General features: G+C 40.5%; 54 protein-coding genes (1 of these 54 cut by a window edge). 1 reads left to right on the top strand and 53 read right to left on the bottom strand.

The genetic code is table 11. The features are described 5' to 3' along the window. Positions 1–78 precede the first annotated feature (78 nt). The 31 genes from AC20OE_RS13460 to AC20OE_RS13310 all read right to left on the bottom strand — a co-directional run bounded on the left by AC20OE_RS13460 (position 79) and on the right by AC20OE_RS13310 (position 30,841). Positions 79–804 carry a GntR family transcriptional regulator gene (locus tag AC20OE_RS13460; RefSeq protein ID WP_039178693.1) on the bottom strand — a complete coding sequence of 242 codons (726 nt, stop codon included), beginning with the start codon at positions 802–804 and terminating at the stop codon, positions 79–81. Between the two features lie 164 nt (positions 805–968). After that, on the bottom strand, positions 969–3,341 hold the full coding sequence (locus tag AC20OE_RS13455) for an FtsK/SpoIIIE family DNA translocase (protein WP_268464593.1): 2,373 nt from the start codon (positions 3,339–3,341) through the stop codon (positions 969–971). A 110-nt stretch (positions 3,342–3,451) separates the two neighbouring features. Then, the gene (locus AC20OE_RS13450) at positions 3,452–3,688 is read right to left on the bottom strand and encodes a YlzJ-like family protein (RefSeq protein ID WP_008344712.1); all 237 of its coding nucleotides are present in this window, start codon (positions 3,686–3,688) and stop codon (positions 3,452–3,454) included. Beyond that, complete coding sequence (locus AC20OE_RS13445) at positions 3,685–4,413, bottom strand: ClpP family protease (RefSeq protein WP_024424124.1); 729 nt, start codon at positions 4,411–4,413, stop codon at positions 3,685–3,687. Before AC20OE_RS13445 ends, AC20OE_RS13450 begins: the two co-directional genes overlap by 4 nt. A 324-nt stretch (positions 4,414–4,737) precedes the next feature. Further along, positions 4,738–6,405: a ribonuclease J2 gene (rnjB, locus tag AC20OE_RS13440; protein WP_012010007.1), complete on the bottom strand. Its 1,668-nt coding sequence runs from the start codon at positions 6,403–6,405 to the stop codon at positions 4,738–4,740. 171 nt (positions 6,406–6,576) lie between these two features. Then, a complete protein-coding gene (dapA, locus tag AC20OE_RS13435) occupies positions 6,577–7,443 on the bottom strand; it encodes a 4-hydroxy-tetrahydrodipicolinate synthase (RefSeq protein WP_039178685.1) in 867 nt (288 codons plus the stop codon). 30 nt (positions 7,444–7,473) lie between these two features. Further along, positions 7,474–8,688: an aspartate kinase gene (gene dapG, locus AC20OE_RS13430; protein ID WP_034662253.1), complete on the bottom strand. Its 1,215-nt coding sequence runs from the start codon at positions 8,686–8,688 to the stop codon at positions 7,474–7,476. Between the two features lie 92 nt (positions 8,689–8,780). Further along, the gene (gene asd, locus AC20OE_RS13425) at positions 8,781–9,800 is read right to left on the bottom strand and encodes an aspartate-semialdehyde dehydrogenase (protein WP_024427010.1); all 1,020 of its coding nucleotides are present in this window, start codon (positions 9,798–9,800) and stop codon (positions 8,781–8,783) included. 139 nt (positions 9,801–9,939) lie between these two features. Next, positions 9,940–10,533 (bottom strand): dipicolinate synthase subunit B, encoded by a 594-nt coding sequence (gene dpaB / locus AC20OE_RS13420; RefSeq protein ID WP_058837664.1) that lies wholly within the window; start codon positions 10,531–10,533, stop codon positions 9,940–9,942. Further along, a complete protein-coding gene (dpaA, locus tag AC20OE_RS13415) occupies positions 10,530–11,432 on the bottom strand; it encodes a dipicolinic acid synthetase subunit A (RefSeq protein ID WP_047202196.1) in 903 nt (300 codons plus the stop codon). Before dpaA ends, dpaB begins: the two co-directional genes overlap by 4 nt. Positions 11,433–11,553: 121 nt before the next feature. After that, complete coding sequence (locus AC20OE_RS13410) at positions 11,554–11,826, bottom strand: YlmC/YmxH family sporulation protein (protein ID WP_024424130.1); 273 nt, start codon at positions 11,824–11,826, stop codon at positions 11,554–11,556. A 66-nt stretch (positions 11,827–11,892) separates the two neighbouring features. After that, the gene (locus AC20OE_RS13405) at positions 11,893–12,819 is read right to left on the bottom strand and encodes an aminoglycoside phosphotransferase family protein (RefSeq protein ID WP_059376253.1); all 927 of its coding nucleotides are present in this window, start codon (positions 12,817–12,819) and stop codon (positions 11,893–11,895) included. Between the two features lie 73 nt (positions 12,820–12,892). After that, positions 12,893–14,122: a M16 family metallopeptidase gene (locus AC20OE_RS13400; RefSeq protein WP_099663261.1), complete on the bottom strand. Its 1,230-nt coding sequence runs from the start codon at positions 14,120–14,122 to the stop codon at positions 12,893–12,895. Positions 14,123–14,155: 33 nt separating this feature from the next. Further along, positions 14,156–15,109, bottom strand: coding sequence for a polysaccharide deacetylase family protein (locus AC20OE_RS13395; RefSeq protein WP_039178663.1), 954 nt, complete (start codon positions 15,107–15,109; stop codon positions 14,156–14,158). 124 nt (positions 15,110–15,233) lie between these two features. Beyond that, positions 15,234–17,351, bottom strand: a complete 2,118-nt coding sequence (gene pnp / locus AC20OE_RS13390; protein WP_024424134.1) for a polyribonucleotide nucleotidyltransferase — start codon at positions 17,349–17,351, stop codon at positions 15,234–15,236. 181 nt (positions 17,352–17,532) lie between these two features. Further along, the gene (gene rpsO / locus AC20OE_RS13385) at positions 17,533–17,802 is read right to left on the bottom strand and encodes a 30S ribosomal protein S15 (protein ID WP_008354438.1); all 270 of its coding nucleotides are present in this window, start codon (positions 17,800–17,802) and stop codon (positions 17,533–17,535) included. Positions 17,803–17,942: 140 nt separating this feature from the next. After that, the gene (gene ribF / locus AC20OE_RS13380) at positions 17,943–18,908 is read right to left on the bottom strand and encodes a bifunctional riboflavin kinase/FAD synthetase (RefSeq protein ID WP_487268895.1); all 966 of its coding nucleotides are present in this window, start codon (positions 18,906–18,908) and stop codon (positions 17,943–17,945) included. Between the two features lie 17 nt (positions 18,909–18,925). Beyond that, a complete protein-coding gene (gene truB, locus AC20OE_RS13375) occupies positions 18,926–19,855 on the bottom strand; it encodes a tRNA pseudouridine(55) synthase TruB (protein ID WP_099663260.1) in 930 nt (309 codons plus the stop codon). Positions 19,856–19,923: 68 nt separating this feature from the next. After that, positions 19,924–20,274 (bottom strand): 30S ribosome-binding factor RbfA, encoded by a 351-nt coding sequence (rbfA, locus tag AC20OE_RS13370; RefSeq protein ID WP_039178653.1) that lies wholly within the window; start codon positions 20,272–20,274, stop codon positions 19,924–19,926. 17 nt (positions 20,275–20,291) lie between these two features. Continuing rightward, positions 20,292–20,570 carry a DUF503 domain-containing protein gene (locus AC20OE_RS13365; protein WP_024424137.1) on the bottom strand — a complete coding sequence of 93 codons (279 nt, stop codon included), beginning with the start codon at positions 20,568–20,570 and terminating at the stop codon, positions 20,292–20,294. Then, on the bottom strand, positions 20,567–22,687 hold the full coding sequence (gene infB, locus AC20OE_RS13360; RefSeq protein WP_039178650.1) for a translation initiation factor IF-2: 2,121 nt from the start codon (positions 22,685–22,687) through the stop codon (positions 20,567–20,569). Before infB ends, AC20OE_RS13365 begins: the two co-directional genes overlap by 4 nt. A gap of 19 nt (positions 22,688–22,706) precedes the next feature. Further along, positions 22,707–23,009 carry a YlxQ family RNA-binding protein gene (locus AC20OE_RS13355; RefSeq protein WP_039178647.1) on the bottom strand — a complete coding sequence of 101 codons (303 nt, stop codon included), beginning with the start codon at positions 23,007–23,009 and terminating at the stop codon, positions 22,707–22,709. Continuing rightward, a complete protein-coding gene (gene rnpM, locus AC20OE_RS13350) occupies positions 23,002–23,286 on the bottom strand; it encodes an RNase P modulator RnpM (protein ID WP_024424139.1) in 285 nt (94 codons plus the stop codon). The genes AC20OE_RS13355 and rnpM overlap by 8 nt, the downstream gene beginning before the upstream one ends. A 15-nt stretch (positions 23,287–23,301) precedes the next feature. After that, on the bottom strand, positions 23,302–24,417 hold the full coding sequence (gene nusA, locus AC20OE_RS13345) for a transcription termination factor NusA (RefSeq protein ID WP_024424140.1): 1,116 nt from the start codon (positions 24,415–24,417) through the stop codon (positions 23,302–23,304). Positions 24,418–24,449: 32 nt separating this feature from the next. Beyond that, positions 24,450–24,923, bottom strand: a complete 474-nt coding sequence (rimP, locus tag AC20OE_RS13340; protein ID WP_003211398.1) for a ribosome maturation factor RimP — start codon at positions 24,921–24,923, stop codon at positions 24,450–24,452. A gap of 522 nt (positions 24,924–25,445) precedes the next feature. After that, the gene (locus AC20OE_RS13335; protein ID WP_372555894.1) at positions 25,446–26,252 is read right to left on the bottom strand and encodes a class I SAM-dependent methyltransferase; all 807 of its coding nucleotides are present in this window, start codon (positions 26,250–26,252) and stop codon (positions 25,446–25,448) included. A 25-nt stretch (positions 26,253–26,277) separates the two neighbouring features. Further along, positions 26,278–26,952 carry a CPBP family intramembrane glutamic endopeptidase gene (locus AC20OE_RS13330; protein WP_039178639.1) on the bottom strand — a complete coding sequence of 225 codons (675 nt, stop codon included), beginning with the start codon at positions 26,950–26,952 and terminating at the stop codon, positions 26,278–26,280. Between the two features lie 4 nt (positions 26,953–26,956). Further along, a complete protein-coding gene (locus AC20OE_RS13325) occupies positions 26,957–27,766 on the bottom strand; it encodes a SagB/ThcOx family dehydrogenase (protein WP_039178635.1) in 810 nt (269 codons plus the stop codon). 24 nt (positions 27,767–27,790) lie between these two features. After that, positions 27,791–29,137, bottom strand: a complete 1,347-nt coding sequence (locus AC20OE_RS13320; RefSeq protein WP_039178632.1) for a YcaO-like family protein — start codon at positions 29,135–29,137, stop codon at positions 27,791–27,793. A 2-nt stretch (positions 29,138–29,139) separates the two neighbouring features. Continuing rightward, positions 29,140–30,120 (bottom strand): TOMM precursor leader peptide-binding protein, encoded by a 981-nt coding sequence (locus tag AC20OE_RS13315; RefSeq protein WP_059374837.1) that lies wholly within the window; start codon positions 30,118–30,120, stop codon positions 29,140–29,142. Positions 30,121–30,133: 13 nt separating this feature from the next. Beyond that, a complete protein-coding gene (locus tag AC20OE_RS13310; RefSeq protein ID WP_039178624.1) occupies positions 30,134–30,841 on the bottom strand; it encodes a Rossmann-fold NAD(P)-binding domain-containing protein in 708 nt (235 codons plus the stop codon). 429 nt (positions 30,842–31,270) lie between these two features. Between AC20OE_RS13310 and AC20OE_RS13305 the strand changes: the two genes are divergently transcribed. Further along, entirely contained in the window at positions 31,271–31,396 is a 126-nt protein-coding gene (locus AC20OE_RS13305) for a plantazolicin family TOMM peptide (protein WP_080701195.1), read from the top strand. Between the two features lie 155 nt (positions 31,397–31,551). Here AC20OE_RS13305 and AC20OE_RS13300 read toward each other — a convergent pair whose 3' ends face one another. The 22 genes from AC20OE_RS13300 to AC20OE_RS13195 form a co-directional block, all read right to left on the bottom strand. After that, positions 31,552–32,271, bottom strand: a complete 720-nt coding sequence (locus AC20OE_RS13300) for a pentapeptide repeat-containing protein (RefSeq protein ID WP_039178621.1) — start codon at positions 32,269–32,271, stop codon at positions 31,552–31,554. 83 nt (positions 32,272–32,354) lie between these two features. Continuing rightward, the gene (locus AC20OE_RS13295; protein WP_059374841.1) at positions 32,355–33,101 is read right to left on the bottom strand and encodes an ABC transporter permease; all 747 of its coding nucleotides are present in this window, start codon (positions 33,099–33,101) and stop codon (positions 32,355–32,357) included. Positions 33,102–33,355: 254 nt separating this feature from the next. Next, positions 33,356–34,249: an ABC transporter ATP-binding protein gene (locus tag AC20OE_RS13290; protein WP_059374832.1), complete on the bottom strand. Its 894-nt coding sequence runs from the start codon at positions 34,247–34,249 to the stop codon at positions 33,356–33,358. 21 nt (positions 34,250–34,270) lie between these two features. After that, positions 34,271–34,564 (bottom strand): winged helix-turn-helix domain-containing protein, encoded by a 294-nt coding sequence (locus AC20OE_RS13285; protein ID WP_039178612.1) that lies wholly within the window; start codon positions 34,562–34,564, stop codon positions 34,271–34,273. After that, the gene (locus AC20OE_RS13280) at positions 34,557–35,150 is read right to left on the bottom strand and encodes a hypothetical protein (RefSeq protein WP_059374830.1); all 594 of its coding nucleotides are present in this window, start codon (positions 35,148–35,150) and stop codon (positions 34,557–34,559) included. Before AC20OE_RS13280 ends, AC20OE_RS13285 begins: the two co-directional genes overlap by 8 nt. A 307-nt stretch (positions 35,151–35,457) precedes the next feature. Next, entirely contained in the window at positions 35,458–36,591 is a 1,134-nt protein-coding gene (locus AC20OE_RS13275) for a glycoside hydrolase 5 family protein (RefSeq protein ID WP_059374828.1), read from the bottom strand. 24 nt (positions 36,592–36,615) lie between these two features. Then, a complete protein-coding gene (locus AC20OE_RS13270) occupies positions 36,616–37,845 on the bottom strand; it encodes an endo-1,4-beta-xylanase (protein ID WP_099663258.1) in 1,230 nt (409 codons plus the stop codon). 88 nt (positions 37,846–37,933) lie between these two features. Continuing rightward, complete coding sequence (locus AC20OE_RS13265) at positions 37,934–40,039, bottom strand: glycoside hydrolase family 48 protein (RefSeq protein ID WP_126681813.1); 2,106 nt, start codon at positions 40,037–40,039, stop codon at positions 37,934–37,936. A gap of 32 nt (positions 40,040–40,071) precedes the next feature. Beyond that, complete coding sequence (locus AC20OE_RS13260) at positions 40,072–41,922, bottom strand: glycoside hydrolase family 9 protein (protein ID WP_487268894.1); 1,851 nt, start codon at positions 41,920–41,922, stop codon at positions 40,072–40,074. A 426-nt stretch (positions 41,923–42,348) separates the two neighbouring features. Continuing rightward, entirely contained in the window at positions 42,349–46,662 is a 4,314-nt protein-coding gene (locus tag AC20OE_RS13255) for a PolC-type DNA polymerase III (protein WP_058837694.1), read from the bottom strand. Between the two features lie 73 nt (positions 46,663–46,735). Beyond that, entirely contained in the window at positions 46,736–48,433 is a 1,698-nt protein-coding gene (locus AC20OE_RS13250; protein ID WP_058837695.1) for a proline--tRNA ligase, read from the bottom strand. Between the two features lie 80 nt (positions 48,434–48,513). Beyond that, positions 48,514–49,779 carry an RIP metalloprotease RseP gene (gene rseP, locus AC20OE_RS13245; protein ID WP_087975441.1) on the bottom strand — a complete coding sequence of 422 codons (1,266 nt, stop codon included), beginning with the start codon at positions 49,777–49,779 and terminating at the stop codon, positions 48,514–48,516. Positions 49,780–49,785: 6 nt separating this feature from the next. Next, positions 49,786–50,937 carry a 1-deoxy-D-xylulose-5-phosphate reductoisomerase gene (gene dxr, locus AC20OE_RS13240; RefSeq protein WP_059375119.1) on the bottom strand — a complete coding sequence of 384 codons (1,152 nt, stop codon included), beginning with the start codon at positions 50,935–50,937 and terminating at the stop codon, positions 49,786–49,788. A 39-nt stretch (positions 50,938–50,976) separates the two neighbouring features. Beyond that, positions 50,977–51,771, bottom strand: coding sequence for a phosphatidate cytidylyltransferase (locus AC20OE_RS13235; protein ID WP_024424148.1), 795 nt, complete (start codon positions 51,769–51,771; stop codon positions 50,977–50,979). Between the two features lie 12 nt (positions 51,772–51,783). Next, complete coding sequence (gene uppS, locus AC20OE_RS13230; RefSeq protein WP_039178577.1) at positions 51,784–52,566, bottom strand: undecaprenyl pyrophosphate synthase; 783 nt, start codon at positions 52,564–52,566, stop codon at positions 51,784–51,786. Between the two features lie 129 nt (positions 52,567–52,695). Beyond that, positions 52,696–53,253, bottom strand: a complete 558-nt coding sequence (gene frr / locus AC20OE_RS13225; protein ID WP_024424150.1) for a ribosome recycling factor — start codon at positions 53,251–53,253, stop codon at positions 52,696–52,698. A 1-nt stretch (position 53,254) separates the two neighbouring features. Next, a complete protein-coding gene (gene pyrH / locus AC20OE_RS13220; protein WP_008344767.1) occupies positions 53,255–53,977 on the bottom strand; it encodes a UMP kinase in 723 nt (240 codons plus the stop codon). 134 nt (positions 53,978–54,111) lie between these two features. After that, positions 54,112–54,993, bottom strand: coding sequence for a translation elongation factor Ts (gene tsf, locus AC20OE_RS13215; RefSeq protein ID WP_034281801.1), 882 nt, complete (start codon positions 54,991–54,993; stop codon positions 54,112–54,114). Positions 54,994–55,084: 91 nt separating this feature from the next. Then, the gene (gene rpsB, locus AC20OE_RS13210; RefSeq protein ID WP_024426991.1) at positions 55,085–55,819 is read right to left on the bottom strand and encodes a 30S ribosomal protein S2; all 735 of its coding nucleotides are present in this window, start codon (positions 55,817–55,819) and stop codon (positions 55,085–55,087) included. Between the two features lie 155 nt (positions 55,820–55,974). Next, positions 55,975–56,514 carry a hypothetical protein gene (locus AC20OE_RS13205; protein WP_058837697.1) on the bottom strand — a complete coding sequence of 180 codons (540 nt, stop codon included), beginning with the start codon at positions 56,512–56,514 and terminating at the stop codon, positions 55,975–55,977. A gap of 21 nt (positions 56,515–56,535) precedes the next feature. Continuing rightward, positions 56,536–57,303: a FliA/WhiG family RNA polymerase sigma factor gene (locus tag AC20OE_RS13200; protein ID WP_024424154.1), complete on the bottom strand. Its 768-nt coding sequence runs from the start codon at positions 57,301–57,303 to the stop codon at positions 56,536–56,538. Between the two features lie 24 nt (positions 57,304–57,327). After that, positions 57,328–57,671: the 3' portion of a chemotaxis protein CheD gene (locus AC20OE_RS13195; RefSeq protein WP_039178568.1), read on the bottom strand. It continues 157 nt past the right edge of the window; 344 of the gene's 501 nt are visible here — the last part of the coding sequence; the start codon falls outside the window, past its right edge; the stop codon is at positions 57,328–57,330.

Below are 57,671 nucleotides of genomic sequence, written 5' to 3'. Positions count from 1 at the left end.
TACGTATTAGTGTGGCAAGTTTGGCGAGTATTATGTATGGGCAAACAAAAAGCAGCCGCCTATGGAAGCGACTGCTTGTTAAAATCGTTTGCGTATGACATGAAAGCTGAATTTATCCGCTCGAAAATAATTGAGGGAGTATAAGACCGGCTGATCATCCTGATCATAGTGCATTTGTTTGAGTAATAATAACGCCGTTTCAGGGTCACAATCTAGAATCGGTGAAACCTGATCGTGGTAGCCAATTGGTTCAATGTCCGCAACTGCATATTTGATCCCGCTGTGCGGTTCTCTTCCAAACAGCTCAAAAAGAGACTCTTCTTCATGTGTAAAAGAAGCGGGAAGGTGTTTGACTGGAATTTTATCTAAACAATAAACAACTGGCTGTCCATCTGCCGTTCGAACGCGTTCCATTGAAAAAATCCCATCAGATTCATCACACTGAAAACGAATGACATCATTCTCTGTTGGCTCCCCTTCTTGCGAGGATAAAAAGATGGTACCAGGCGTCATATTGACCTGCTCAATCATTTTCGTGACACTTGTCAGCTGTTCTATGCCTGTCGAAAAAAGTGGTCTTGAGTTGACGAAAGTCCCCACACCATGCCTTCTTATTAAATACTTTTCTTCTTCTAATATACGAAGGGCTTCACGCAGTGTCGCTCTGCTCACACCTAAAAGCTTTGAGAGCTCAAACTCAGAAGGCAGCTTTTCTTTTTCGGCATATACACCTGTTTGAATATCTTCTTTAATACGGTCAATCACTTTCAAATATAAATGGCGATTGTCTGTTTTGGTCGACATGTTTTCCCTCCGTCTAATCAATGCAAATGATAAGATGAGAAATCTCTATTCCGAGATAAGTTGAACATAACTATATCATGTTTTTGCAAATAAATAAATAGTCTGACATCCAGTTAACATAATCATACTATCGTTTACTATTTTTCAGGAAAGCTCTCTTCAACTTATGAAGAGAGCTCGTCATATTGTTCTTTTGAGAGAAGAACCTCTCTTGGTTTACTTCCTTCATATGGGCCTACAACACCTCGCTCTTCCATTGCGTCAATGAGACGTGCTGCCCGGGTATAACCGATGCGGAACCTTCTTTGCAGCATAGAGACAGAAGCCGTCTGCATGCCAATGATCAGTTCAACTGCTTCATCATATAGATCATCTTCCACAGCTGCAAGCTGATCCTGCGTTTCTTCGCTTGGAATCATTTCCTCTTGGTATTGTGCCTTTTGCTGTGTGATCACATGATCAACAACATGTTCTACTTCTTCATCTGATAAAAAGGCGCCTTGCACACGAACCGGCTTGTTTGCACCAACAGGTAAAAACAGCATGTCCCCTCTGCCCAGCAGCTTTTCTGCGCCCCCCATATCAAGGATCGTCCTTGAATCTGTTTGGGAGGATACGCTAAAGGCGATGCGGGACGGGATATTGGCTTTAATGACACCTGTAATGACATCGACAGAAGGTCTTTGTGTGGCGATAATCAAATGAATTCCCGCAGCACGAGCCATTTGAGAAAGTCTTGTAATGGAGTCTTCCACATCAGATGAAGCGACCATCATTAAATCAGCAAGCTCGTCTACAATGACAACAATATAAGGAAGTTCTGGCTGTTTGGCATCTTCTGTTTGATTCATTCGTTTAATGTAATCATTGTATCCTTCAATATTTCTTGTCCCCGTATGAGAAAACAATTCATAGCGGCGTTCCATTTCGCTGACTACTTTTTTAAGTGCTTGAGAAGCTTTCTTAGGGTCTGTTACGACAGGTGCCAAAAGGTGCGGAATGCCGTTATACACATTTAATTCAACCATTTTTGGATCAATCATCATCATTTTCACTTCATGAGGCTTCGCTCTCATGAGAATGCTTGTGATAATGCCATTGATACACACACTTTTTCCGCTTCCAGTCGAACCTGCTACAAGTAAATGCGGCATTTTATTCATTTCAGCAAGCACGGCTTCACCCGAGATATTGCGGCCTAGGCCAATAAGGAGCTTTGCATTTGGACGGTCATTTTGCTTCGATTCTAATACCTCTTTTAAAGAAACCATAGCAATTTCTGCATTCGGAACTTCAATCCCGATGGCTGATTTACCAGGAATCGGCGCCTCAATTCGAATGTCCTTTGCTGCAAGGGCGAGTGCTAAATCATCACTTAGATTGACGATTTTGCTGACCTTCACGCCAACATCTGGATATACTTCATATTTGGTCACAGCTGGACCTAAATGAACCTGTGTGACTTTTGCTTTCACACCAAAGCTTTGAAATGTTTTTTCAAGCTTTCTTGCATTTTCATATATATTTTTCTTATCTGTTTGCTGACCTGAATGCTGCGGCTCTGCCAAAATATCAAGTGAAGGCAATTCGTAATCTTTGTTTTCAAGTTCTGTAAATGTCATCGGCGGCGCCTCTTTAGGTTCTTCAGCTGTACCAGATTGAACTGGTGCACTTTGCACAGACTCTTGAAGAGGCTCTGTCTCTTTTGCCGCCTGCTTCTTTTGAACGGGCGGGGTGAGAATGTCATCTCTGTCTGCAAAGCTTGAAATAATCGGCTGGCTATTCTCAGAAGACGGCGTTTCCTCTTCGATCAAGATCAAATCATCCTCGTCCTGTTCTTGAATACGTGAACGTTTTTTCTTTTCACCTGTTTTCTGAGAGGACGCGCTCTTTTTCGCCTGCCTGATTCCTTTCATATCTTCAACAAACGCCTTCCACTGCTTCACCATAAATTGTGATACAGGAATCGTCACTTTTTTCACCATTTCCTGAAGGGATCGGTTTGTAATCAGAACAATTCCAATCAGCATCAGAACAATCGCCATGATTTGCGAGCCTGCTTGCGCAAATAAGAAATAAGAAGCAGCAAACAATACAGCTCCGATCATGCCGCCCCCTAAATCAGGTGACCCTGTTTCACCTTTCATATCCATCAAGAAAAGCTCAAATGTATTTCTAATCACACTTTGAGAGCCAATGACGCCAGCAGATGAAAGATGCTGAAAAAGCTTCACATGTGACAAAAGCAAGATACTCGCAATGATGCAGTAGAGACCTGCTTTTCTTCTTGTCAAAATATCTGGGATTTGTTTTTTCCAGAAAATCGTCACACCAAAAAGAAATAATCCGATAAGGCAGAGAATAAACCATTCACCTGCAAAGAATCGGAATAGATGTACAAAGGTTTGTCCAACAACGCCCAGCTGTAAAATGGCAATGATCGCTATGGCAATACAGACTAACCCATTTAATTCATATTTCAGTTTTAGCTGTTTATTTTGTTTTTTTCTCGTTTTCCGTTTTCTCTTTTTAGCCATACTCATCACCTTACTACGAAAGAAAATATAACCTACCGAAAGATCAGAAAGAAAGCAGCCTGGTTTTGGCTGCATCTTGTTGTAAGTTTTCCCTTTATTATAGCATAGAATCATTCATATGAGTCGGTTTGATTGGTGCCTAAATGTAACTTCAATCGCTTGCCTGGTGCAAGCTCTTGATTGAGAAAATCCATTGGATTGGTGCTCATGACTTGAACGATTTCTGCTTCATCTTCTTTCATTTCAACCATCACTGGCACACCTTGAATGTTTACCTGCTGGAGTTTACGTTCTCCCTGTTCCTCAGCGTAAATGGCTTCATATGGCATAGGCGTATATAAAATCATTGGATCAGCCCCTCGTTTTGAGATGCCCTGTCTCCGATAAGTTCATTCAACTTTTTAATCGCTTGTCCTACACCGCCGACTTCATTCATGAGTCCGTATTCCGCTGCCTCATGACCAACGACATTTGTTCCGATGTCTCTTGTCAAATTGCCTTTTGAGAACATGAGCTCTTTAAACTTCTCTTCTGTAATGTTGGAGTGGCTTGTGACAAAGTTAATGACTCTTTCCTGCATTTTATCTAAGTATTCAAAGGTTTGCGGAACACCAATCACGAGACCTGTTAATCGCACAGGGTGAATGGTCATTGTGGCTGTTTCGGCAATATACGAATAGTCACACGATACAGCGATCGGGACACCTATAGAGTGGCCGCCGCCAAGCACAATCGAAACAGTTGGTTTCGATAAAGAAGCAAGCATTTCTGCAATTGCGAGTCCCGCTTCAACATCTCCCCCTACTGTATTTAAGATGATCAAAAGGCCCTCTATTTTCGGGTTTTGTTCAACAGCTACGATTTGTGGAATGACATGTTCGTATTTGGTTGTTTTATTCTGCGGTGGAAGCTGCATATGGCCTTCAATTTGTCCAATAATGGTGAGGCAATGGATATTTGTATCTTGCGGCAGCTGCGGAACGGCTGTTTCACCAAGCTGCTGTATTTTGCTCATAATGCTATCTTTTTCTTCTGGCTTTCGCTCAGGCTGCTGTTCATTCTTTTCGTCCATTTGTCTCCATCCTTTCCTCAAACTCTTCTCCTATTATGAACAAATAGCCCATATTCCATCCGCATTCCTCACGCTACATCAAAAAAGCCCAAAGAGCTTATGCTCCTTGGGCTTAGCGTGTAGACAAACCCTCGCATACGCCCGCAGTCCTGCGCTTCGGTGCTCACGAATGTCAAATTCGCTCCGCTCCGGTGCTCGTCCTTTCTAGACTGCAAAGGTTTTCTATCACGCTAAAAAGAAGACAAAGTGCTAAAATAAAGTTCATTTTAGCACTTTGTCAATAATCTAAAGCCCAAAGAGCTTATACTCTTTGGGCTTTTCTCATCACACTTCCATAATAATTGGAATGATCATCGGTTTACGTTTTGTTTTTTCATAAAGGAATTGATTGAGTACATCGCGCATGGATTGTTTCAATGTTGACCATTCAACAATTGAGTTTTCCGTTTGCTCTTTGACAATCCCTTTGACCATTTCTGTTGCTTTCACAATCAGCTCTTCGGATTCTCTTACATAGACAAATCCTCTTGTGATGATTTCAGGTCCAGAAATTAATTGTTTCTTTTGTTTATCTAGCGTAATGACGACGATCAAGATGCCGTCTTGAGACAACAGGCGTCTATCGCGTAGCACGATGTTTCCGATATCACCAACGCCAAGACCATCGATTAAAATGTTCCCTTGGTGAACTTTTTCACCGATTTTGACGTTCTGTCCTCTAAACTCAACCACATCTCCTTTATCAATCAAGAAAATGTCGCTGCGTTTCATACCTACTTCTTCGGCAATACGAGAATGTGCTTTTTGCATACGATATTCGCCATTCACCGGAATTAAATACTTCGGTTTTAGTAAGTTCAACATCAGCTTTAACTCTTCTTGGCAGCCATGTCCAGATACATGCACACGTTTTTGTGCAAAAATGACTTGTGCTCCGCTTCTTGTGAGGAAATCCACTGTTTTAGAGTATGTGAGTTCTTGTCCAGGAAGTGGTGTAGATGCAATCACAACAGTGTCATCTTTTTCAATATGAAGCTGTTTGTGATTTTGCTTTGCCATTTTTGTTAAAGCAGCAAGCGGCTCTCCGTGGCTTCCAGCAGTCAGGATGACCACATCGTTTTTCGCCATTTTCTTCACTTCTTGAACGGGTACAAATAATTCTTCGTCTGCTGTCACATAACCAAGCTTGATCGCCAGCTGAAGGGTTGTCATCATATTCTTCCCTGCAACGGCAAGCTTACGGCCATTTTGATTTGTTGCATTAATGATCTGCTGCACGCGGTTAATATTTGATGAAGACACAGCAACAATCACACGATTTTCAGCATTGTACATCGCATTTGAGATTTCGTCTTGGACGAGCGCCTCAGAAGGTGTATAGCCTGGTTTTTCAGCATTTGCACTGTCTGAAAGCAGTGCTAAAACGCCATTGTTTCCAATTTTCGCAATCTCTCCGATGTCACAGGCTTGGTTAAGCGCTGGGGTTTGATCAAATTTAAAATCACCTGTGCATACGATTGAACCAAGAGAGGTTTTGAAGCTGATCCCAACTGAATCAGGGATGCTGTGATTCGTTCTAAAGAATGATACTTTTGTTGTTTCAAAAGTAATGACTGATTTTGCATGTACCTCACGCAAATCAGCTTTTTGATTGAAGCCATACTGCTTTAATTTTTCTCGAAGTAACGCAAGGGTCAGCTTCGTTCCGTAGACTGGTACAGACAATTTGCTCAAGCAATGGAATACGCCTCCGATTGCTTCATCATGTCCGTGGGTAAGAAAAATTGCTTTCACCCGATCAGCACGTTCTGTTAAATAAGAGATATCAGGAATGACGACGTCAATGCCCAGCATTTCATTTTCTGGATGCATTAAACCTGCATCTACTACATATATGTCCGAATCAATCTCAATGACATATAGGTTTTTTCCGATTTCTCCAACGCCTCCGAGTGCAATAATTCTTACGTTCTCTGTATTTTTCTTTTTCAAAATTCTTATCCTCCTAGTCTCAAGCCCGTCCATCATCGCTTAATGCTATTATAACTGAATCTAATTTTAGAAAACAAGATGAAGTCACATTTTAAGAAAGTGTTTATGTATAAAAAACGGTCATACTCAGGGACATCTGAGAATGACCGCTTACGAAATCTTTTGTTTTGATCAGCTGTTTAAAACGCTGCTTAAATCCAGTCTCTCTTCTTCTGACAAAGGCAAAAGCGGAAGACGAACAGATCCGACGTCTAGTCCTTTCAGCTGAAGAGCTGTTTTGACAGGCGTTGGATTTGGCGCTGAGAAAAGCTGTTTCATGATTGGAAGCAGCTTTTGATGGATCAATGCTGCATTCGCTGTTTGGCCTGAAGCATAGCTTTTCAGCATTTGCTGCATATCAAGCCCTACGATATGAGACGCAACAGAGACAACTCCTTTTGCACCAACAGATACAGCCGGAAGTGTTAAGCTGTCGTCCCCTGAATATACATCGAAATCTTCTGGCGTCTCAGCAATGATTTTTGTCATGGCATCAAGATCGCCGCTTGCTTCTTTGATGGCAACAATGTTAGGTATTTGCGCAAGCTTAATCGTTGTTTCTGGTGCTAATGAAGCGACCGTTCTTCCTGGTACATTGTAAAGCATGACAGGAAGAGATGTAGACTCGGCAATGGCTTTAAAGTGTGCATACATGCCTTCCTGTGATGGCTTGTTGTAATAAGGTACGACAAGCATCACTGCATCAACGCCCGCTTCTTCTGCTTTTTTCGTTAGTTTGATAGACGCATTTGTATTATTACTGCCTGTTCCTGCAATGATTTTACAACGACCATTTGCTAATTTGACCGATTGCTGAAAAAGAGCGACTTTTTCTTCATTCGATAAAGTTGGCGATTCGCCTGTTGTCCCTGCAACGACTAAGGAGTCACTGCCGTTTTTTAATAAATAATCAATGAGAATTGATAGCTTTTGGAAATCGATGTTGCCCTTTTTATCAAAAGGTGTAATCATAGCTGTTGCGATATTTCCGAAATTCATTTTTTTCACCTCATCATGATTCAATCACATTTATCTTGAAAGTTCAAACACTTCATGCAGGGCATTGACGGCCGCTCTCATGTTTTCTTCGTTCACTAACACCCAAATGGTCGTATGACTGTCAGCAGATTGTAAAATCGGAATGTTTTGCTCGGATAGTGCCGATACAATTTTAGATGTGACACCTGGTACACCCATAATTCCTGCGCCAACAGCTGATACTTTCGCACAATTTGTTGTCACAATTGGCGTATAGCCAAGATCTTTTAGGATCGACGTTGCCTTTTCAGTCATTGCACCTGTTACTGTATACACAATTTCACTCGGTGTGATGTTGAAGAAGTCGACACTGATTTGTGCGTTTGCCATTGCTTTGAAGACCTCTGTTTGTACGCTGTACTGACCTTCTTTTGCTGGAACTTTGATTTGCGTCACATCATTGACATGTGCAATACCCGTAATGAGGCGGTCGTACACATCATGGCTCATTTTATCTGAGTAGTGTGATGTAACGAGTGTGCCCTCATCATCAGAGTATGTTGAACGGACCCTCATTGGTACTTTTGCTTGCATCGCAATTTCGACAGCTCTCGGGTGAATGACTTTTGCCCCTTGATATGCGAGGTTGCAAATTTCCGTATATGTCACGACTCTCAGCGGTTTTGCATTTTCAACAATGCGGGGATCTGCTGTCATAACGCCTTCTACATCTGTAAAAATATCAATAAAGTCTGCCTGCAATGCAGCGCCTAAAGCAGCGGCGGACGTATCACTGCCACCTCGTCCGATTGTTGTCACGTCTCCATTTTTCGCGGCTCCCTGGAATCCAGCAACGACGACAACATCATGTTCAGAAAGTGCTGCCTCCAGACGTTCGCACTTCATGTCAATAATTTTCGCACTTGTATGCTCCTTATCTGTTACAAAGCCCGCCTGAGCTCCAGTCATCGCTACAGCCTTTAGACCGTTTTCATTCAGCATACTTGAAAACACAACAGCTGAGATATTCTCTCCGCAGGAAACAAGCAAATCTTTTTCTCGATTTGTCATATGCTGCGCGCTGCCGTAAAGCAGACCAAGCAGCGTATCTGTCGCATAGGGATCGCCTTTTCGTCCCATTGCAGAAACGACGACAACCGACTTATAGCCTTTCTCTTTTGCAGATAAGATATGTGCAAGTGCCCTTTTTCTACCTTGATCATCTTTGACAGATGTACCGCCAAATTTTTGGACAATTATTTTCACTGTTTTCACTCCAAGTTCATTCTGACGTAACAGAAGAGAGCAGGCGAAAGATGCCTAACTCTCTTCTGTTCGTCCTCATCATCCATTGAATGTTAAACTAATTTTAATGCTTTTAAGCTTTCTGCAATTTGAACTGAGTTCCATGCAGCACCTTTAAGCAGGTTATCAGATACAATCCACATATGGAACCCGTTTGGACGGTCCAAATCTTTCCGAATGCGGCCGACAAATACGTCGTTTTTCCCAACAGCATCTGCAGGCATTGGATAAATTTGCTGAGACGGATCATCTTGCAGCGTAATTCCTGGTGCATCTTTTAGAATTGATTTAAGGTCTTCCACTGTTGCATCATTTGATTCTAGTTCGACGTAGACAGATTCTGAATGTCCCGTTTCAATTGGAAGTCTCACGCATGTTGCCGCTACTTCGAGCTCTGGCATATGCATGATTTTTTTCGTTTCGTTGATCATTTTCATTTCTTCGAATGTATAGCCATTGTCTTGGAATTTATCAATTTGCGGAATCGCATTAAATGCAATTTGATAAGGCATAACTTCCGGTGTTACATCTTCTTTATTTAAAATGGCTTGTGATTGGCTGTATAGTTCGTCAATGGCCTCATGTCCCGCACCTGATACTGCTTGATACGTAGAGACAATGACTTTTTTCATTCCATACGCCTGACGAAGCGGTTCTAATGCCGCTACCATTTGAATCGTTGAACAGTTAGGGTTTGCAATGATCCCTTGATGATCATGCAAATCTTTTTCGTTTACCTCTGGTACGACAAGAGGGATGTTTTCGTCCATACGAAAAGCACTAGTGTTGTCTACAACAATCGCACCTCGTTTGACTGCTTCAGGAGCCAGCGCTTTAGAAACATTTCCTCCAGCACTGAATAATGCAATATTCACTCCTTCAAAACTTTCAGGTGTTGCTTCCTGAACAGTGTACTCTTGACCTCTGAATGTCACTTTTGTTCCAGCAGAACGTTTTGAGGATAGTAGAGTAAGTGTATCCATTTCAAAATCTCTGTCAGCTAGTGTTTTTAACATTTGTTGACCGACAGCTCCAGTCGCTCCAACTACAGCTACATGCAATCCTCTTCCCATCAGTAAAACTCCTTCCGACCCATCCATGATTCTTTTCTTTCGGATGGCCATCCTATGACTTTTTACATTTTATTTTACCATAGAAAAGCAAGGCTTGAAGCATCTTTTTTGAATCTTTAATGATTTTCTAGTGAATCTATTATTCGTTTGGTCCAATTAAAATCGGCTGAATTTGTCTATGCTGGAGTGCCTCTTCTACTGTTTGAGATAGCAGATCCATATTTGCGACCATAGAGGTCGGTTTTTTGAATGGATCATCTTGGCCAAACGGAATAAAGAAAATATTCTTTGTCGACATCAGTCTCATCAGATTTGTACCATTTAAGCCTAACGCATCATTTGTTGAGATACCTAAAACGACAGGTCGATGATTTCGAATGGTCGCTTTAGCAGCCATTAAAACAGGACTGTCTGTCATGGCATTTGCAAATTTCGCCATTGAGTTTCCAGTTAAAGGCGCTATGACCATACAATCAAGCGGCAGCTTAGGTCCAAGCGGCTCTGCTTTCACGATTGAGTCAATCGCCTTAAATCCAGTCAGCTTCTCAATCCGCTCGATCCACTCGGCTCCCTCTCCAAATCTCGTATTCGTGCTCTGCACCGTGTACGACACTACTGGACGCACCTCTGCCCCTTCTTTTACAAGCGCTTCGATTTGCGGAAAAACGGCTTCATACGTACAGTGGGAACCTGTTAAACCAAAGCCGATTCTTTTCCCTTTTAATGTTGTCATGATTCCATCCCCCTTTTTTCCTCCGCAAGTTCACATAAAAGCCCGGAAAGCACTTTTGCAATGATTTGTCCTGCTGTCTTTGGTGCAACAATCCCCGGGAGTCCTGGTGCAAGAAGTGCCTTCACTCCGTGCTTTTGTGCAAAGTCAAAGTCTGTTCCGCCTGGGCGGGAGGCGATATCCAAAATGAGTGTCTTTGGTGTCATGCTGACGATGACAGATGAATCTAATACAAGACTTGGAATGGTATTGATGATAATATCAACATCCGTTACTTCCTCTTTTAACTGGTCCATTGAAAATGGATCAAGCCCCATCTCAAAGGCACGCGCTAAATGTGCTGTGTCTGCCGCCCCTACTTTTACGTCTGCCCCTAGTGCCCGAAATGTGCGCGCAATGGTGAGTCCTGTTCTTCCAAGTCCGAGAACAGCGACATGTGACCCGTGAATCGTATAGTCCGTTTGCTGAATGGCCATCATGATAATTCCTTCAACTGTTGGAATAGAGTTATATATGGCAATATCATCTCGCTCAAACAGCTTCACAAGCTTCCGGTTCACCTGCTTTGCCAGATTGTCTAAGTACGTATTTGAAATACCTGAGTACAAGGTACAATGGGCAGGGGTTCTTTCTAAATATTTAGCTTCCAGCAAGACCTGCTCGTTTGAAAAAACTGTAGCAACAGCGCCTTCATCCGTTGCCCCTGATACTGGCAGGATCATACTGTCTACTTGTTCGAATGGAAGTTCAGACATTTTCAGCTTTTCAGCACCGATAAATCCATGATCCAGCTGATCAAATCCGACCAAAAACACTTTGGCATGCTGCTGTGACAACTTGCGAATAATTTCAAGCTGCCTTGCATCTCCCCCGATCACCGCAACCGTTAAACCGCTCAACATACTGACCGTTCACCTTCTTTATTTAAAAAAGTCTGTAATATTTTCTGAATCTCCCTTTCAGCATATGAGGAGAGGATTCAGCCTGTGAACGAATCAGAGAGAGAAAAGAAAAAGAGCACCATTATTGTGGGTGCTCTTTTTCTCCGTGCGGCTGAAGTTCTTCAGGCACATCGAGAATGATCATATCTGATCCTATTTTTTGAATGTGATTCCACGGGACGCGGATGTCATTTCCTTGTTTTCGAAAGCCAAACCACTTCACGGAAGGTATAATGAGTGCTGTAATTTGACCGTCCTGTTCATTGATTTCAAGGTCGGTTTGTCCAAGCACGCCAAGCCGCTCCGCTCTTTTAATATCGACGATCTCTTTTCCTGACAGTTCACTCAGCCTCAAAATCGCATCACTTCCCTTCCGTATCATATATGCATTAAAAGGCAGAAATAGACCGTCCTGCTCTTTTCAAGTTATGTGATGCGAGTTGGTATACCAAATAGGCTTAAGTTGATGAAAGTAATTATGATCTGTCAGCATTCTCTCCACTCGGTTTAACATGTCTTTTACATGTCCCGGATCATAGGAAAGTGTCCAGACAATAGAGGAAAAGCAGCTCATTGCTGTATAGATGGAAAAAAGAATCCAAAAATTATTTGTGGACTGCTTACTTAGGTATTCATCCAATTGTCCAACTGAAAACGGAATGCTGCTTTCTCGACTAAATAAGGACAATTTATAAAAATCATGAACCGGATCTCCCCAGTCGGATTGATCGAAATCAATCACACCGGCATACTGATTACCTTGTATGATGATATTCCCTAAATGAAAATCATCATGCTGGAACTGGTTAGGTCTCTCTTTTACCTCATCAGCATGCGACTTGATAAAATCTAATACAAACTGATCATTGGGAAACGACAAGCCACTTGATTGATAAGCATGTACATACCGTTCATGTTTTGCCATGACCTTCTCATTCCATGGACGAACATGAGAAGGTGCATGACATGCATGCATCAAACTTAGCTCTCTACCTGCCCGCCTCCCGATCTCATACTGCTCTTCATTCGTGAGTAGATGGATGGAATCTCTACCAATCTCGCCTTCAATATAGGAGAAAATACGATAGGTACAGTTTAGTTCAGCACTTATTCCAATCTCAATCAATTCAGAACAAAGAATCCCTCGATCTTTAAACTTCCGCTGCACTGATGCTTTTCTTTTAAAGCGGGAATACGTTTGAATGTCCGATAACTTAAGCACCATCTTTTCACTAGATGATATTGTAACCAAAAAGGTACGATCTCCCGAAAAACCAGATGTCATTCGTTGGAAGGAAATAGTTTGTGTCAGAAGTGGAGACAGCTGTTTCAGTTTTTCAAGTTCCATGAAAGCAGAACCCCTTTCTTCTTTACCTACAATAAAAACGGCAGACTTTTTTGAGTCTGCCGTGTTGTTTACATTATGATGGCTGATCACCCGTCGGACTAATAAGCGAGAGCGCATAATCTTCTGTAAAGATGCGTTTTGATAAGTTATTCACGCCGTCTAATGTGACGCTGTTGATTTCGTCAATAATTTCATCGAGTGTCCGATGTTTGCCAAGGAGCAGTTCGTTTTTACCGTTTCGGCTCATTTTGCTGTTTGTGCTTTCAAGACTCAGCATAAGGTTGCCTTTCATTTGCTCTTTAGAGTTCTCTAATTCTTTCTGTGTGATTCCCTCACGCTTTAAGACGTCTAATGTTTGTAAGATGGTCTCAGAGAGCAGGTTTAACTGCTTCGCTCCAGTTCCGCCATAAATCGTCAGCATTCCATTATCTGCAAATGAACTGTGATAGCTAAAGACGGAATAAGCAAGTCCTTTGTCCTCTCTTACATCTTGGAATAATCGGCTGCTCATGCTTCCACCAAGAACATTATTTAAGACGATTAAGTCATAGATGCCTTTATCTCCCGCTGGAAGGCCATTAAAGCCCAGGCATAGGTGAGCTTGTTCCGTTTCCTTTTTGCGTGTGAGCTTGTCATAATGAAATGCTGGAGCTTCGACAGGCTGCTTTTTGCCTTTTCCTTCATAAGAGCCGAATAGCTTTTCAACCTCACGAATAAAAGTCTCATCTACGTTCCCTGCAACAGAGATCACGACACGGTCCGGCGTGTAGAACTCATCCATATATTTTCTAAGTGAGTCACCGTTAAAGGTAGAAAGTGTTTCCTCTGTTCCTAAAATCGGATATCCTAATGAATGTTCACCATAAATGGCTTTGCTTAATAAATCATGAACGATGTCATCAGGTGTATCCTCATACATTTTAATTTCTTCGTACACCACATTTTTTTCTTTTTTCAGCTCTTCTTCATCAAAAGCAGAGTGAAAGAACATGTCGCTTAATACATCGAGGGCGTAGTCAGCATGTGAATCAAGCACCTTTGCATAGTAACAAGTGTATTCTTTTGATGTAAAGGCATTCACTTGACCACCGATGCGGTCAAAGGATTCTGCGATATCACGTGCAGATCTTGTCTTTGTCCCTTTAAAGAACATATGCTCTAAAAAATGTGAGATCCCATTAATTTCAGGTGTCTCATGTCTAGAGCCTGTTCCAATCCAGACGCCAATTGCGACAGACCTTACAGTGGGATTGTTTTCGAGTACAATTCTTACTCCGTTTTGGCAAGTATACGTTTTGACCAAGTTTTGCTCCTCCTATTCAACAAACAGATCGCATCACGGATGTCTTTTTTCACTTAGGAGGTCAGAAACCGTCCCTAATTCATATCCTCTTTCCTTGATTTGAGTGATAAGTGCGTCAAGACTTTTCGCCGTTGCATCTGTTGGATGCATTAATATCATCGCCCCATTGTGTATTTTCCCAAGCACCCGCTTTTGTAAAATAGCCGGTGATGGTTTTTGCCAGTCGATGGTGTCTACTGTCCACATAATGGTTTCCATGCCTTCTTGTTTGGCAAGCTTAACTGTTTCTTCTTTAAAGCTGCCGCTTGGAGGTGCAAACCATTTTGGTTTCTTCCCAAGGGATTCTTCAATTTGGCGATTTGTTTTCGTTATCTGCTCTAATGCTCGTTCTCTTGTCAGTGTGCGCATATCTGGGTGATTGTATGAATGATTTCCAATTTCATGACCATCTGCCACGATTTTTTTAGCAAGTTCTGTGCTTTTTTTCACCCATTTGCCTTCTAAGAAAAAAGTCGCCTTGACTTGGTGCTTTTCCAGCGTCTTTAACATGTTGATTAAATGCTCGTCACCCCAAGCTACGTTGATGAGGAATGCATTCATTTTTTTATCTGGATGGCCTTTATAAATGGGCTCTGCACCAAGTTCATGTAAATGAATAGATGGTTTTGTTTCATTCAAAACAAGCAGCTTTTCATCGAATGACCCCTGTTTCTTCATTTTTTCATAAGAGGCATCGATATCAACTGTCTGTCCATTTAAGCCAGGTATCTTTTTCCACACTTTATCAATCTTAGCATTTTGCGCCTTTACTTCATAGTCAGAAGACTTCGATTCGATCTCCTGATATAAAATATCTTTGGAAACAGATGCTACCTCGGCATGCTCTTTCATTGATTCAATATATGTAACAGCAGCCGGCTGCTTCATTGTTTGATATGACACGAGCAGTAAAAATACAAACACAATGAATGGTAACGTTTTTTTCAATGGTTGTCCCTCCCCTTTACCACAAATTATGATGGGGAGAAACAAGCTAGAACTATTGTTAGCGCAAGAAAAGAAAGAAGCCTGGCACGGATACCTGGCTTCTAACACATTTTATTTGATCTCATTAAGACTGCTTTTCTTCTTTTTCCTTTTCTTCACGTAAAACAGCTTTCCGAGAAAGGTTCACACGGCCTTGTTTATCGATTTCAGTGACTTTGACAAGTAATTCATCGCCAAGTTTCACAACATCTTCTACTTTGCCAACACGCTCAAGCGCAAGCTCAGAAATATGAACAAGTCCATCTTTTCCGCTGAAGATTTCAAGGAAGGCACCGAATTTTTCAATGCGTTTGACTTTACCTAGGTAAAGCTGTCCTACTTCAACTTCTCTCACAAGATCTTCAATGATTTTCTTCGCTTTTTGGTTCATATCTTCTTCTGTAGAAGAAATAAAGATTGTACCATCTTGTTCAATATCGATTTTTACACCGGTATCTTCAATGATTTTATTGATTTGTTTACCGCTTGGTCCAATGACATCGCGAATTTTATCCGGATTGATTGTCATCGTTAAGATTTTTGGTGCATAACGAGACAATTCTCCTCTAGAAGCAGGAATCGTTGACAACATGCTGTCTAGGATTTCCATTCTTCCTTTTTTCGCTTGTTGAAGAGCCTCTTCTAAGATGTCTTTTGATAGACCATCAATTTTGATGTCCATTTGAAGTGCTGTGACACCTTTTGATGTACCTGCAACTTTAAAGTCCATATCTCCAAGTGCATCTTCCATTCCTTGAATGTCTGTCAGCACTGTGTAGTATTCCCCTGATTTTACAAGTCCCATTGCAATCCCTGCAACTGGTGCTTTAATTGGAACACCCGCATCCATCATCGCAAGTGTGCTTGCGCAAATACTTGCTTGTGATGTAGACCCGTTTGATTCTAATACCTCTGAAACAAGGCGAACCGTATAAGGGAAATCTTTTTCGGATGGAATCACCGGTTCTAGTGCACGTTCACCTAGTGCGCCATGTCCGATCTCACGGCGGCCTGGACCACGCATTGGGCCTGTCTCACCAACACTGAACTGCGGGAAATTGTAATGATGCATGAAGCGTTTTGATTCTTCAACACCTAGACCATCAAGAATTTGCACATCGCCAAGTGCACCTAATGTACAAATACTAAGCGCCTGTGTTTGTCCTCTTGTAAATAAGCCTGAACCGTGCGTTCTTGGCAGGAGTCCTACTTCTGAAGAAAGTGGGCGGATTTGATCTACACCGCGTCCATCTGGACGTACTTTCTCTTCAGTGATCAGACGGCGAACTTCGTTTTTGACAAGCTTGTTTAATACATCTTTTGCTTGTTTAATCGTTGCTTCGTCACGTTCTTCTGCTTCAAACTTCTCGACTACAGCTTTTTTCACAGCACTGATTGCATCCTCACGCGCATGCTTCTCATGTACTTGAATCGCTTTCAGCAGGTCTGCTTCAGCAAGGGCTTTTACTTCGTCTGCTAACGTTTGATCTACTTCATATAAAGGAATATCGATTTTTTCTTTACCGACTGCCTTCACAATTTCTTCTTGGAATTCAATTAAGCGTTTGATTTCTTGGTGACCGTACATGATCGCTTCAAGCATTGTTTCTTCCGGTACTTCATCAGCACCAGCTTCTACCATGTTGATCGCATCTTTTGTTCCAGCAACTACAAGATTGATGTCACTTTGCTCAAGCTGCTCCACATTTGGGTTAATGATCAGCTTTCCATCCACTCGTCCTACTGTAACGCCGGCGATTGGTCCCTCAAATGGAATGTCAGACACACATAAAGCTAAAGATGAGCCAAACATTGCAGCCATTTCAGATGAGCAATCTTGATCCACACTCATGACGATACTAATAACTTGTACTTCGTTTCTAAATCCATCTGCAAACAGCGGACGAATTGGTCTGTCAATTAAGCGGCTCGCAAGGATCGCCTTTTCACTTGGGCGGCCTTCTCTTTTAATGAAGCCGCCAGGAATTTTACCTACTGCGTATAGTCTTTCTTCGTAGTTCACAGTGAGCGGGAAGAAATCAAGTGGTTTTGGTTCTTTAGAAGCTGTTGCTGAGCTAAGCACAGCCGTATCTCCGTAGCGTACGAGGACCGCTCCGTTTGCTTGCTTTGCAAGCTGGCCAGTTTCAACTGTCAGTTGACGTCCAGCCCAGTCTATGGTGAAGACATGTTTCTCTTGTCCCATTCTGAGATAAACTCCTCTCTTATCGTAAAGTTTTAGTTAGTTCTTATTATGAACAAAATGATTTTCACATATCAATGTGAAAGCTGTATGTAGAAGGGTTTTTGCCATTCTTTCAACATTTTAACCATAAAATATTAGTGATTATACGATAAAAAAGCGGGAATCCTCCCGCTTTTTACGATTATCGACGTAAGCCTAGTTTGTTAATTAACTCACGGTAACGAGTTACGTCTTTATTACGTAGATACGTAAGAAGATTACGACGTCTACCTACCATTTTCAAAAGACCGCGACGTGAGTGGTGATCTTTCTTATGAGTACGTAAATGCTCGTTCAAGTTGTTAATTGATTCTGTTAGGACAGCGATCTGAACTTCTGGAGATCCAGTATCAGATTCGTGTGTTTTGAACTCATTAATTAATTGCGTTTTACGCTCTTGAGTAATTGCCATCCTGTTTCACCTCCAAATCATGTTAGCCCCATCTACCTCGCAACCGTCGGTGAAGTCGGCCTGCCAAGTAAGTGGTTTTAAAGCTACAGGAATTATCATACTAAAAATATGCTAAATTTGCAAATGATAGAGCAGTTTTTCTATATTTTTTTTGTTTGCTTGTGTTGATCTTGAAAAAACTGAATCGCTTCTTCTTTATCTTGACTAATTTGAGCCGTCAGCTCCTGAATTCCGTTAAATTTACGTTCACTGCGAATGCGCTTGAACCATTGTAATTTAATCGGCTGGCCATATATTTCTTCGTTGAAATCAAAGAGGTTTACTTCAATGGCAGGCTGATCAGGTCGCTTTTCATAAAACGTTGGTTTATACCCAACATTACAAACGCCGTCATATACTTTGCCTTTCACTTCTGCTCTTACAGCATATACTCCTGTTGGCGGAATAATGTATTCAGCAGATAAGCCGACATTAGCTGTCGGAAATCCGATCGTCCGTCCGCGTTTGTCTCCATGGATGACAATGCCGCGAAGCTGATAAGGTTTTCCTAAAAGCTCGCTCACATATTCAACATCCCCATTTTTTAATGCGGAACGGATGAGAGTGGAGCTGACTTTTCGGTCTTGATTGGACAGCTTAGGGACGATGGTTGCCATGATACGGCCTTTTCCATATTCATCAAACGTTTCCATTGTGCCTGCACCAAAACGGCCAAACGTAAAATCAAACCCCGCTACTGCGTGCTTCACATTCAATTCATCCAAATATTGATCCACAAACTCTTGAGGAGATAGAGCTGCAAAGCTCTCGCTGAATTGTACGATGTATAAATAGTCAGCGCCCAGCTGCTTGATAAAATCAATTTTATCCTCAAGCGGTGTAATTAAGTCTTTTGGTTCCCGTGCCTTTTGCAAAACATGTGAAGGATGCGGATGAAAGGTCATGACCGCTAAGGCCAATCCTTCTTTTTTCGCAATGCTTCTTGCTTCATCAATGACTTTTTGATGCCCGAGGTGAACACCGTCAAAGTACCCTAAAGCCATGACAGATGGGACTTGATCCTTTTGATTCAATGTATGTGGGTGTGAAATATGTATAGTCTTCACGAGATGTCACCTTTTCTTTAAGATTGCTTGTCCTGAGATAAGATCTTCGCCGGCTTCATCAGGTTCGGTTTGGTCGGGTGCTTCATATATATCGCCAGACAACGACCTGAAGGAGCAAAAACAGCGACACGATCCTCCTCTGCGAAATGAGCAAATTCATCAGGCATTGGCAGGACTGCACCGTTTTCCACTTTACTTGCTAATGTATCATTTATCTCCCATTTCGGCAAATGATTGAGCGCACGCTCGATCGGGACAAGGTGCTCATCTACAGTTCCTTCCTCGCTTATCTCTCGCAGCTCATCCAGCGTGATACATTTATCAAGTGTAAAATCACCAGACCCTGTGCGAATGAGGTGTGACATGTGGGCTGGAAACCCTAGTTTCTTCCCGATATCAACCGCTAATGTTCTCACATATGTTCCCTTTGAGCATAGTACGGTGAATCTAAATGACACGCTGCCATCCTCATATGTGACAGGTGTAGTCCGCTCGATACGATGAATAGTAATTTTACGGGCCGGCCGCTCAATTTCAATGCCTTCTCTAGCATATTCATAGAGCTTTTTCCCGCCAATTTTCACAGCAGAAAACATGGGAGGAATTTGTTCAATGGTTCCTTCAAACTGCTTCAGCGCCGCATCAATGTCTTTTTCTGAGATCGGTTTTTCCACTTTTTTTTCTTCTACGATCTCACCTGTTTGGTCTTCTGTTGTTGTAGAAAAACCAATCGTGATTTCTGCATCATATGTTTTCGATTTATCTGTTAAGTATTCTACAATCTTCGTTGCTCTTCCGATACAAATAGGCAGAACACCTGAAACCTCTGGGTCGAGGGTGCCTGTATGTCCGACTTTTTTTGTGTACAAAATTTTTCTTACCTTAAACACACAGTCGTGGGAGGTCATACCTCTTTCTTTATGTAATAAAAGAACACCATTTATCATCTGCGTTCTCTCCTTTCATAAACGATGAAAAAGGACAGACGATCATCGCCTATCCTTATTTCAACGTCTTATTCTTGATCTTTTGTGTTTAATTCAGCAATCAGGCTTTCAATTCTGTTTCCGTAATCTACGGATTCGTCGAATTCAAAATGAAGTTCTGGTGTTTTGCGAAGTCTGATTCGATTGCCAATTTCAGAGCGGATGTACCCTTTAGCCTTTGCAAGGCCTTTTAAGGTTTCCTCTCTTTTCTTCTCGTCGCCAAGAACAGAAATGTAGACTTTGGCAATTTGTAAATCACCGGATACTTCGACATCGGTTACAGTCAAAAAGCCGATTCTTGGATCTTTTAGCTTTCTGCCTAGAATGTCGCCCAATTCTTTTTTCATTTGCTCACCCACACGGGTTGCTCTCATACTCATGATCTTATCACCTCTAATTAAAACCACTCAGTTTTCGTGATCGTTCGTTCAATTTCTGGAAAAGAATCGATAAAGCTTAATACACGCTGAAGTTCCTTTTCCACTTGAACCCGAGATGAGGAAATCACGGCGATTCCAATTGATGTACGCTGCCATGTATCCTGGTAATCCATTTCAGCAATGGTTACATTGAATTTATGACGCGTTCTTGTCAATATACGCTGAAGAACCGCACGTTTTTCCTTCAGTGAGGATGCATCATAGATCATGCACTCACATTCGGTATAACCGATCATTTTCTTTCGATTTCTTGCATAACGAATGATTCCATAACATCACCTTCACGGATATCATTGTATTTCTTAATGGTAATACCACATTCATAGCCTTGTGAAACTTCTTTCACATCATCTTTAAATCGTTTTAATACGTCAACTTCGCCTTCGAAAATAACGACGCCGTCACGGATTAAGCGGATTCCGCTATCTCTTGTAATCGTTCCTTCAGTCACATAGCCGCCAGCAATTGTACCGATTTTAGATACTTTAAACGTTTGACGAACTTCAACTTGACCGATGACTTTTTCTTCATATTCAGGGTCAAGCATCCCTTTCATCGCAGCTTCAATTTCATCGATGACTTTATAGATAATGCGGTGCAAGCGGATATCTACGTTTTCTGTTTCAGCTGTGCTCTTCGCATTTCCATCAGGGCGTACGTTAAAGCCGATTACGATGGCATTAGAAGCACTTGCTAAAATGATGTCTGATTCTGTAATCGCTCCAACACCCGTATGGATGATTTTCACTTTTACGCCTTCGACTTCAATTTTTTGTAGAGCTGCCGTTAATGCTTCAGCAGAGCCTTGTACGTCTGCTTTCACGATCAAGTTGATATCTTTTACGTCACCTTGTTTGATTTGCTCAAATAGGTCGTCTAGAGATAATTTTGCTTTGTCTGAACGCTGTTCGTCCAGCTGTTTAGAAGCACGCGCCTCACCAACTTGACGAGCTGTTTTTTCATCTTTGAATACGAGGAACTGATCCCCTGCATTCGGTACATCGTTTAAACCAGTGATTTCAACAGGTGTAGATGGTCCTGCTGTTTTCACGCGGCGGCCGATATCATTGACCATTGCACGTACACGGCCAAATGTATTTCCGACAACGATTGGGTCACCTACTTGAAGGGTACCTGTTTGAACAAGAAGGGTTGCAACAGAACCTCTTCCTTTATCAAGCTCAGCCTCGATAACAGTCCCTTTTGCCGCACGATTTGGGTTGGCTTTCAATTCTGCTACTTCGCTGACAAGAAGGATCATTTCGATCAATTCGTCAATGCCTTCACCTGTTTTTGCAGATAGTGGCACGAAGATCGTTTCCCCGCCCCAAGCTTCTGGTACAAGACCATGCTCAGTTAATTCCTGCATCACGCGGTCAGGGTTTGCTGTTGGTTTGTCAATTTTATTGACAGCGACAATGATTGGCACTTCTGCCGCTTTCGCATGGTTAATCGCTTCAATTGTTTGCGGCATGACACCATCATCTGCTGCAACAACCAGAATTGTCGTATCGGTTACTTCGGCACCACGTGCACGCATCGTTGTAAATGCTGCGTGTCCAGGTGTATCAAGGAACGTAATTTTTTTGCCGTTTTCTTCGATTTGGTATGCACCGATATGCTGCGTAATTCCACCTGCTTCGCCTTCGACGACTTTTGTCTTACGAATGCTGTCAAGAAGAGTTGTTTTCCCGTGGTCAACGTGTCCCATGATCGTTACAACTGGAGGGCGTACTTGCATATCTTCTTCTTTATCTTCAACTTCATACTTTTCAAGTTCAGTTTCTTCTAAAATAATGACTTCCTCTACTGGAACACCATATTCAGAAGCGATTAATTCAACTGTATCTTTGTCAAGTTCTTGGTTGATCGTTGCCATGACACCAAGCATCATCAGCTTTTTGATGATTTCAGCTGTTTCTTTTCCAAGCTCATCAGCCAGCTGGCCGACGGTCATTGAATTTGTAAATTCAATTTTTTCAGGAAGCTCTTTTTTAGGCTTCACAGGTCTAGCTTGCTGATGCTGCGGTTTGTTATTTCCACCACGTTTATTTTTGTTTTTATTTTGGTTGTTGTTTTTTTTGTTTTTATTAAATTGATTATTCTGCACGTCATTCTTCTTTCTATCATTGTTTTTGTTAGATGATTGTTTTTTTTGTTCTGCGGGTTTCTCGTTAGTTGTCTCTTTTGCTTTGGCTTTTTTATAGATAGCGTCTAGCTTTTTCACAGTGTCGTCTTCAAGCGTCGCCATGTGGTTGTTCACTTCCACGTTCATATCCTTAAGCGCTGCTATAATATCTTTACTTGAAACATCTATGGCTTTTGCGTATTCATATACTCTCACTTTAGCCATTCGTTCACCCCCAAATAAATTAATCGAGCAAGCTTATGAGCTTCTTAGCGAAGCCTTGGTCAGTGACAGCGACAACTACGCGAGCTTCTTTCCCGATAGAACGTCCGAGAACGGAACGGTCTTCAACTTTTCTAACCGGAACATTATAAAATTTGCATTTGTCAGATACCTTTTTTTCTGTGTTAGGTGAGGCATCTGCTGCAAGAAGAACCAGCTTAGCACGCGCATGTCTAATTTCTTTGATCACCAGATCTTCTCCTGACACGACTTTACGAGCTCGATTTGCTAGACCAAGCAAAGGATACCATTCAGATTCATTCATTAGGTTTTTTCACCTTTTCAGCTAGTTCTAGTAATTCTTCAAATATGTGTTCGTCAATCTGTGTCTGAAATTGCTGCTGTAAACTGCGTTTGTTCTTTGCCGCAAGAATGGTTTCTTTATCGAGAGAAAGGTAAGCCCCGCGTCCGTTCATTTTTCCGGTAGCGTCAACAGACACTTCTCCTTCTTTCGAACGAACAACACGGATCAGTTCTTTCTTTGGTTTCATTTCTCCCGTCACGACGCATTTTCTAAGCGGGATTTTTTTTCGGCTTTTCACCTTTTATATCACCTCTTATTCGTCAGATTCCTCAGCTACTGGTTCAGCCTCTAAGAAAAGAGATTCAGAGTCTTCAGTTCTTGGGAAAATACCGAGTTCCCTTGCATCTGTTTCGCTTTTAATGTCAATTTTCCAGCTGGTCAGCTTCGCTGCAAGACGAGCATTTTGACCTCTTTTACCAATCGCTAATGATAGCTGATAATCAGGGACAATGACTGTTGTCGCCTTGTCTTCTTCATTCACAATGACATCAAGTACTTTTGATGGACTCAGCGCATTGGCAACAAATTCAACCGGGTCATTAGACCAATGGACAATGTCAATTTTTTCGCCTTTTAGCTCATTGACAATTGCTTGTACACGCTGGCCTTTTGGTCCAACACAGGAGCCAACTGGATCAACATCAGGATCATCTGTACGAACAGATATTTTAGAACGGTCTCCAGCTTCTCTAGCAACCGATTTAAGCTCTACAGTACCATCATAAATTTCTGGTACTTCAATTTCAAATAAACGCTTTAAAAGACCTGGATGTGTTCTAGACACATAAATTTGTGGTCCTTTTGTTGTTTTTTCTACTTTTGTAATGAACACTTTAATGCGGTCATGAGGTTTGTATTCTTCATTTGGCATTTGTTCATTGACAGGAAGAAGGGCTTCGATTTTGCCAAGTGACACGTAAATGAATTTACTGTCAATTCGCTGAACGATTCCCGTCATAATGTCTTCCTCGCGGTCGATAAACTCAGTGTAGATCACACCACGCTCTGCTTCTCTTACTCGCTGCGTCACAACTTGTTTCGCTGTCTGAGCTGCAATGCGCCCGAAGTCTTTTGGTGTGACTTCAATCTCAACGACGTCACCCACCATGTAATTCGGGTTAATATTGGCTGCATCATCTACAGAGATTTCAAGGCGAGAATCATACACTTCATCTACAACATCTTTTCTTGCGAACACACGAATCGTTCCCGTTTCGCGGTTTAAATCAACACGAACATTTTGTGCTTGATTAAAATTACGCTTATATGCAGAAATGAGTGCAGCTTCTATCGCTTCAATTATAATTTCTTTACTAATACCCTTCTCTTTCTCAAGAACAGTCAGGGCATCTAACAACTCACTACTCATTTTTATGGTTCCCCCTTATATCAATGAAAAGGTTAATTGAACGAAACTGCTAATCTTGCGTTAGCTATTTTTTCGTATGGAATATTGATCTCTTTCTTTCTTGTCTTGATCTTCACTGTCACTGTTGCAATCTCACCATCAAAGCTTGTAAGCTCACCTTCAAATGCTTTTTCACCATCAATTGGTTCATATGTTTTCATGAAAACATTTTTTCCAAGTGCTTTTTCAAAATCAGCTTTTTTCTTTAATGGGCGCTCCGCTCCAGGAGAGGACACTTCAAGAAAGTAGTTTTGGCTAATCGGATCTGCCTCATCAAGCTTTTCGCTCAAGGCTTCGCTCACTTTGGCACACTCTTCGATATCGACACCTTTATCAGAGTCAATAAACACGCGAAGGAACCAGTTTTGACCCTCTTTGACAAATTCAACATCAACGAGTTCAAGCTGTAAGCCATCTAAAATTGGCTGCACCATTTCGCTTACGACATCCACTACTTTTTTGCTCATTCTCTTCCTCCTTGTGCTTTCGATAAACGCTCTTATCAATCATTCTGCATAAAAACCCTGCTTTATGTGAGCAGGGGGAGCAGAAAACGGATGAATAATGTCGAGACAAAAATTGCCTGTTCAATACAAAAGAGCGGGTTTCCCCACTCTTGTCTCGGTAATCGTTAGCATTTCCATAAAAACTATACCATATCCAATTTTTTTATGCAAATGAAGTTCCTCCTTATAATAGGTACTCGTTCATCAGTTACTACAGCATGTTCACTACGATTAATACCTCTCTCTTCCTTTATATATGAATGGAAACCACTCTGAACAGAACGGGCTGGTCATACTGCAGGTGTAAGCAATGAGCGAAGAACAGAGCTCCCTATGAAAGAAAGTAACATCTACACTAAGTCATTTCTATTTCGAAAAAGCATTTTGTATGATACAGAATGGTTATTCATATAGAAGAAAAGAGTGTTGCAGTGAACGGATAACCTTCACACGAAAGAAAGAACCATGTTTATATGGCGTTATTTATCCAGACTGTTTAATAAGCCATGCATGTAAAAGTAAAGGCGCATTCTGTGCTGAACTGTTATATTCACCTGGAACCTGTCTTAACGTTTGTTGTAAATTTTCATTTCCTATTAACGATAAAAATTCCATACTAAATGGGCTAAATCCTCCAATTATAGAAGTACCAATCTTATACGTCATATCCTTTCTAGTTTTGGTCATATAGGTGAGTAACTGCTCGAACTCAGATAATGTCAATGAGGCGTGATATTGATCATATAAATACAGCTCTTCTTCTTTGTTCTGAACTGAACTCAATCCACTTTCTATACTATCTCGATTTAAATCAACTATATAAATAATCGATTCATTTGATAAATAAGGAAGTAACTGTTCTAATAATGCTAAAGGATCTTCAAATAGACCAAAACACAGATGTATCAAAATCACATCATAACTTTTCGCATGTGATGAAAAATTTTTGATATCCGTACAAATAAAATTAGCTTTTATATTTAATTTTTTTGCACAATGTATGGCTTCTTCAGATGAATCAATTCCAGTCAAATCAGCTAGAGGTAATTGCTTAGATACATACTCAAGCATCTGCCCTTGTCCACATCCTATATCTAAAATAGAAGCAGGTGTTTTTTTGAATATTAGTTGATAATAAGAAATTAAAGTTTCAGCTGATAGACATCGAGTAAATGGTGTTTCTCGATTATCATAATTTGAACTTATTTTTCTTTTTTCTGGATCCAAAAACCATGACTGAGCCAGAGCTCTTTTTTCTTTAAGCTCTTTCATCTTTTCTTGTATTATCACAGGGTTTACCACCTTTATTAAAGCCTCACCAATCAGTTTCAGATAATACGGGAGGTTTCGTTTTGAAGTTCTTTATTTTGCGAGGTTGAAAAAAATGAATGAACAGATTATGTGAAATATGAAATGCTATCGCTGCTAAAATACCGAATGTTAAGTATGAAATAACTGTGATTAATGTAAAAAGCGACATATAAGCAATAGACTTAACACCGCCTATTGGTATATGCAGCAAGATAAATCCTATTGAACTGATACAGAAAGATACCGCTGCAGATTCCACAAAATTTGTTAGTAATAATAACGGAAGAAAGAACCGCCAAATTAATTCTTCTGATAGAGCAGTTAATGGAAGAAAAAAGATTGAATCAACATTGACAACATATCTGCCTCTAAATGCAACAACTTTCTTTTTTAATTTCCATATAACTGACGGTAATAGGATACCTAATAAAAAGAAGAATAAAATACCATACACATTTTGTTTATGAGAAATTTCAGCTAAGAGCTCTTGAGAAAATGCTCCACAGCATATAGAAGCTCCAATAATCGTGAATCCATCATAGCTCCTCTGAGGAGTGATATATGTTATGAACTTTCGAACGGATATTGGTTTATCTCTTTTGATTTTGATAACCATTTTTGAGCTTAAGGGACCCAAAAAGTGAATGAGGATCCCTAAAGCTGCTACCATTGAAATCATCTATTTAAGTACCCGCAATCAATGTATAAATTGGGGCATCATCTACTCCATTAAATCCACCAATCAGTTCCATTAACTCATCATCGATAAACCCTCCGAATGGTCGACTATTAATCTTCTGTGCAGTAGATAGCAAAATCATATTTTGCATGACATGTCCTGCCTCCATAAAAACGAAGCGATAAGAACGATGTCCATATTTAAATCGAGAACGCCAAAAATTAGCTGAAATGACTACAGCAAATGCAAAATCTTGAACGGATTCTTCTTGTAGCATTATTTTCTCAAATTCTTTTTCAGAGTAATCACCCATTTTAGTCAATCCTTTTCTATACGGATCGAAATGATAAACACCTTTGTCTAAAGAATCGACTTTGCTTGCTACAATAAATAGATCTAGAGGATAAAGTGCCCCGCCAGAGGGTATAGGGCGTCTAGGTCCTTCTTTACGTTCTACCAATCCATAACTCTTCTGTAAAACTGTTGAGAGTTGTTCTAATGAAACACTCCCCCCGCTAAAATAATCTGCACTTCTTCGTCCCTTAATGACATCGTCTAAAGAAATATTTGTATTTAATGGTTTAGGTAGTGAAATTAAAGGTAGATCATCAAACCTTTTACTTGCATGTGTAGCAATCTTTTGCAAAGTTTGAGATCGAAGCAGCCCTGCAACACCAGGTGCGTCCCATGCCATTGAGCCTCTATAGATTTTTGTTGCCTCAAACCAATTTTCAGAAGGATCATCAAACCGTAATGCTTCGTTTCCATACACAACATCAGCCAAATTAGTAGCATGTCTTTCAATACTATTCATATATTTAATCACCTTTCTACGATATTAAGGAAATGGATGCGGAATTGGATTCAGTTCTTCTAACTTAAAAGGTTTATCTACTAAACCTAAATGATAAGAATGTTTTAAAATTCGTTCTCCGCCCAACATTCTACCTCTATAAAGAACGTCAATCGGTTTATATCCAGGAATAATTGATTTTACGACATAGGCACCAGCATCTTTTATGTCAGGGCTGGTTAAATCAAAAGTTGCCACATGATATCCTTGGTTTGATAAATGACTGACAAGGTTAGTCCATAAAATGTCTGGAGAACGATCATCAAACGGTGCATAGTTTTTAACGTCCACTAATTTCTCACTCGCTGTTAAAAAATCAGCTTCTTTCACAATAGCTGTTCCCGCATATAGTTTAATATGATCTTCAAAACTGTTAATATCACGATAATAATCTACATCCACTAAGGCGTTCCCTAATCGTTGTTCTGTTTTCACCCAAGTTCTTGTATACATTCCCTCTATTGCAGCTTTCTCACATGCTCTTTCAATTGAATGAGCCGAGGCAGCGCCAATAGCAAATGGAGCTAAATCTGTATGAGGATTTCTTATTACTGCCAAAATAGTAGGAACACCAGAAAAAATGCTCATGTCTACTAAATGCAAATCAAGAGAAGTAGGTTTAATATATCTTTCATAGAAATGTTTTAATCTAGGGGAAGTATTAATATCAATCTTGGGTAAACTTAACTTATTGTACCAAGTAAGCATAAATGCATCTCTTTCAATTGTTTCAAATAAACCTGAGATTGCCGCTTCTTGATATGTAATACCACAAGCTAGGCCATTACTAGTTGCATGACCAATATTGGGGTCTCCTGGCCACTCAGTATAGTTTGCAATATGAATTAATTGAGCAGGCGTCCAAACTTCTTCATTATTTTCAGCAATATGACCTTTTCTCCACCATAATTTTGTATCTTCATTCCATCTATCATGAGGAAAATTCGGATCTTCATATTGAGTGACAGCATACATCTCCCACTTATCAAAACCAATTACTGATTTGCCTTCATTGACTAAGTCCTTTTGAGTACCAAAACATACAACATCAGAGTTTAAAGGTAAATAAGCGGCACTATATCTTTCCACCGTTTCACCTATTGCTGCTAATCTAGCTGCAGCTGGATTAGCAGATCCTCCCCCATTATAAGAATTCGATGGGACCCCGAATAAAATATTACTGTCTGTACCATGCGCTCCATATGAATGACCCCATATATCATCAACATCTCTGAGTTTTCTATACTCTCTACGGACTATCCCAACATAAGGATCTGCCAATTGGTCGAGTATTTCCCATGACTCTTCTAACGTTGTCCATTGATTAGCCATAATTAATTATTCACCTCACCATGAAACCAAACTTGAGGAAAACCTGTATCTGCAGCTGGGGAACACTTTGGGCATCTAGGAACTCGATAAACACGATGATGATTAAATGAAACACCTTTATCATCTAAATTAATTGTTGTAAATCCACCTGGTGTTGCACTTGGTGCGTAATCTTTTAGTGTGAGCCATTCTAAAATTAAATTACTTGCAATTCCGATTTGAACTAAATTAATCGGCATATGATAAACCGGTTTCTTTTCAGGATTTATAGGTTTTATTTTCATTAAGTCTGATCGCAATACTTCGTCAGAAAAGTTTGCTGATTTTCGAAGGTTATAGCAATGTAAACAAGCTGATTGATGGGGCAAGAAAAATGGACCTACCCACGATGTCTGTCCATCATATGGCACAATGCTTAACCAAGGGATGTGGTCTTCTAATGCCAGATCATTTATTTCTTCAAAAATCGGGTCTAAATGAGAGTTGCCAATAGCAACCCTGATATCTGGCTGCTTATTTAATTCTCCTTTAAGCACTACTTGTAGCCCCGCCTCTTGCAAATAACGAATGAATTCAGCAGCAACTGGGTTATGATCTCGCGTAATAACTTCAACAATCCCTGTTTTTAAACGATCTAGTATATCTTCAACCAATACTTGTCCACCGGCTCTTTCATAAGACAAAAGCGCAGTTAAATCAAAGGTCATATCCGTCTTAACACACATTCCGTTCGCAACTAAAAATTCGAGGACATGTTTTAATTGATCACTCTCTACTTCGAAATTCTCCTTAAGCTCTTTAATTGAAACCCCATTATCTTCCGTAAGATAATCAGAAATTTCTTGAATAAATTCAATAATTCCGTCACCTTCAATTTTGGTGATAGTTTGTGCTTTTAAACCAATCAAACTGTCTTCTAGTTTACCTAGCGTAATGTGTGGTGCTAATTTATACCTCGTCATTTCTTGGTCTTTGACAAACATATATTATTCCTCCTTAAGAGTAATTAATTTGTATTTTAGATAATTGTGCCCGATTTGGGGGATGACCAATTATTTGTTCCAGCGTGTTCGTAAATGGCTGTAAATGTTTTGAAGAAGAAGCTTCTTGAAATTCGGCTAACCATTCTAATACGTCTAAAGGCATATTGTTCTGGGACAAAATTGATATGACCTCTTCTTTACTTTTACAATACAATTCAATTTTCATGTTTAAATCCTCTTCAAAAATATCCTTCAGCCTACTCATACTTACTAACTCTGGTCCTGTTAAATCATATGCCTTTCCAGCGCGATTCCTAACATCCTGTTTAGGGATCAAACATGCCTTTACAACATCTTTTGTATTGATCCAATTAACTCCCTCGGGAGAAAATGCAGTTATTAATTTACCAGTAGCACCTGCCCATCCTCTATAAAGTTCTATATTAATATCAAGCGGTGATGTCCTATAAAGTATGCTATTCTGATAGATTTTCAATAATTCACTTTCAAGAGAACCTAGTTCATCCTCGACAGTATGCCTTCTATTAGATAAAATAATCGTTTCCGTTTGAAAATCAGTATTATTTATAAAGTATTCTTTGTCATAACTAACAGCTCCACCCAAATCAATTATTTGAACAGGATAGTCTTCATACTCAACTTTCATCTTCTCTAAATAGGCTTTTATTGGTTCTCTAATCCCGACATAATGAATACTCATAAACAGCCCCCCTCTTTTCTCTTTCTTGACTCACCAATGGAATAAAAAGGTTGAAATCTAAGGTAATCAACTTATAAAAGAAATTTCATTCTTCTATTAGAGTTCTTTATAACTAGTAATCTCAATATTTTCACACATTTACTTAACTTAATATCTAAATATCCAAAATATTCAACCCAAATAAACGTCACCCTTCCAACAAAAAACAACATTGAGACCATATAAATCCTTTAAATACATAAAATTTTAAATATAGTATTATTTTCCATAGTCATATTAAACCACACTCTCCTGGTCTTATCAACGTACTTTTCAGAAAACATAAAACTTTCAAACTTATACATTGACAAATAAAGACTTATGAACCATCATATGTAATATATCAACTACATATCTATGTTGATAAATTTTAAATAAGGAGGTCTAAAGATGACTAAAATTACAATCCCAACTGCTTTGGCTGCTAAGGTACATGGGGAAGGTCAACATTTATTCGAACCAATGGCTGCGCGCTGCACTTGCACAACAATCATCTCAAGTTCTTCAACTTTCTAATCAACTTTAGTTTTTTCGACATATCATTGAAAATATCGCTCGCCACCTAGCGAAGCAGACTTAGCTAGGTGTGTGGGCATCTTTTGTTTAAGCAAGAAATAGTGAATAAAACAAAATAAAAGGCTATTGAGATTTTCTCAATAGCCCCTGCTGTATTACATATCGATTACTTCCACACCACTTAAATTTGCCCCTTCTCCTTCTAAAATATGATAAGTCATTTTATCCATTGTCACTCCAATAAAATTTAATTTTTTAATCGTACATGATTTAAAATTCACATTTATTAATTTAGAATTCTCAAAAGAAATATTTTTAAAATAACAATTTTCAAATGAAACATTTATTAAAGATGATTCATCAATACTAACGTTGGGTAAATGACAGCCATATAAAGAGGAATTCTTTATCTCACAATGTTCAAAATGAGATTGATTCAAATCACTCTTTTCAAAGGTAGATGAGGAAATTTCAGAATCGCTAATATTCACTTTTTTTAGATAGCACCCATTAAACTCTGAATGACTCATCACTTTTTGTTCAATCGACAGCCCCTTAAAATCGCACAACTTATATTTAACATTTATAAATGTTAACCAATCTAAATCAGCATTAACAAATATTTTTTTCACATGCACTACGCGGTTATGATCATCAATTACTAATGTATGATTATCAGTGCTTATTTCGCCTGATTTCAGCTTTTCAATAAGCATATCCTGAACTTCTGCCTCTTTTAATCCATCATTTTCGAGTTTTAATTTAATGTCGCCAAGCAGCTCTAATAATTCTTTTTTCTTTTCTTCATATGTTTTGTCTTTTTTATATGGCCGAAAAAAACTTTCAACATACAGTACTAACTCTTCACTTAACATTGCCTCACTCCCTTTTTTACAGCCGGCATACTTGAAATTTAGATAAATGATTAAAATCAACTTTTAACTGAAATTTTTAGAGCCTAGCCTCTGGCTCTTTTTATATATTTTTTGTAGCCAACCAACGAAAGAATAAACCCTAACAGTGTATAGCCTATAAGAACTACTGTTACTAAGATTAAATTCTCTCCCCCGGGTAGTGTTGATACTGATTGCACTAAGCCTTGATGTGCCCAATACTGCGGGAAGAGCATACCAATTATTTTGAGATAACTAGGTAATTGATCAAATGGAGTCCATAAACCACAAGCAACTGCTGTCCCTAAAGCAATCATGTTTGTCATTACTAAGCCTGTATTCTCAGTTTTAGCAAATGCGGCGATGGCAACTCCCCATGAAGTCACTTGCATTGATAATAGAACCACTACTAAGAAATACGAGCTGTATTGTGTTATTTCAATACCATATAAATAAACCCCTAAAATGGTTAACAGCAAAACTTGAAATAAAATGATGATAAAAAACGGAACGCACTTTCCAAGAAAAAAATGATGCGGCTGTAAAGGAGTACTTGCTAGCCTTGCCACAATCCCTTTCTCACGATCTTTTACAAAACTAATGACAATTGAAATAATGACAAATGTGGAGAAAAACACGCTCATCCCTGTCACTGATTGAGAAGCAACCAATGTTTTTTGCGCTTGAGAACTACCTGTTGTGAATAATTCTATTAAAAGAATAATTGAAGCAACTGGTAATAAAATGGTCCAGAACAACAATGATCGGTCTTTCACCTGTTTTATAGATTCGATGCGGACTAGTGGCCACATAAAAATCACTCCCGTTATATTAATTTGATTCCCTTTCATCTATCACTCTTAAATAATCACATTTTTTATTAATTTTACCATTTGCAGATGTGATGAATTATAATTAGCCAAAAAATTTCGACTAATTACTTATGATTTTAAATTTTACGGTACACACAAATTAATTCTGTTCTTTAGATTTTGATGCTCTTTCTACATCAGTCACTCTTATAAGTAATTGAATACGAGAGTGGTTTTCATTCATAAAGACATTTTTATTGTAATTGATCACGTAAATCTGTTCCTGTTAATTGAAAAAAAACATCTTCAAGTCTCGGTCTGTACAAAGATAATTGTTGGGGAACCAGCGATTCCTTTTTACTTAGTTTAGCCAATTCTTCTAATGTATCTAATGGTTTTGCTGTTTTAACCAACACTCCACCTTGATAGGTTACAAAATCATACCCGAGAGTAGTTAATGTTTTACTAGGAATCTTAGATTCAAAAAAGACAGATGTTTCTGCGTAACGATTCAAAAGCTCACCTATTTTTCCTTCTTCAACAATTTTCCCTTTATCAATGAAAGCCACATAATCACATAAACTCTCTATTTCCTCCATATAATGACTAACATAGATAATAGTTCTTCCCTCTTCCTTCAATTTGTTAATGATGTCGAAAATATAACGTCTTGATTGAGGATCTACCCCCACTGTCGGTTCATCTAAAAGAATTAACTGAGGAGCGTGCATTAAAGCGCAGCCAATATTCAAACGACGTTTCATTCCTCCTGAAAAGCTTTCAACTATATCATTTGCTCTTTCCCACAATCCTACATCTTTTAGTGTTTGTTCTACTCTTTCATCTAATGTTTTCCCCTTTAAACCATAAATTTGTCCAAAAAACTCCATATTTACTTTAGCTGTTAATTTTTCCTCTAAGCTGATGTCTTGCGGGATGTAGCCGAGCGCACTTTTAGACTCACCAACATGCTCAACTTTGCCTTCATATGATTTAATGATATGAGATATAATTTTCATCAAGGTTGATTTACCAGACCCGTTTGGACCTATTAATCCATAACAAACTCCTTCTGGAATCGTTAATGTAACACTATTTAATGCTTGGGAAGTTCCGTATTTTTTACTAACGTTTTCTATTTTCAACATTCGGCACCCTTTCCTTCCATCTCATTTATTTTTTAAAATGGCTTCAATAACACTCAAGTATTCTTTGTAGGCGTGCTCTCCCAAATTCGTTATACTTACTATTGTTTTTGGTTTTTTATCCACAAAGGTTTTTGTAATTAGCACGTAGCCTGCTTCCTCTAATTTTTTTAAATGCGAGCCCAAATTACCGTCTGTTACAGATAAAGAACTTTTTAAGAAGCTAAAATCACATTTTTCATAAATCATTAATAAACTCATAATACCTAACCGAACTTTTGGATGGATTAAATCATTTAAACTATTGACATTACTCATTTCCTTGTCCTTTTCTTTTTAAAATCACACCAGTTAATAACAAACTTCCTCCACCAATAAAAGCGAAGATAATGTTCATTAAACTAGGAAATAATAAAAATGTAGTTACACCTAAAACACTTAACCAGAACCCCATAATAAAGATCTCTTTAGCCAAAACAATACCTAAGAGTAAATACATGATAGAAACCAATAAAACAATATAAAAGGGTAAATTATTTAATGTATATGGTAATAAACCAACACATATTAAAAAAATAAAGATACCTAAAATAATTCCAAGACCAAGCCATGTGTATTGCAATTGAGTTCTTAAAAACAAGGGCATCGGTATCATTTTCTTTTGTTTAAAATATGTAGTTAAAGTGATAACCCAGCCCGCAATGCCTAAAATAAGCCAAAAGACACCTGTAGTTATTGAATTAGCAAAAAGTAAAGGGATTGAATATCCCATTATCCAAATAAGGCCCCAAATGATAAAATAAATACTTGTTTGTTTACAATACTCTGTTTTATAATTTGTAATCGTCTTGATATGAGATAAATTCTCTAATATTTCTGAATTATTAATTTTTTCATTAGACATAAATAAACTCCTCTTTCACAAAGAACTCTGTACTACAGAGTATAGAATTAAATTTCCATTTAGTCAAGTTATTGGAAATACATTTTTTATGAATTAAGATTAAAAATAAATAACCACCTCCTTCCTCAACGCAATCTCATAAATACCTTCTGCTTGTTGATTTTTTCTGAAAACCTTGTTCATTGGTTGGTCTCATAACCGGTTCATATTTCAAAAAATTTAAATATAGTACTCTCATTCTCTACTTGGATAGTGAACATACTAAGTAAAGTAAGTTATATACACAGCTTTTTTCAGCAGGCATTTATCATCGGTTTCTTTCATTCATTCTTTTCGCATGTTCACTGATAAGTGCTGCCTCCCTGCTCCCTTTTATGATGCGGAATCCGTCATAATCCGGATAGAGCGAGTCATCGTCCTGAATGCTTGTTAAAATCCAAAATTGACTGCCAGCACCTCCGAGCCGCTCTACCGCTGACAGCCAGCTTTGATATACGTCGGGACGAGCTGATTGATTTTGGTAGCCAAACTCTTCTAGCACAACTGGTTTTCCGATTGAATTTCCGCGGGTGATATGGTCTTCGATCCATTTCACTCCCCAGACAGCAGACTTGTTCCAATGGTCTGGGTACAAATGATAGGTTCCATAATCGATATTAGGAAGAGATGTTAGACGGTCCCAATCGACGCCTTCCCCTCCTCCGTAAAACCAATCTTCATGTCCTGGTATACGAAAGAATCCTTCATCTCCTACTGCAACAAGATGGTGACGATCCAGTGATTTGATCCATGTACTCATTTCATCCGCCCATTTGACTAGTCCATTTCCTGTTGGATCTGACTGCATCCGCGGCTCGTTGGCTAATTCCCACGTCATAATAGCTGGATCGTCTTTATATTGAACACCTGTATACGTATTGGTTCTTTCTAATACATAGCGGACATAATTTTTGTAAGCTTTTTGAATACGAGGATCTGTATAAAAGGCATCATGCGATCCTGCCCCGAACCACTTCACATATTGATTCATACCACCAAAGTCATCCCAATTATTCACTAGTGGGATGACAAGCTTTATTCCTTCCTGGCCTGCTTTATAAATGGCATAATCTAGTTTTTGAAAACCCGATTCTTCATAGACCCCTGGACTAGATTGTAAGACTGAGTTTTCTTGAGGGGCCCCGTCGTGAAAGCCCCAAATCCGTATGACCTTTAAATTCATTGCTTTCATATCATCGAACACAGCATCTACCATTTTTTTAGATTTGTAATGGAAATAGTAATTATTTGTGCCGGCGAAGTAAAATGGTTGATTGTTCAGCGTAAATTGTGTACCAGACGTCTGCACATAAGCGGCGGCTTTAATCGTAAGCGAAAACCAGCCGGACCAAATAGCGGCCACAAGTATGAAGCAAGACACTCTTTGAGCCCACTTTTTCATTTATATTCTCCTCACAATCTATCTCTATCCTTCTTGAGGTAGGATCACATCTAGTTGGAGCGGTGTTTGTTCATTTGAATCAAGTTCTATCGTCTGCTGTTTCAACATTTTACTTTCTTTACCGATTCGAATCTCATATGTTCCGTGAAATGCTGGACATCTCACATGGCCATTATCATCTGTTTTTTCAACTCTTTGGGTCGTCCACTCATTTAGAAGCTTTTCATAACGTCTTCCTGCTTCATTTAAAGACCAATCATAATTCACGATGGCTGCATTTTCCCCTCTCCAATGGGCACCTGCCCAAAATCCCCACATCAGCACTCCTTTTACGGCTGGATGACTAAATGCGACGCGATATAAAGCTTCCAGGTTATCCGCTCTTCTATTAGGGTCAGGGTGAACAGAATCGTACTCTGTGACCCATATTGGAAGACCTAGCTCAGCAAGCACATCGAGTCTCTCTTTGACAATGACTGGATCGACCCGTTCTTCAAAATGGCCTTGAACCCCAATCGCCTCAATAGGTGCGCCTAACTGACGCAGTTCATTGATATGCGCTTTATAGGCATGGTGTTCACCATATGAGATCACATTATAATCATTCACAAACAATAGTGCTTGAGGGTCAATTTTTTTCGTTTCTTCATACATCCACTTCCAAATATTTTTCCCAAAGCGATCTTTAAAAAATGAACCATGCATCATTTCATTGTTTACATCCCAATGACGGAATTTCCCCTTAAAGTGATTACCCGCATGCTCAAGCCGGTTTTTCATGGCTTCATATACTTCGTGATTCGGCAGTGACCTTAGCCAGCTTGGATTCGCATCCTCTACCTCCCAAAACAAAGCGTGCCCCCTCACTGGAAGCTGATGTCGATCTGCAAAATTCAGCATCGCATCTGCTTTTTCGTAGGTGATTCTCCCTCTTTGTGGCTCATTCGCATACCATTTTGCCTCATTTTCAAAAACAGCCCAATTAAAATGCTTCACGAAAAAATCAGCATATTGTTGATTAAATAACACTTGATCATTCATCGCTGAACCAAAGGCGAATTCATGTCTGATTTGCTTTATTTCAACCTCTATACCTGCTATTGGCTTTTTTTCACCGTTTGTCACGTTGATCACAAGATCTCTTTGTCTATGCTCTGAGATTCGATCATCCGCCTCTTTTTTCCACAACAGATTTTCCTGCCCATTTTCGCCCCTATTGAATGAATGATGAAGAAAGCTTCTTTCTTTGACCATATAAACTCACCCTTATCTTCATTGGATTCTTGATATTTTCTATTCAAACTGCCGGCTAGAAGCCGACAGCTTGAATTCCTTTGATCTCTTAGTTAATCAGACGATGATATTCAGCATAGGCAGTGGCCATATCCACTTGAGACCAGAAGCGGTGATAAGTGAACACTGGTGCGCCATTCTCCCATTTGCCTGTAGCTTCATTAAATGAAGATTGATATTTACTTTCGAGTGAAGACCACGCTGGATCTTGTTTAATCTTCGGACGAAGGTCAGCAAAACTCGTATAGACCCCATTCCCTCCTCGCTGCGGGTCAGAAGGAACGGTGCTGGCTCCAGGAATCTGATTTCCTTGACCAAATGTCCCGTTCCATCCATTTGGGAAATACACTTCTTTTCTAAAGAAACGGTCATAGTCTTCTCTATCTTCCTCGGTCACTATGCCGACGCCATCATTGTAATTCCATGCAACCTCTAGGAGCTGTGCGGCTGCATCTTTCGCTCTTGCACCAAGCGCTGTATAATCACCTGTTTCTAGCTTGGTGGCTGCAGCAAAGAAAATCAAAGCTTTGGCAAGACTTCCTAATACGCCTGTATCCTGAGTTGGATCTTTTGTGACAGCTGTTAAATTTGGATTTCCTGTTGCAGACTGGAATCCATTCCAAGTATCCGGCTGTCCGCTCCAAGCAATATTTCCAGGTAGCCAAAACTCTCCAGGCGCACTTGTTGTAGCAACCGAAACGTTTGTTCCTCCTAGAATTCTTTTTCCTTGCTCATCTAAGAAATAACCCTCTTCATCCGACACAGGACGGCTGCCGATAAAAATGTAATCTAATGCATAGTTGACCCATTTTGTTATGGCAGATTTGGCCATTTGGACATTTTCAGATGTTTTGTCGCCATCTTTGACAAAAATATAATAAAGTTCTGCTACGCGCTCCATTGGCCACGCCTGCATTCCAAACCAGTTATTTGATGGCGGATCAAGGTAAACAGGCGCATCTTCATATGCCATATCGTAAAAAGTACTTCTTCCCGCCGGATAAGCGCTATAGTCTCCATTCCAGCTATTGGTTGCGCCTCCTGCTATGGCTCCTTCTTTCGATTGAAGCCATACGTAAAATTCAAGCTGTCTCTTTAAAGTTTTTTCCCAATCGCTTGCCCCGGTAGCAGAAGATGGCTTTAAGCCTCCTTTATCTGAGGATAAAGCATAAGCAGCGACAGGATTTTGATATCCCTGATGACAATGGCTCGCTCCAATACGCCATGACCAGTTTGCATACTCCCCAAGTCCTCCGCCCCAAGAGGTATACCAAGCCATTAAGTAATGACAGGCACCCTTTCCGTTTCCAGGATACGGATTCCCCTGCTTCCCGCTTCCAATCGTTTGAAAATATTTATCGTACATGCCGTAACGAAGGAAATCCCCCATTTTTTTCGCTTTATCAAGATAAGCTGACTGATTATAGCCGAGCTCCTTCGCCCAATACATCGCTTGTATCGCACGTGCATCAGCATCTGTTGCATTCGTATAACGCCACTGAGCAGCTGGAGCTTGATTTTCTTTTGTGAACAAGCTCATAAAGCCTTCATTCGGCTTACCAAAAGATTTATCGTCTTGTGATGGATGAGGGATGGACTCCCATACAGATTCCTGTGGACCACGCTGGAATGTGTTCACATATGCGGCTGTATGTGATGGGTTGAGCAAGTTCCCATAGCCATACCAGTTATCTACGTCAAGGAGCCAGTGCATTAAATACGTTTCATTCGATCCATAGGTTGATTTTAATTCACCATCAATTGGATCTTGACCAGCAGGACGGGCACCGGTTAATTGGCTTGGGTATTGATCCGGAAATGGTTTCTCTGCTGCATATGTGGCTGGACTGGACGGATTATAAGCATTCATATGCGGCTGCTCATCATGCCCATCTTCATTGACTGGGATGATGTACTTCTCCATATTGTCCCAAGCTGCCTCTAATTTGCTCCAATCCCCTGTGTAATGTCCGTACAGTACCTCAAGCCATAGCCAATAGCTATACGCTTCTGAAGTTGTCATATGTCCGTAATCAGGCGCTTCGCAAATGAGCGTCTCGATTGAATGATACGGAATTCCTTCTGGTGAAAAATATCCATTCGCATCGCTTTTGATTTGATGATAAAGCGTTAAAAACCGTTCTTTATTTGACAAGTCCTTCACCCTTTCAATAAAATCGTTGATTTTTATTTGTCTGGAAGTGTGCCAAATACTAAAGCACCATCGTCAAAGACAGGAATCTTGGTTGTTTTTTGCATAGTGGATGTTAATCCTTGATAGGAATAATCATTTGAGGCATCCCATATATTCGATCCATTTGGAGCAGATAATCGAAATTGTATTTCCTTCTTATGCTCAGATTCTCCTCTAGGAGAAATAGCTACGCCGGTAAAATCAATTTCTGCAAAATAGACGCGAGCTGATGCGTCATATACCTTTAAAGGCGATAAGGAAGCGCCTTCATTGTAGGCTGCTGTCACCTTAATATCCTTTTCAGTCAATCCCTTTGCAAAGACCTCGCTCAGATTAACGTAATACCTGAAGGAGAGTGTTTGACTGGTTCTTGCCGGCCAGCCGGACCTGTTGTACAGCACTGCTTTCACTTGAGTAGATGTTGTATCGTTATGCATCACAGCTGCCTCTACAAAAAACTCATCCTCCACCTGTTCTTTAGGCGGGAAATTTGGCAGCTTTGATTGGCCTTGACCAAAGAGCTGCACCATTTTGGCGATATTTCCAGTAAAGGCGGCATTATAATCAGTCGCCACTTCGTTAGATATATAATCAGAGATGTCATCGTCATATTGATCCTGTGCATTAGGACCTCCAACAAGCGCTCCATAAAGTGTGTGCCGGTGATTTGGAGGGTTTGTCAGCTGGTTAGACCATGAGCCATGTGCAGTACGATGGTGCGGGTGCTTCGGCGGATTCTGGCCAAACCCAACGACGTAGCTTCTATTCAGCGGATTATCACCTAACATATAGTGAGTTTGCTTGATCGCAAACGATTGGTATCGATTCTTCTTTTCTTGATCAGATACCCAATCAGCATAAACAAAGGCTAAAAATGCTGCATTGGCGGCATAACGAAGTGAACCCCATTGATCTAGCCATGCCAAACCACCAGGCGTATAGGTGATTCTTTCTACTTTTCCATTTTGAACGAGACCTGTGGTCCAGTAATCAAGATTGCGCTCAGTGGATTCTATAAATCTGTTCTCTTTCGTGATTCTTGCAAGTAAGATTTGTGAAGCAAAAAAAGTATTGTCCCATGACATGGTAAACGTATAATCCCAATCCTCCGGCCATTCCTCTACCGCTTTTAATGCTTGGTTTAAATAAGTTTCTTCATTTGTCGCCAAGTACAGCCAGATTCCGCCCCAAATCAGTTCGTCAACATAGCCGCTCCAGGAGTTGTAAAATGGCTGCGCATTGGTGACACAATCTGAATATTTGCCGCGATACTTGTCAGCAAATGCATATAGCTGTTTAGCGTGCGTCAAAAGCTTTGCCGCATAAGACGCATCTGTTTCTTTAAAAATGATAGAACCTGCTGCTAAAGCCGCCGCAGTTTGTGCAGCTACTTCTGTTCCAGGACAATGTTCATCAATTTTAAAAGCTGGCCGGTTCATCGGCATCACTTCTGCTGGTCCCCACCAAGCATGATCAGCATTTCCATCACCTACTTGCGCCCAAAATTCATTCGGGCCCGTATGTGCTTTCAAAAAATAATCCGTTGCCCACTTGATTTGATCTAGTATCTCATCAAGCAGCTCCGCCTCTTCATAAGCTTCCCGGTATTCATATACTGTCCATGCAAGCACGGCTGCTGAATAAGCCATCGGAAGTCCAAATTTCACATGATCTCCTGCATCATACCAGCCGCCAGTTAAATCATGCCCAACATCCTTCCCGTCCTCTAGCCCAGAATCTCCCCGCCAGTTAAGACGATTGTTTTCCGGAAGCCGGCCTGACCGCTGCGCTTCATAAAAAAGCATGGATTTTTGTAAAACCTCTACATAGTTGTAAGATGCCATTTCTCTATTGCTCACCCCTTCTTTTTAGTGAAACATTGATCAATAGACGCACCGCCTCCTTTTGATACTTCGTTTCGTGATCTGTACAGTTTTGAAAAGAATCAAATATGTTTCAAAAATAAGCATAGTAAACAGCAATCAGCTTTACGCTCATCGAAGTTTTCTCTTGATTCTCCTTCTGACTGTACCCAGAATGATCATATGTCGCTTAAGAACATTTCAGACGGCGAAATTCTCTTTTGAGCTCTATTTGGGTAGAAAGAATGACATACAATCTCTTCTCTTAAAACATCACGCTAAATCAAGATATATGAATGGATATGAAAATAATTCCAGTTGGTGAAAAATCTTTATTAGTTAACATAATAATATTATTATATATATATAGAAAAGAACGCCCTTTTAAGGGCGCTCTTATTCATCACATTAGAATAAAGAAAGCTGATTTTGATCAGGAAGTGCTTCTAAACAGCCTTGACGATCTAAATACTCAAGAATAGTCTTTGAGACTTTTCCACGCTTTTGTAAATCTTCTTTTGAAAGGAATTCCCCATCTTGCCGCGCGCGAACAATATTTAATGCAACGTTTGTGCCGAGTCCAGGGATCGAGTTGAATGGCGGAATTAATCCGTCTCCATCAATGATAAACTCTGTTGCACTTGAGCGGTAGAGATCCACTTTTTTGAAATGGTAGCCTCTTTCGCACATTTCAAGGGCAAGCTCTAGTACAGTTAATAGGTTCTTTTCTTTCGGTGATGCATCTAAACCTTTTGAATTAATATCGTCCATAACGGCTCGAATCGCATTCGATCCTTTTGTCATCGTTTCAATATCAAAGTCATCCGCACGAACGGTAAAGTAAGCCGCATAGTACAGAAGTGCATGATGCACCTTGAAATAAGCAATACGAACAGCCATTAATACATATGCAGCCGCGTGGGCTTTAGGGAACATGTATTTGATTTTTTTACAAGAATCAATATACCAGTTTGGTACATTATTATTCTTCATTTCTTCTTCCCATTCAGGAGGAAGACCCTTTCCTTTACGAACAGATTCCATGATTTTAAAGGCAAGTGACGGCTCTAAGCCTTGGTAGATGAGATAGACCATAATATCATCACGACACCCAATGACTTCACTTAGTTCACACGTTTTATTGTGAATGAGCTCTTGTGCGTTTCCGAGCCATACATCCGTACCGTGTGAGAGTCCAGAAATCTGAACAAGCTCTGAGAAGGTCGTTGGTTTTGTATCCTCTAGCATTTGCCGAACAAATCTTGTTCCAAATTCCGGGATACCGAGTGTACCTGTTTTACAGCCTATTTGCTCTTCTGTTACACCTAGCGGCTCTGTCCCTTGGAAAATCTTCATGACTTCAGGGTCATCTGTTGGAATCGTTTTTGGATCGATTCCGCTTAAATCTTGAAGCATACGAATGACCGTTGGATCATCGTGCCCAAGAATATCCAGCTTGAGCAAGTTATCGTGAATCGAATGGAAATCAAAATGTGTCGTCTTCCAATCAGAACCTGTCGCATCTGCTGGGTATTGAATAGGTGAGAAATCGTAAATATCCATATAATCCGGCACAACGATAATCCCGCCTGGATGCTGGCCCGTTGTCCGTTTTACCCCTGTACAGCCTTGTACAAGCCGGTCGATTTCAGCACCTCTCATATGAAGGTTATGATCCCCTGCATAGCCTTTCACGTAACCGTATGCTGTTTTTTCTGCAACGGTACCAATCGTCCCTGCTCGGTATACATACTCTTCTCCGAACAACTCTTTCGTATAGTTATGTGCTATCGGCTGATATTCGCCTGAGAAGTTCAAATCAATATCAGGAACTTTGTCTCCTTTAAAACCTAGGAACGTTTCAAACGGAATATCATGTCCGTCTTTTTTATACGGCGTTCCACATTCAGGACAGTCTTTATCTGGAAGGTCAAAGCCTGAACCAACAGATCCGTCATTAAAGAACTCAGAGTGCTTACAGCTTGGGCATACATAATGAGGTGCAAGTGGATTTACTTCAGTAATCTCTGTTAATGTCGCAACAAGAGATGATCCGACAGATCCCCTTGAACCAACAAGATATCCATCATCAAGTGATTTTTTTACGAGCTTATGAGAGATTAAGTAAATAACGGCGAAACCATGACCGATAATACTTTTTAATTCTTTCTCAATGCGGTCTTCTACGATTTTCGGCAGGTCATCTCCGTAGATACTGCGCGCCATTTGATAGCTCATTTCCCGTATTTCTTCATCTGCACCTTCAATTTTTGGTGTGTAAAGATCATCTTTGATAGGTTTAATGCTTTCGACCATCTCAGATACTTTTTGCGTATTTGTTACGACGATCTCTTTCGCTTTTTCGTCTCCTAGGAAGGAGAACGCTTCAAGCATTTCATCTGTCGTTCTAAAATGAACTTTTGGCAGTTCATGTCGGTTCAGCGGATTCGCTCCACCTTGTGATGAAATTAAGATTTTACGATAAATTTTGTCTTCTGGATGCAGGTAATGTACATTCCCAGTCGCCACAACTGGTTTATTCAGCTTTTCGCCAAGTTTGACAATGTTTGTGATGATTTCTTTTAACGCACGTTCATCTCGAACTAGCTCAAGCTGTAGCAGGTGCTGATACACTTCTGGCGGATGTACCTCTAAATAGTCATAAAATGCTGCAATGTCTTCCACCTCATCAGGTGACTTTTGCATCATTCCTTCAAATACCTCACCCTTATCACAAGCAGACCCAACAATTAAACCTTCTCGATATTTCTCAAGCTGGGAGCGTGGAATACGCGGGACACGGTAGAAATAATGAATATGAGAAAGTGAAACAAGCTTAAATAAATTCTTAAGACCTGTCTCATTTTGAGCAATCAAAGTTGCATGGTAAGGACGTGAGCGCTGGTAAGCATTCGACTGCCCCATGTTTTCATTCAATTGATCGTGATAGGCAATCTCTTTTTCAGCCGCATCTTTTAGCATCTTCAGCATGAGATAGCCTGTCGCCTCTGCATCATAAATCGCCCGGTGATGCTGCGTTAGTTCAATATCAAACTTTTTACAGAGGGTGTTCAGCCGGTGATTTTTAAATTCTGGGTATAGGAAACGGCCAAGTTCAAGTGTATCAATGACAGGGTTTGACGCTTTATCTGTTTTTAAGAGGCGTTTATACGCTGCATTTAAAAAGCCCATATCAAAGCTCGCATTGTGCGCAACAAGAATATCTTGTCCAATCCATTCTTTGAAATCCCGTACGACGTCGACGACATCTGGTGCATCTCTCACCATATCATCGGTGATACCTGTTAATTCGATGGTTGTCGCTGATAACGGGTGATGGGGATTTGCAAACGCCTCAAAGCGGTCAATGATTTCCCCGCCTTTGATTTTCACTGCTGCCAGCTCAATGATCGTGTCATAAACGGCTGAAAGTCCAGTTGTCTCTACGTCAAATACGACATATGTCGCATCCTCTAACAAGCGGTGCTCTGGGTTATACGCAATCGGTACCCCGTCGTCCACTAAATTGATTTCCACACCGTACATCATTTTGATGTCATGCTTTTTACTTGCTGCATACGCATCCGGGAAGGATTGTACAACGGCATGATCTGTCAGAGCAATGGCTTCATGTCCCCATTTTTTTGCTTGTTCAACAAGCCTGCCGATGCCAGTGACAGCATCCATTTGGCTCATAGGTGAATGTAAATGAAGCTCCACACGCTTTTCACCCTCAGGTGCTGTATCTTCTTTCAGCTGCGGTTTCATTTCATTGACATCATTAGCGATCATGACAAGATCTCTGACAAACGTATCATTTTGAATGCTTCCTCTTGCTTTCACCCACATGCCTTTTTTCAATGATTTCATCAGCTGAGCATCTTCTTTTTCTCTTGCAAACATTTTGATCAATATACTATTTGTATAATCAGTGATCTTAAAGATACAAAGCGTTCTCCCGCTTTTCAGCTCACGCGTTTCTGCATCGAATACGTAGCCTTGAACGGTGATTCTTCTTTCCTCGTCCATGATACTGTCAAGCGTACGAATTTCTTCATTGTCTTTGATTTGATAGCCAATCATCAGAGGGCCCGATGGAGCTTCATCCTGCTCCTCACTTTCTTTCTTCTCCATCTCAGTGAGGGCTTGCATGGCTCTTTCTTGATCTTCAGCAAGCTTTTGTTCTCTGAACTTCTGAATCTCTTGATCTGATACAAAAATTTCTGTATCGAATTGCAGCTCTGGAAAACCTACTTGTTTAAATGCGGCCTGGAGCATCGGGCTGTACTTCTTCTTAATAGCGAGTGCCTCTGTTTCGCTTTTCGTTTTAATGATGATTTTATGGCCAGACAGCGACGGTTTTTGCTGCTGAAGCAAACTGATGATTGGGGGAGAAATTCCTTGAAGTTCTTCCACACAATGTGACCAGTACGATTGTACGAGATCTTCAGAGATGTGCGGATCACTCACTTCAATCGTACAAGTAATTTGTGCAATATGAGAAAATGCATTTGTCAGTCTGCTGAGAAACATGGCGTATACTTTGTAAGGCAAAAGAGCCTTAAATTTAAAAAGGAAATGCCATGTTTTCGTCGCTTTGTGCACCGTCAATTTGACGATTTCCCCTTCTTCAAAGTAACGACTGAGGTCATCATCTGTCATTTGAATCTGATTGAGTAATATATGAAATTGCCGCCGTGTGATCGGTAATTGTTCATCCAAGACAGGACCCTCCTTTTTTCAATCAGAAAGGTACCTCTTTTCTACAGGAGGTACCTTCATTTTTTTGTTCGTTTTATGCTTGGCGTATAAATGAAATCAGATCATCAACAGATACTTCATGTGATTCACCTGATTTTCTAAACTTCACTTCAACAATACCTTCTTCTGAACGTTTACCGCAGCTAATGCGAATTGGCAGTCCAATTAAATCACTGTCTGCAAATTTCACTCCTGCACGCTCCTGGCGGTCATCGAAAAGTACGTCAAAGCCTTCATCTTCTAAGCGCTCGTACAACGTTTCAGCCAATTCTTTTTGCGCATCGTTTTTCATATTTAATGCAAGGAGGTGAAGGTCATATGGTGCCACTGTTTCCGGCCAAATGATTCCTTTCTCATCATGATGCTGTTCAACAATCGCTGAAAGAGTTCTAGAGATGCCGATGCCATAGCAGCCCATAATCATTGGCTGCGCCCGTCCATTCTCATCAAGGTACGTTGCATCCATTGATTCAGAATAACGAGTGCCGAGTTTAAAGACTTGTCCTACTTCAATCCCTTTTGCAAACTGGATGGTGCCTTCCCCGTCTGGAGAAACATCTCCTTCTTGAATCAAGCGAAGATCTGTGAATTCTTTCACTGACACATCACGTGCAGGGTTGACATTGACATAGTGATAATCCGTTTCGTTTGCACCAGCGACTGCATTTGTCATTCCCTTCACAGCAAGGTCCGCATAAATATCGACTTCTGCTTCCAGTTTAACAGGTCCAACAAATCCAGGCTCAGTTCCAATGACTTCTAGCACTTCTTCGCGTGATGCTAGTTCGACAAGCTGTGCTCCTACTAAGTTTTTCACTTTCACATCATTTACTTCATGATCGCCTCTAGTAAGGATGAGAACATACGCATCGTCTGCTTTAAACAAAACAGATTTCATGCATGCAGAAGGATCAACTTCTAAAAATCCAGCCACATCTTGGATTGTTTTCGCTTGCGGCGTGTGGACTTTTTCAAGCTCTTTGAAGTCCGCAGGATTTGCTTCTTCTCCGTGATATACAGCCTCAGCCATTTCAATGTTTGCAGCATATGAGGAAGTATCAGAATAAGCGATGGTATCCTCTCCGACCTCTGAGAGTGCCATGAACTCATGTGTATCTTTTCCGCCCATTGCCCCAGAATCTGCAATGACTGGTCTAAAATTGAGACCTACTTTTGAGAACACATTAGAATAAGCTGTAAACATTTTGTTGTATGTCTCGTCGAGGCTTTCTGGTGAAGAATGGAATGAGTATGCATCCTTCATAATAAATTCACGTCCGCGCAGCAGTCCAAAGCGTGGTCTCTGTTCATCACGGAATTTTGATTGAATTTGATATAGAGTTAAAGGTAGCTTCTTATACGATTTCACTTCACTGCGTACTAGTGATGTAATCACTTCTTCGTGGGTTGGACCAAGCGCAAATTCGCGGCCATGGCGATCCTTCATACGCATCAGTTCTGGACCGTATGTATACCATCTTCCTGACTCTTGCCACATTTCTGCCTGCTGGAGCACTGGCATTAACAGCTCAGCTGCGCCTGCCTTTTCCATTTCCTTGCGGACGATGGATTGAATATGCTGAATGACTTTATGCGCAAGCGGCAGATAATGATAGATTCCACTTGTATTTTGTCTAATAAATCCAGCTCTTACTAAGAGTTGATGGCTTTTTGCCTCAGCATCTGCCGGCACCTCTCGAAGAGTTGGAATGAAAGTCAGGGATTGTCTCATGTCGTTACACCTCATTTATGAAATAGGACTTCTCACAAAAACTCTTGTTTCCCGGAATGAGAAACAAGAGAGAATGGTTTTTATAAAAATAACCGCTGGATGTCATTCCACGTTACCACTAACATTAACAGCATGAGGAAAGCAACACCAATAAAGACAACAAGTGCTTCTTTCTCACGATTAATTGGTTTACCGCGAATGGCTTCAACAAATAAGAATAGTAAACGTCCTCCGTCTAATGCAGGAATCGGTAACAAATTCACGATGCCTAGGTTGATACTGAGGAACGCCGCAAACTGCATTAATGTTAACACACCTTGTTTGGCTACTTCTCCTGTCATGTCATAAATTCCAACAGGACCTGCTAACATATCTAGTGAAAATTGTCCTGTGACAATTTTTTGCAAGTTCGTTAAGATCAGACCTGCCGTTGAAATGACGGTTGTGCCTGAAGATGAAATGACTTTCAAAAATCCATTTTCCGTTGGCGGATATGATCCGAAACGGCCAATACTTTTTCCGTCAGCTTTCACAGCTTCTGGTACAACCTGCACAGTGCTTTCTTTGCCGTCTCGGTCAATGACGACATTCATTTTTTTCTCAGGGTTCTTTTGAACTGTTTGAACGACGTCTGTCCAAGAATTCATTTTCTCGCCGTTAATGGACACGATGTGATCTCCCTGCATCAGTCCAGCTTCCGCCGCTCGTCCGTCTTTTGTCAGCTTACCGAGTACAGGATCATCAACGGTTACCCCTTGGATAAAGCCTAAAGCAACCAAAATCACATACGCCAGGATAAAGTTCATAATTGGTCCAGCTGCGATGGCTTTAATTCGCTGCCAAACTGTTTTTGAACCAAATTGACGATTGTATGGTGCAATTTGAATTTCTTCACCATCTGCAATATAGAAGCTTGTTTGACTGACATTGTAGCCAGTCAGAATATCTTCATTTCCAGCTTCATATCCCGAGATTCTCATGGCATGATCTAAATCGATCTGCTCCACTTCGATGACAAGTGCATCAGGATATTTTTCTTTATCATTTAAAATGATCTTTTCTACTTCATTTTGCTCATTGAATAAGAGCCCCACTGTATGACCTGGTTTAATTTCGATGACTTCAGGGTCTTCTCCAGCCATTTTCACAAATCCGCCAATAGGGAGGAGTCTAATGGTATAAACGGTTTCCTTTCGTTTAAAGGAGAAAATCTTCGGCCCAAAACCAATTGCGAACTCGCGGCATAAAATCCCCGCGCGCTGCGCCATAATTAAATGGCCAAGCTCGTGGAAAAAAACGAGCGTTCCAAAAATAATAATAAACGCAATCACTGTATTCACGAACATACCACCTTATGTGAGGATTGATTGAACAAAGTCTCGTGTATCTTTGTCCACTTCATGGATATCTTGCAAACTAGGCGTTGAAATCACATGATGTCTAATTAGTGCCTTTTCAATCAATTCTTCAATTTGCAGGAACGTTACTTTGCCTTTCAGAAATGCATCGACTGCTATTTCATTTGCTGCATTAAGTACAGCAGGCATTGTCCCTCCTATTTTACCTGATTCATAAGCAAAATGTAAGCAGCGATACCTGTCAAAATCCGCTTTTTGGAAATTCAATTGTCCAATCTCCCAAAGGTTCAATGATTTCGCTTCTTGTAACGGCGCCCTGTCAGGGTATGTGAGTGCATATTGAATAGGCACTCTCATGTCAGGTGTCCCTAACTGAGCCATGACGCTTTTGTCGTGAAATTCCACCATCGAATGGATAATGCTCTCTTTATGTAGCAGCACATCAATTTGTTCATAAGGGATATCAAACAACCAATGTGCCTCAATCACCTCGAGCCCCTTATTCATCATCGTCGCTGAATCAATGGTAATTTTCGCTCCCATCGACCAGTTCGGGTGGTTCAGCGCTTCTTCAACCGTAACACCTTCAAGTTCAGTTCGTTTTTTATCTCGGAAACTACCACCTGAAGCTGTCACGATTAAGCGTTCAATATTTTTAGCTTGTTCACCTTGCAGGCATTGAAAAATAGCGGAATGCTCACTATCGACAGGAAGTAAAGGTACATCATATGTTTTAGCATACTCTTTTACTATATGACCAGCTGTTACAAGTGTTTCCTTATTTGCGAGTGCAATCGTCTTTTTTTGTTCAATGGCCTTTAATGTTGGAACAAGTCCAACACTTCCTACAAGTGCATTAACCACTACGTCCACTGCATCATAGGTCGCTGCCTCGATGTTGGCTTCATCACCAGCAGCCAGCTTCACACCGTATGCAAATGAATGATTTTTTAGCATGTGATAGGTTTCTTCGTCTACACAGCCAACGAATTCAGGCTGAAAGCGCTCAATGATCGGAATCGCTTTTGCTATATTTCTGCCAAAGGTCATGGCTTTCAGCTTAAATTTGTCCGGGTGCTGCCTGATCACATCTAACGTTTGTTCTCCAATTGATCCTGTTGCGCCTAATAGCGAAATATATTTCAAATTGCCACTCCTTCTCTCGTTCAATAAGTTTCTATGAGGTTAGCTGGCAAACGTTGCGAGCAGTAAGTATAAAAACGGCAGAACGAATAAAAAGCTGTCAAACCTGTCCAAAATTCCGCCATGGCCAGGGAGAATTGTCCCTGAATCCTTCACGTGATAATGACGCTTTAAAGCAGATTCCACTAGGTCGCCAAGCTGTCCAAAGATACTGAGTAAAAGAGTAATAAACATCACAAGCAGATATGATGGCAAAAATCCTGTAACCGCCTGAAACACAAGTGACAACACGACCGCTGTGACGATTCCGCCGATAAATCCTTCTACTGTTTTGTTTGGGCTGATTTCTGGCCAAAGCTTTCGTTTCCCCATAGATTTCCCAATAAAGTAGGCTCCTGAGTCAGTAGACCAAATAATCACTGCTGCGAAGAAGATCGCACTCATGCCATATAAGCCTCTAATTTGGATAAAATAATAGAAACTAACGCCAATATATAATGTGGCTAATACAACAAAAGCAACCTCATCGAATGTGAAAGAGTTTTTGCTCAAAACTGTATAAGTTAAAAGTATTAAGACTGCGAATAAAGCAATCTGCATTTTTGATGCGTCCACGTTTGGGAAGAAACTGTTGTCTCCGCCCATTAAAAGCCAAAGCAATATTAAGCTGACAATACCAGGAAAGCTGAAAATCGAGATTTTTTTCATTCTTAAAAGCTCAAAGAGAGCGACACTTCCCATTAAATAAATCAGCAGGGTAAATGGCATCTGTCCATATATCACAGCAAGTAAAAAGACTGCAGCTGCCAAAACACCCGTCAAAATTCTTTGTTTCATCTGCACCACCCTCTAAATTCCACCGAACCTCCGGCCGCGGCGCTGGTACTCTCCAATAGCGCCTATAAGGTGCTCATCAGAAAAGTCAGGCCAAAGCACATCCGTAAAGACAAACTCGCTGTAAGCAATTTGCCAAAGCATAAAGTTGCTTAATCTAATTTCTCCACTCGTGCGAATGAGCAAATCCGGATCTTGAAGAGATTCTGTCATTAAATAAGCTGAAAACATCTCTTCTGTGATGTCTTCTGCTTGAAGCTTACCTTCTTTGACCATTTCAGAAATTTGTCTGCATGCGGAGACGATTTCTGTGCGCCCCCCATAGTTGAGCGCAAAGTTCAAAACGAGTCCGTCGTTATTTGCCGTACTCTTTACTGCATTCTCTACCGCTTTTTTCGTATGCTGCGGGAGGCCGTCTGGATCACCTGTTAAACGCACACGGACATTTTCCTCGATGAGTTCAGGCAGGTAGATGTTTAAAAATTCTTCAGGAAGTTTCATTAAAAAGTCTACTTCTAGTTTTGGACGTTTCCAATTTTCCGTAGAGAAAGCATACAAAGTCAGCACTTTGACATTCAGCTCATTTGCAAGCTTTGTCATGCGCTTGACGACTTTCATTCCTTCATGATGACCTGCTACCCGTGGAAGAGCACGTTTTTTCGCCCATCTTCCGTTCCCATCCATGATAATGGCGATATGTTCAGGAATTTCTCCATTTAATATGTCTTCTTTTGTCAGGCTTTCTAAGTTGGAAGCTGCTGTTTGCTGATTCTTCCAATTTTTGAGTATATTGAGCATGAGATTCCTCCATCACCCAAAAAGGTTGCGTTCCCGCTAATAATATAGTCATCAACAGTATTAACAAAAAAACCCCCTGTAAACATGAAGAGGGTCTTTTCACTATTATCTATTGTACATAGTTTTTTCTTAAACTTCCATGATTTCTTTTTCTTTATCTTTCGTCACGTCATCAATTTTAGCGACATATTCATCTGTCAATTTTTGGACATCCTCTGTTGATGATCTTAATTCATCTTCAGTGATCTCCCCATTTTTCTCAAGCTTTTTCAAATCATCGTTTGCATCACGACGAACGTTACGAACAGCTACTTTTGCTTCTTCTGAGTATTTTTTTACTACTTTCACAAGCTCTTTACGTCTTTCTTCTGTCAGCGCAGGAATCGCAATGCGGATCACATTTCCGTCACTTGTTGGCGTGATGCCAAGATCAGACTTTTGGATCGCTTTTTCGATATCACCGATTGCTGTTTTATCGTAAGGTGTGATAATCAGCATACGTGCTTCTGGCACTGTGATTGACGCAATTTGGTTAAGAGGTGTTTGTGCACCGTAATAATCAACTGTCACTTTATCAAGCAGTGAAGCATTTGCACGGCCTGCACGAACAGTTGCAAGCTCACGTCCGTATGCTTGTACAGCTTTTTCCATTTTTTCTTTCGTTTGGTTCAACACTTCTTTTGACACGTTATTTCCCCCTCACGATCGTTCCGATTGATTCGCCATTTACGGCACGTTTAATATTTCCTTCTTCCATAATGGAGAAGACAATTAATGGAATGTCATTGTCCATACATAATGAGGACGCAGTAGAATCCATTACAGCAAGCCCTTCTTTAAGTACATCAAGATATGAAAGCTTATCATATTTTACTGCATCCGCATCTGTACGAGGATCAGCACTGTAGACACCATCTACATTATTTTTCGCCATTAAAATGACATCTGCTTCAATTTCTGCTGCTCGAAGTGCTGCCGTAGTATCTGTAGAGAAATAAGGGTTACCTGTTCCAGCAGCAAAAATGACGACACGTTTCTTCTCAAGATGACGGATCGCTTTTCTTCTTATGTATGGTTCTGCAACCTGTCTCATTTCGATAGAGGTTTGCACTCTAGACTGAATGCCAAGCGTTTCTAGGCTGTCCTGTAACGCCAGTGAGTTCATCACTGTTGCCAGCATACCCATGTAGTCTGCTGTTGCACGATCCATTCCTAGATCACTGCCTGTCTTTCCGCGCCAAAGGTTTCCTCCGCCTACAACGACTGCAACTTCAACATCAAGCTCTGCAATTTCTTTTACTTGCTTTGCAATGGATTGAATGACAGTTGGGTTAATTCCATTTCCAGCATCACCCGCTAGTGCTTCGCCACTTAGCTTCAGTACAATGCGATTATATTTCGGTTTGCTCATGATAACCTCCAAGTGTATACTATACCGTCTCTTATTATGCGTAAGAAACTGCCTTTTGTAAATCAATATCCTCTAAAAAATAGGGAACACAGTGCTTGTGCTCCCTAAAAAAGCCCCAGAGAGCTTTTCAAACATTATTTTTTCACTTGGCTCATAACTTCTTCAGCAAAGTTGTCTTGACGTTTTTCGATACCTTCGCCCACTTCATAGCGAACATAAGTTTGAACAGTTGCATTTTTCGCAGCTACAACTTGTTTCACTTTTTCATCTGGGTTTTTAACGAACGCTTGGTCAAGTAAGCAAATTTCTTCGAAGAATTTGTTTAGACGGCCTTCTACCATTTTAGCTACGATGTTTTCAGGCTTTCCTTCTTGAAGCGCTTGCTGAGTTAATACTTCACGCTCACGGTTTGCTTCTTCTTCTGACACTTGGTCACGAGAAATGTATTTAGGGTTTACAGCTGCAACGTGCATTGCGATGTCTCTTGCAAGTTCTTCGTCAGTTGTTCCGTTAAGAACAGCTAACACACCGATACGTCCGCCCATGTGCAGGTAAGAACCGAATGCAGCATTATCTTCTTTTGTGATGACAGAGAAACGACGTAGAGTGATTTTCTCTCCGATTTTCGCAATTGCAGAAGTGATATGCTCTTCAACTGTTGAACCGTTTTCCATTTTAGAAGCATGAGCTTCTTCAATTGTTGCAGGTTTAGCAGCAAGCAAATGATCAGCAAGTTCATTAAGAAGTGCTTGGAATCCTTCGTTTTTCGCAACGAAATCAGTCTCAGAGTTCACTTCTAGGATGACGCCTGTGTTGCCATCAGTTTTGATAAGAGTTAATCCTTCTGCCGCAATACGGTCTGCTTTTTTCGCAGCTTTTGCGATTCCTTTTTCTCTTAGAAGGTCGATTGCTTTCTCGATGTCACCATCAGTTTCTGTTAACGCTTTTTTACAGTCCATCATACCTGCACCAGTTTTTTGACGCAGTTCTTTAACTAATTGAGCAGTAATTGCCATTTTACATTTCCTCCTTCTATGTTAAAACACGGATTACTAGGTGAAAAAAAGGTGATAAAAGGCATTTCCCTCTTATCACCTTTTGAATAGGTTACGCAGTTGTTGTTTCAGTTTCTGTCGTTTCTTCTACAACAGCTTCTTCTTCGCCTTGTTTAGACTCAAGAATCGCATCTGCCATTTTAGCAGTTAGAAGTTTTACAGCACGGATTGCATCATCGTTTGCAGGGATCACAACATCAATTTCGTCTGGATCACAGTTTGTGTCAACGATACCGATGATTGGGATATTCAATTTACGAGCTTCTGCAACTGCAATACGCTCTTTACGAGGGTCGATAATGAAAAGTGCATCCGGAAGACTCTTCATGTCTTTGATTCCGCCTAGGAATTTTTCAAGACGCTCTAATTCTTTTTTCAGTTGAACGACTTCTTTCTTAGGAAGAACTTCGAATGTACCGTTTTCTTGCATTTTTTCAATATCTTTCAAACGTTTAATACGTTTTTGGATTGTTTCAAAGTTTGTTAAAGTTCCACCAAGCCAGCGTTGGTTCACATAGAACATACCAGAACGGATTGCTTCTTCTTTCACTGAATCTTGTGCTTGCTTTTTCGTACCAACGAAAAGGATTTTTCCTCCGTCAGCAGCAAGGTTTTTCGTGAAGTTGTAAGCTTCCTCTACTTTTTTCACCGTTTTTTGAAGGTCGATGATGTAGATACCGTTACGCTCTGTAAAGATGTAACGCTTCATTTTTGGGTTCCAACGGCGAGTTTGGTGACCGAAGTGAACACCAGCTTCTAGCAATTGTTTCATAGAAATAACTGACATTTTGTTGCCTCCTAATATAATGGTTTTTTTTCCTCCGCTTAAGTCATGTTCACATAAAACTGCGCCACGGCAGCACCTTCATACGAATCATTAAGCGTGTGTATTTAACACCAAGAAATAATATAACACATGATGGACTGACAATCAAGAATCCTTTACAGCTTTCCGCTAAATTTTAATAAAAGCTCAATTTCTGTCTTACCAGTTTTCATTTCTTTCGCTATTTCTTCTAGTGATCGCCCTTCATCATATAAGGTCTTCACTTGGTTCTCGAATGTTTCTTCTATTTCACTTTCAGAAGGCAGAGAAGCCTCTGTTTCAAGTTGTGGAACGGGTTCGTTTACCTTCTCTTCCTGCACCTCAACTTCGCTAAGGAGAGCCGACAGGTGCTCTGGTACGGGATCTTCACTTTCGACCGATTGCTGGGATTCAATTGGTGGTTGTGGCTGCTTTGGTGTCTGAAGATCCGATTTCAGCTCTTCAGCAGAAAAATCAGGGGAAGCGGCTGCCACTTTTGTTAATTTGTCATTCTCTTCTTTGACTTCCATCAAAAATGCAGCCAGGGTATTTTCCGTTTCTTCTAGAAGTTCTCGCTGTTTTTGTTCTGTTGCCTTCAGCGAATTCATTCTTGTATATAAAATAATCACAAAATAAATAAGTGCAGCATGAAGCATGAAGCTAATCAGCCATAACATATTTTTTCACTCACTAACTCTTTAAGATTGAATGGCTTTATCAAGCAGATGCTTAAGCTTGAACAAGGCCTTTGAATGAATTTGCGAAATGCGCGAGGTAGATAAATTGAGCACTTGACCGATTTCCGTTAATGTCAGTTCTTCTTTATAGAAAAGACTGATCACGAGCTTTTCTTTTTCTGAAAGCTCAGTGATTTTTTCAGAAAGCTGTTCAATTAATTCATCTTTCAGCATTTTCTCTTCTGGAGTCACAGACTTCTCGTCGCGAATCATGACTTGGACATTTTCTCCGTCTTCTTGATCATGCAGCTTCTCATCGATTGAGAGCAGATTTGCAAAGAATCCTTCATTCATCGTTGTGACAACATCTTGTTCACTCATGCCGAGTTCCTCAGCCACCTCTGTCGGCGTCACATTACGCAAATAACGCTGTTCAAGCTTTTCAATAGCCGCTTCTACTTTTTTTGTTTTTTCTCTTGATGTACGAGGCAGCCAGTCCTCTTTACGAAGACCGTCGATGATGGCCCCGCGGATTCTGAAGGATGCATATGTATCAAACTTCAGATCTCTTCCGGGATCAAATTTTTCAAGGGCATCATATAAACCGAGCATCCCTAGACTGATCAAGTCTTCTTTATGCACTGACTTCGGGAGACCGATGGAAATTCTTCCAACATGATATGTGACGAGCGGCATATAGCGGCGCATAAGATCATCTCCAGCAGCAGGGTCTTTCCACTCTTTCCATCTAGCCCATAGCGCCTGATCTTCGTAATTTAAGGATTGCATCTTTATCCCCCTATACTTCCTTAGTTATATCTTCATAATGCCTTGCTTCACAGTACGGATCTCAAGCTCTGCCGTAAGCGGATCGAATTCAATCGTACGGCCACTGTTTCCGCCTGTATCCTCACTAATAATCGGGATATGATGAAGAGACAGATGTTCTTTCACAGCTGAAACGTTTCTAGGTCCAATTCTCATAAGATCATTGGTTGACTTAAACTTAAACATTTCCGCCCCGCCAGCAAGTTTTGCCTTTAGCGCATGTTTGCGTGCGCCTGCTTTTAGGAGCAGATCAATTGTATGCTTGACACCTGTATCTGCATATTTAGCCAAGTTCTCCACCGTCCCTTTTGAAAGAGAGGAGTCTGGCA

Source organism: Bacillus sp. SRI_025 (assembly GCF_057592095.1).
The sequence above is the reverse complement of the archived record's forward strand: the minus strand, read 5'-3'. Positions and strand labels throughout refer to the sequence as shown.

Excerpts from the sequence above, each read along its gene's own strand:
- AC20OE_RS13270 (WP_099663258.1), bottom strand. The coding sequence starts at position 37,845 with ATGGTCAAAGAAAGAAGCTTTCTTCATCATTCATTCAATAGGGGCGAA.
- AC20OE_RS13280 (WP_059374830.1), bottom strand. The coding sequence starts at position 35,150 with ATGTCTAATGAAAAAATTAATAATTCAGAAATATTAGAGAATTTATCT.
- AC20OE_RS13285 (WP_039178612.1), bottom strand. The coding sequence starts at position 34,564 with ATGAGTAATGTCAATAGTTTAAATGATTTAATCCATCCAAAAGTTCGG.
- AC20OE_RS13290 (WP_059374832.1), bottom strand. The coding sequence starts at position 34,249 with ATGTTGAAAATAGAAAACGTTAGTAAAAAATACGGAACTTCCCAAGCA.
- uppS (WP_039178577.1), bottom strand. The coding sequence starts at position 52,566 with ATGCTCAATATACTCAAAAATTGGAAGAATCAGCAAACAGCAGCTTCC.
- AC20OE_RS13365 (WP_024424137.1), bottom strand. The coding sequence starts at position 20,570 with ATGATCGGTTATACCGAATGTGAGTGCATGATCTATGATGCATCCTCA.
- dpaB (WP_058837664.1), bottom strand. The coding sequence starts at position 10,533 with ATGACAACATTAAAAGGGAAAAGAATCGGCTTTGGTTTAACAGGTTCC.
- AC20OE_RS13250 (WP_058837695.1), bottom strand. The coding sequence starts at position 48,433 with ATGAGACAATCCCTGACTTTCATTCCAACTCTTCGAGAGGTGCCGGCA.
- AC20OE_RS13300 (WP_039178621.1), bottom strand. The coding sequence starts at position 32,271 with ATGTTAAGTGAAGAGTTAGTACTGTATGTTGAAAGTTTTTTTCGGCCA.
- tsf (WP_034281801.1), bottom strand. The coding sequence starts at position 54,993 with ATGGCAATTACTGCTCAATTAGTTAAAGAACTGCGTCAAAAAACTGGT.
- AC20OE_RS13200 (WP_024424154.1), bottom strand. The coding sequence starts at position 57,303 with ATGCAATCCTTAAATTACGAAGATCAGGCGCTATGGGCTAGATGGAAA.
- rimP (WP_003211398.1), bottom strand. The coding sequence starts at position 24,923 with ATGAGCAAAAAAGTAGTGGATGTCGTAAGCGAAATGGTGCAGCCAATT.
- AC20OE_RS13355 (WP_039178647.1), bottom strand. The coding sequence starts at position 23,009 with ATGAATGAATCTGAATGGTATCCTTTGCTTGGTCTAGCAAATCGAGCT.
- infB (WP_039178650.1), bottom strand. The coding sequence starts at position 22,687 with ATGGCTAAAGTGAGAGTATATGAATACGCAAAAGCCATAGATGTTTCA.
- pnp (WP_024424134.1), bottom strand. The coding sequence starts at position 17,351 with ATGGGACAAGAGAAACATGTCTTCACCATAGACTGGGCTGGACGTCAA.
- rpsO (WP_008354438.1), bottom strand. The coding sequence starts at position 17,802 with ATGGCAATTACTCAAGAGCGTAAAACGCAATTAATTAATGAGTTCAAA.
- dapA (WP_039178685.1), bottom strand. The coding sequence starts at position 7,443 with ATGAATTTCGGAAATATCGCAACAGCTATGATTACACCTTTTGATAAA.
- AC20OE_RS13305 (WP_080701195.1), top strand. The coding sequence starts at position 31,271 with ATGACTAAAATTACAATCCCAACTGCTTTGGCTGCTAAGGTACATGGG.
- AC20OE_RS13450 (WP_008344712.1), bottom strand. The coding sequence starts at position 3,688 with ATGATTTTATATACGCCTATGCCATATGAAGCCATTTACGCTGAGGAA.
- AC20OE_RS13405 (WP_059376253.1), bottom strand. The coding sequence starts at position 12,819 with ATGGAACTTGAAAAACTGAAACAGCTGTCTCCACTTCTGACACAAACT.
- AC20OE_RS13330 (WP_039178639.1), bottom strand. The coding sequence starts at position 26,952 with ATGATTTCAATGGTAGCAGCTTTAGGGATCCTCATTCACTTTTTGGGT.
- AC20OE_RS13235 (WP_024424148.1), bottom strand. The coding sequence starts at position 51,771 with ATGAAACAAAGAATTTTGACGGGTGTTTTGGCAGCTGCAGTCTTTTTA.
- asd (WP_024427010.1), bottom strand. The coding sequence starts at position 9,800 with ATGGGAAGAGGATTGCATGTAGCTGTAGTTGGAGCGACTGGAGCTGTC.
- AC20OE_RS13275 (WP_059374828.1), bottom strand. The coding sequence starts at position 36,591 with ATGAAAAAGTGGGCTCAAAGAGTGTCTTGCTTCATACTTGTGGCCGCT.
- AC20OE_RS13445 (WP_024424124.1), bottom strand. The coding sequence starts at position 4,413 with ATGGACGAAAAGAATGAACAGCAGCCTGAGCGAAAGCCAGAAGAAAAA.
- AC20OE_RS13320 (WP_039178632.1), bottom strand. The coding sequence starts at position 29,137 with ATGGCTAATCAATGGACAACGTTAGAAGAGTCATGGGAAATACTCGAC.
- AC20OE_RS13295 (WP_059374841.1), bottom strand. The coding sequence starts at position 33,101 with ATGTGGCCACTAGTCCGCATCGAATCTATAAAACAGGTGAAAGACCGA.
- rpsB (WP_024426991.1), bottom strand. The coding sequence starts at position 55,819 with ATGTCAGTTATTTCTATGAAACAATTGCTAGAAGCTGGTGTTCACTTC.
- dpaA (WP_047202196.1), bottom strand. The coding sequence starts at position 11,432 with ATGTTGAGCGGTTTAACGGTTGCGGTGATCGGGGGAGATGCAAGGCAG.
- nusA (WP_024424140.1), bottom strand. The coding sequence starts at position 24,417 with ATGAGTAGTGAGTTGTTAGATGCCCTGACTGTTCTTGAGAAAGAGAAG.
- AC20OE_RS13205 (WP_058837697.1), bottom strand. The coding sequence starts at position 56,514 with ATGTTATGGCTGATTAGCTTCATGCTTCATGCTGCACTTATTTATTTT.
- AC20OE_RS13325 (WP_039178635.1), bottom strand. The coding sequence starts at position 27,766 with ATGAATAGTATTGAAAGACATGCTACTAATTTGGCTGATGTTGTGTAT.
- rbfA (WP_039178653.1), bottom strand. The coding sequence starts at position 20,274 with ATGAGTATGAGAGCAACCCGTGTGGGTGAGCAAATGAAAAAAGAATTG.
- AC20OE_RS13455 (WP_268464593.1), bottom strand. The coding sequence starts at position 3,341 with ATGGCTAAAAAGAGAAAACGGAAAACGAGAAAAAAACAAAATAAACAG.
- truB (WP_099663260.1), bottom strand. The coding sequence starts at position 19,855 with ATGATAAATGGTGTTCTTTTATTACATAAAGAAAGAGGTATGACCTCC.
- AC20OE_RS13460 (WP_039178693.1), bottom strand. The coding sequence starts at position 804 with ATGTCGACCAAAACAGACAATCGCCATTTATATTTGAAAGTGATTGAC.
- pyrH (WP_008344767.1), bottom strand. The coding sequence starts at position 53,977 with ATGAGCAAACCGAAATATAATCGCATTGTACTGAAGCTAAGTGGCGAA.
- AC20OE_RS13260 (WP_487268894.1), bottom strand. The coding sequence starts at position 41,922 with ATGGCATCTTACAACTATGTAGAGGTTTTACAAAAATCCATGCTTTTT.
- rseP (WP_087975441.1), bottom strand. The coding sequence starts at position 49,779 with ATGTTCGTGAATACAGTGATTGCGTTTATTATTATTTTTGGAACGCTC.
- AC20OE_RS13310 (WP_039178624.1), bottom strand. The coding sequence starts at position 30,841 with ATGAGTATTCATTATGTCGGGATTAGAGAACCAATAAAAGCCTATTTA.
- AC20OE_RS13315 (WP_059374837.1), bottom strand. The coding sequence starts at position 30,120 with ATGTTTGTCAAAGACCAAGAAATGACGAGGTATAAATTAGCACCACAC.